Origin of the sequence: Streptomyces sp. MNU89 (genome assembly GCF_020982505.1) — a bacterium.
In the GTDB taxonomy this organism is placed as follows: domain Bacteria; phylum Actinomycetota; class Actinomycetes; order Streptomycetales; family Streptomycetaceae; genus Streptomyces; species Streptomyces xinghaiensis.
Genome location: NZ_JAJKLL010000001.1, coordinates 852,719 through 910,389, shown reverse-complemented (window position 1 = coordinate 910,389; position 57,671 = coordinate 852,719). Strand labels below are relative to the sequence as shown.

The 57,671-nt window shown below is 68.8% G+C and carries 49 protein-coding genes and 4 pseudogenes (2 of these 53 running past the window's edge); 41 read left to right on the top strand and 12 right to left on the bottom strand.

All coding sequences use genetic code 11. From position 1 onward, the window contains the following. From E4N63_RS03950 to E4N63_RS03935, 4 genes are all read left to right on the top strand, one after another. Positions 1-264, top strand: the 3' portion of a protein-coding gene (locus tag E4N63_RS03950) for a collagenase (RefSeq protein WP_230239899.1). 2,316 nt of this gene lie to the left of the window's left edge; only the last 264 of its 2,580 coding nucleotides appear in the window; the start codon falls outside the window, past its left edge; the stop codon is at positions 262-264. A gap of 477 nt (positions 265-741) precedes the next feature. After that, positions 742-1,650: a dihydrodipicolinate synthase family protein gene (locus E4N63_RS03945; RefSeq protein WP_228430321.1), complete on the top strand. Its 909-nt coding sequence runs from the start codon at positions 742-744 to the stop codon at positions 1,648-1,650. A gap of 16 nt (positions 1,651-1,666) precedes the next feature. Next, positions 1,667-2,668: a proline racemase family protein gene (locus E4N63_RS03940; RefSeq protein WP_125621455.1), complete on the top strand. Its 1,002-nt coding sequence runs from the start codon at positions 1,667-1,669 to the stop codon at positions 2,666-2,668. Next, the gene (locus E4N63_RS03935) at positions 2,665-4,089 is read left to right on the top strand and encodes an aldehyde dehydrogenase family protein (RefSeq protein ID WP_125621452.1); all 1,425 of its coding nucleotides are present in this window, start codon (positions 2,665-2,667) and stop codon (positions 4,087-4,089) included. The genes E4N63_RS03940 and E4N63_RS03935 overlap by 4 nt, the downstream gene beginning before the upstream one ends. A 203-nt stretch (positions 4,090-4,292) precedes the next feature. Here E4N63_RS03935 and E4N63_RS03930 read toward each other — a convergent pair whose 3' ends face one another. Next, positions 4,293-4,892, bottom strand: a complete 600-nt coding sequence (locus tag E4N63_RS03930; RefSeq protein ID WP_230239898.1) for a hypothetical protein — start codon at positions 4,890-4,892, stop codon at positions 4,293-4,295. A 485-nt stretch (positions 4,893-5,377) separates the two neighbouring features. On the opposite strand from E4N63_RS03930, the gene E4N63_RS03925 reads away from it, so the two are divergent. Further along, a complete protein-coding gene (locus E4N63_RS03925) occupies positions 5,378-6,085 on the top strand; it encodes a GntR family transcriptional regulator (RefSeq protein WP_043462405.1) in 708 nt (235 codons plus the stop codon). Between the two features lie 165 nt (positions 6,086-6,250). On the opposite strand, the gene E4N63_RS03920 is transcribed toward E4N63_RS03925, so the two are convergent. Next, positions 6,251-7,717, bottom strand: a complete 1,467-nt coding sequence (locus E4N63_RS03920) for an aminopeptidase P family protein (RefSeq protein ID WP_125621449.1) — start codon at positions 7,715-7,717, stop codon at positions 6,251-6,253. Positions 7,718-7,957: 240 nt separating this feature from the next. Here E4N63_RS03920 and E4N63_RS03915 point away from each other — a divergent pair, with 240 nt between their 5' ends. From E4N63_RS03915 to E4N63_RS03890, 7 genes are all read left to right on the top strand, one after another. Then, entirely contained in the window at positions 7,958-9,700 is a 1,743-nt protein-coding gene (locus tag E4N63_RS03915) for an ABC transporter substrate-binding protein (protein WP_125621446.1), read from the top strand. 14 nt (positions 9,701-9,714) lie between these two features. Next, entirely contained in the window at positions 9,715-10,716 is a 1,002-nt protein-coding gene (locus E4N63_RS03910; protein ID WP_125621443.1) for an ABC transporter permease, read from the top strand. Further along, positions 10,713-11,699, top strand: coding sequence for an ABC transporter permease (locus tag E4N63_RS03905; protein ID WP_125621440.1), 987 nt, complete (start codon positions 10,713-10,715; stop codon positions 11,697-11,699). Before E4N63_RS03910 ends, E4N63_RS03905 begins: the two co-directional genes overlap by 4 nt. A gap of 2 nt (positions 11,700-11,701) precedes the next feature. Next, a complete protein-coding gene (locus tag E4N63_RS03900) occupies positions 11,702-12,802 on the top strand; it encodes an ABC transporter ATP-binding protein (protein WP_230239897.1) in 1,101 nt (366 codons plus the stop codon). Then, positions 12,789-13,832 (top strand): ABC transporter ATP-binding protein, encoded by a 1,044-nt coding sequence (locus E4N63_RS03895; protein ID WP_230239896.1) that lies wholly within the window; start codon positions 12,789-12,791, stop codon positions 13,830-13,832. The genes E4N63_RS03900 and E4N63_RS03895 overlap by 14 nt, the downstream gene beginning before the upstream one ends. Before the next feature lie 108 nt (positions 13,833-13,940). After that, on the top strand, positions 13,941-14,333 hold the full coding sequence (locus E4N63_RS31385; protein ID WP_185831046.1) for an ATP-binding protein: 393 nt from the start codon (positions 13,941-13,943) through the stop codon (positions 14,331-14,333). A gap of 516 nt (positions 14,334-14,849) precedes the next feature. Continuing rightward, complete coding sequence (locus E4N63_RS03890; protein ID WP_308188640.1) at positions 14,850-16,088, top strand: S1 family peptidase; 1,239 nt, start codon at positions 14,850-14,852, stop codon at positions 16,086-16,088. Between the two features lie 802 nt (positions 16,089-16,890). Here E4N63_RS03890 and E4N63_RS03885 read toward each other — a convergent pair. Then, complete coding sequence (locus E4N63_RS03885; protein ID WP_228430323.1) at positions 16,891-17,955, bottom strand: LacI family DNA-binding transcriptional regulator; 1,065 nt, start codon at positions 17,953-17,955, stop codon at positions 16,891-16,893. Between the two features lie 140 nt (positions 17,956-18,095). Here E4N63_RS03885 and E4N63_RS03880 point away from each other — a divergent pair, with 140 nt between their 5' ends. The 12 genes from E4N63_RS03880 to E4N63_RS03825 all read left to right on the top strand — a co-directional run bounded on the left by E4N63_RS03880 (position 18,096) and on the right by E4N63_RS03825 (position 28,276). Further along, on the top strand, positions 18,096-19,082 hold the full coding sequence (locus E4N63_RS03880) for an asparaginase (RefSeq protein WP_221772579.1): 987 nt from the start codon (positions 18,096-18,098) through the stop codon (positions 19,080-19,082). Positions 19,083-19,145: 63 nt separating this feature from the next. Next, positions 19,146-20,036, top strand: a complete 891-nt coding sequence (locus E4N63_RS03875) for a polysaccharide deacetylase (RefSeq protein ID WP_019710688.1) — start codon at positions 19,146-19,148, stop codon at positions 20,034-20,036. Beyond that, positions 20,033-21,412, top strand: coding sequence for an MFS transporter (locus tag E4N63_RS03870; RefSeq protein ID WP_230239895.1), 1,380 nt, complete (start codon positions 20,033-20,035; stop codon positions 21,410-21,412). The genes E4N63_RS03875 and E4N63_RS03870 overlap by 4 nt, the downstream gene beginning before the upstream one ends. Positions 21,413-21,505: 93 nt before the next feature. Continuing rightward, on the top strand, positions 21,506-22,294 hold the full coding sequence (locus tag E4N63_RS03865) for an SDR family NAD(P)-dependent oxidoreductase (RefSeq protein ID WP_125621425.1): 789 nt from the start codon (positions 21,506-21,508) through the stop codon (positions 22,292-22,294). Next, entirely contained in the window at positions 22,291-23,037 is a 747-nt protein-coding gene (locus E4N63_RS03860; RefSeq protein ID WP_230239894.1) for an SDR family NAD(P)-dependent oxidoreductase, read from the top strand. The genes E4N63_RS03865 and E4N63_RS03860 overlap by 4 nt, the downstream gene beginning before the upstream one ends. Before the next feature lie 9 nt (positions 23,038-23,046). Further along, positions 23,047-23,370 (top strand): hypothetical protein, encoded by a 324-nt coding sequence (locus E4N63_RS03855; RefSeq protein ID WP_125621420.1) that lies wholly within the window; start codon positions 23,047-23,049, stop codon positions 23,368-23,370. A 33-nt stretch (positions 23,371-23,403) separates the two neighbouring features. Further along, positions 23,404-24,123 carry a 5-oxoprolinase subunit PxpA gene (gene pxpA / locus E4N63_RS03850; RefSeq protein WP_125621417.1) on the top strand — a complete coding sequence of 240 codons (720 nt, stop codon included), beginning with the start codon at positions 23,404-23,406 and terminating at the stop codon, positions 24,121-24,123. Positions 24,124-24,151: 28 nt separating this feature from the next. Next, entirely contained in the window at positions 24,152-24,397 is a 246-nt protein-coding gene (locus E4N63_RS03845) for an acetyl-CoA carboxylase (RefSeq protein WP_019710682.1), read from the top strand. A gap of 6 nt (positions 24,398-24,403) precedes the next feature. After that, positions 24,404-25,780: an acetyl/propionyl/methylcrotonyl-CoA carboxylase subunit alpha gene (locus E4N63_RS03840; RefSeq protein WP_230239893.1), complete on the top strand. Its 1,377-nt coding sequence runs from the start codon at positions 24,404-24,406 to the stop codon at positions 25,778-25,780. Then, positions 25,777-26,664: an allophanate hydrolase subunit 1 gene (locus E4N63_RS03835; protein WP_125621410.1), complete on the top strand. Its 888-nt coding sequence runs from the start codon at positions 25,777-25,779 to the stop codon at positions 26,662-26,664. The genes E4N63_RS03840 and E4N63_RS03835 overlap by 4 nt, the downstream gene beginning before the upstream one ends. Then, on the top strand, positions 26,654-27,619 hold the full coding sequence (locus E4N63_RS03830) for a biotin-dependent carboxyltransferase family protein (RefSeq protein ID WP_125621407.1): 966 nt from the start codon (positions 26,654-26,656) through the stop codon (positions 27,617-27,619). The genes E4N63_RS03835 and E4N63_RS03830 overlap by 11 nt, the downstream gene beginning before the upstream one ends. 60 nt (positions 27,620-27,679) lie before the next feature. Next, positions 27,680-28,276 (top strand): biotin transporter BioY, encoded by a 597-nt coding sequence (locus tag E4N63_RS03825; RefSeq protein ID WP_125621405.1) that lies wholly within the window; start codon positions 27,680-27,682, stop codon positions 28,274-28,276. A 295-nt stretch (positions 28,277-28,571) separates the two neighbouring features. Here the strand turns inward: E4N63_RS03825 and E4N63_RS03820 are convergent, their stop codons facing one another. Continuing rightward, positions 28,572-29,837: an alpha/beta fold hydrolase gene (locus E4N63_RS03820; RefSeq protein ID WP_230239892.1), complete on the bottom strand. Its 1,266-nt coding sequence runs from the start codon at positions 29,835-29,837 to the stop codon at positions 28,572-28,574. Positions 29,838-29,993: 156 nt separating this feature from the next. Between E4N63_RS03820 and E4N63_RS03815 the strand changes: the two are divergent. Then, positions 29,994-31,157: pseudogene (locus E4N63_RS03815) on the top strand (IS3 family transposase). Between the two features lie 944 nt (positions 31,158-32,101). Here E4N63_RS03815 and E4N63_RS03810 read toward each other — a convergent pair. The 4 genes and pseudogenes from E4N63_RS03810 to E4N63_RS03795 form a co-directional block, all read right to left on the bottom strand. Next, positions 32,102-32,524, bottom strand: coding sequence for a hypothetical protein (locus tag E4N63_RS03810; RefSeq protein WP_230239891.1), 423 nt, complete (start codon positions 32,522-32,524; stop codon positions 32,102-32,104). 340 nt (positions 32,525-32,864) lie between these two features. Further along, positions 32,865-33,539 carry a hypothetical protein gene (locus E4N63_RS03805; RefSeq protein ID WP_230239890.1) on the bottom strand — a complete coding sequence of 225 codons (675 nt, stop codon included), beginning with the start codon at positions 33,537-33,539 and terminating at the stop codon, positions 32,865-32,867. A gap of 10 nt (positions 33,540-33,549) precedes the next feature. After that, positions 33,550-33,861 (bottom strand): RNase A-like domain-containing protein, encoded by a 312-nt coding sequence (locus tag E4N63_RS03800; protein WP_230239889.1) that lies wholly within the window; start codon positions 33,859-33,861, stop codon positions 33,550-33,552. Between the two features lie 185 nt (positions 33,862-34,046). Then, a pseudogene (locus E4N63_RS03795) lies at positions 34,047-34,223 on the bottom strand (SAM-dependent methyltransferase); the annotation flags it as partial. Positions 34,224-34,550: 327 nt separating this feature from the next. On the opposite strand from E4N63_RS03795, the gene E4N63_RS03790 reads away from it, so the two are divergent. The 4 genes and pseudogenes from E4N63_RS03790 (at position 34,551) to E4N63_RS03775 (ending at position 37,444) form a co-directional block, all read left to right on the top strand. Then, on the top strand, positions 34,551-35,072 hold the full coding sequence (locus tag E4N63_RS03790; protein WP_230239888.1) for a hypothetical protein: 522 nt from the start codon (positions 34,551-34,553) through the stop codon (positions 35,070-35,072). 82 nt (positions 35,073-35,154) lie between these two features. Further along, a pseudogene (locus E4N63_RS03785) lies at positions 35,155-35,743 on the top strand (transposase); the annotation flags it as partial. A gap of 352 nt (positions 35,744-36,095) precedes the next feature. Continuing rightward, entirely contained in the window at positions 36,096-36,266 is a 171-nt protein-coding gene (rpmF, locus tag E4N63_RS03780; protein ID WP_125621389.1) for a 50S ribosomal protein L32, read from the top strand. After that, entirely contained in the window at positions 36,263-37,444 is a 1,182-nt protein-coding gene (locus E4N63_RS03775; protein ID WP_230239887.1) for a GTP-binding protein, read from the top strand. The genes rpmF and E4N63_RS03775 overlap by 4 nt, the downstream gene beginning before the upstream one ends. A gap of 443 nt (positions 37,445-37,887) precedes the next feature. Here E4N63_RS03775 and E4N63_RS03770 read toward each other — a convergent pair whose 3' ends face one another. Continuing rightward, positions 37,888-38,865, bottom strand: coding sequence for a LysR family transcriptional regulator (locus tag E4N63_RS03770; protein ID WP_230239886.1), 978 nt, complete (start codon positions 38,863-38,865; stop codon positions 37,888-37,890). A 148-nt stretch (positions 38,866-39,013) separates the two neighbouring features. Between E4N63_RS03770 and E4N63_RS03765 the strand changes: the two genes are divergently transcribed. The 7 genes from E4N63_RS03765 to E4N63_RS03735 all read left to right on the top strand — a co-directional run bounded on the left by E4N63_RS03765 (position 39,014) and on the right by E4N63_RS03735 (position 48,281). After that, the gene (locus tag E4N63_RS03765; RefSeq protein ID WP_230239885.1) at positions 39,014-40,171 is read left to right on the top strand and encodes a tartrate dehydrogenase; all 1,158 of its coding nucleotides are present in this window, start codon (positions 39,014-39,016) and stop codon (positions 40,169-40,171) included. Then, the gene (locus E4N63_RS03760) at positions 40,168-41,847 is read left to right on the top strand and encodes a hydantoinase B/oxoprolinase family protein (RefSeq protein ID WP_230239884.1); all 1,680 of its coding nucleotides are present in this window, start codon (positions 40,168-40,170) and stop codon (positions 41,845-41,847) included. The genes E4N63_RS03765 and E4N63_RS03760 overlap by 4 nt, the downstream gene beginning before the upstream one ends. Continuing rightward, on the top strand, positions 41,844-43,997 hold the full coding sequence (locus E4N63_RS03755) for a hydantoinase/oxoprolinase family protein (protein WP_230239883.1): 2,154 nt from the start codon (positions 41,844-41,846) through the stop codon (positions 43,995-43,997). Before E4N63_RS03760 ends, E4N63_RS03755 begins: the two co-directional genes overlap by 4 nt. Before the next feature lie 203 nt (positions 43,998-44,200). Further along, positions 44,201-45,484, top strand: coding sequence for an MFS transporter (locus E4N63_RS03750; RefSeq protein ID WP_230239882.1), 1,284 nt, complete (start codon positions 44,201-44,203; stop codon positions 45,482-45,484). 61 nt (positions 45,485-45,545) lie between these two features. Then, positions 45,546-46,532 carry a phosphoglycerate dehydrogenase gene (locus E4N63_RS03745; protein WP_230239881.1) on the top strand — a complete coding sequence of 329 codons (987 nt, stop codon included), beginning with the start codon at positions 45,546-45,548 and terminating at the stop codon, positions 46,530-46,532. 41 nt (positions 46,533-46,573) lie between these two features. Continuing rightward, a complete protein-coding gene (locus E4N63_RS03740) occupies positions 46,574-47,959 on the top strand; it encodes an acyclic terpene utilization AtuA family protein (RefSeq protein WP_230239880.1) in 1,386 nt (461 codons plus the stop codon). After that, positions 47,952-48,281, top strand: a complete 330-nt coding sequence (locus E4N63_RS03735; RefSeq protein WP_125621365.1) for a DUF4387 domain-containing protein — start codon at positions 47,952-47,954, stop codon at positions 48,279-48,281. The genes E4N63_RS03740 and E4N63_RS03735 overlap by 8 nt, the downstream gene beginning before the upstream one ends. A gap of 322 nt (positions 48,282-48,603) precedes the next feature. Here the strand turns inward: E4N63_RS03735 and E4N63_RS03730 are convergent, their stop codons facing one another. After that, positions 48,604-49,062: a MarR family winged helix-turn-helix transcriptional regulator gene (locus E4N63_RS03730; protein ID WP_230239879.1), complete on the bottom strand. Its 459-nt coding sequence runs from the start codon at positions 49,060-49,062 to the stop codon at positions 48,604-48,606. A gap of 62 nt (positions 49,063-49,124) precedes the next feature. On the opposite strand from E4N63_RS03730, the gene E4N63_RS03725 reads away from it, so the two are divergent. After that, positions 49,125-49,493: a VOC family protein gene (locus tag E4N63_RS03725; RefSeq protein ID WP_125621359.1), complete on the top strand. Its 369-nt coding sequence runs from the start codon at positions 49,125-49,127 to the stop codon at positions 49,491-49,493. Between the two features lie 116 nt (positions 49,494-49,609). On the opposite strand, the pseudogene E4N63_RS03720 reads toward E4N63_RS03725, so the two are convergent. Together E4N63_RS03720 and E4N63_RS03715 are read right to left on the bottom strand one after the other, a co-directional pair. After that, positions 49,610-49,855, bottom strand: a pseudogene (locus E4N63_RS03720) (ATP-binding protein); the annotation flags it as partial. After that, on the bottom strand, positions 49,825-50,838 hold the full coding sequence (locus tag E4N63_RS03715) for an AraC family transcriptional regulator (protein ID WP_230239878.1): 1,014 nt from the start codon (positions 50,836-50,838) through the stop codon (positions 49,825-49,827). The pseudogene E4N63_RS03720 and the gene E4N63_RS03715, both read right to left, overlap by 31 nt. Positions 50,839-51,074: 236 nt before the next feature. Between E4N63_RS03715 and E4N63_RS03710 the strand changes: the two genes are divergently transcribed. The 4 genes from E4N63_RS03710 to rph form a co-directional block, all read left to right on the top strand. Further along, the gene (locus E4N63_RS03710; protein WP_230239877.1) at positions 51,075-51,497 is read left to right on the top strand and encodes a pyridoxamine 5'-phosphate oxidase family protein; all 423 of its coding nucleotides are present in this window, start codon (positions 51,075-51,077) and stop codon (positions 51,495-51,497) included. 386 nt (positions 51,498-51,883) lie between these two features. Then, positions 51,884-53,020 carry a sesquiterpene cyclase gene (locus E4N63_RS03705; protein WP_308188638.1) on the top strand — a complete coding sequence of 379 codons (1,137 nt, stop codon included), beginning with the start codon at positions 51,884-51,886 and terminating at the stop codon, positions 53,018-53,020. Between the two features lie 631 nt (positions 53,021-53,651). Then, positions 53,652-54,764: a DNA alkylation repair protein gene (locus E4N63_RS03700; RefSeq protein WP_125621350.1), complete on the top strand. Its 1,113-nt coding sequence runs from the start codon at positions 53,652-53,654 to the stop codon at positions 54,762-54,764. 325 nt (positions 54,765-55,089) lie between these two features. After that, positions 55,090-57,671 carry the 5' portion of a rifamycin-inactivating phosphotransferase gene (gene rph, locus E4N63_RS03695; protein ID WP_230239876.1) on the top strand. The gene runs 16 nt beyond the window's last position, so 2,582 of the gene's 2,598 nt are visible here — the first part of the coding sequence; its start codon is at positions 55,090-55,092; the stop codon falls past the right edge of the window.

Sequence of the window (57,671 nt, the reverse complement as noted above, 5' to 3'; positions counted from 1 at the left end):
ACTGCGGGCAACTACGCCCACCTGTACATCTACGTCCCGGCGGGCACCCAGCAGCTCAAGATCACATCTTCGGGGGGCACGGGCAACGGCGACCTCTACTACAGCAACAGCACCTGGGCCACGACCAGCAGCTACACCAGCAGGTCCACCGGTCCCGGCAACAGCGAGACACTGACCATTGCCAACCCTCCGGCGGGCTACAACTACATCAGTGTCGCCGCCGTTGACGACTTCGGAGGGGTGACGGTCAAGTCCGAGTACTGAGCCTCGCACGGAGCGCGCGGGAGAAGACGACAACTCCTGCCCGGTGAACCCGGGCGGGCAGCGGCCCTCGGGGCGCCGCTGCCCGCCCGGGCACCGCTTTGACCGGGGTGGATCCTTGGCCGACAATAAAACATGTGACATATTACTGAGGGTCCTCGCGGAGCGAATGGTGGACGTTGTCTGGCTGGCGTCGCTGGGCGCGATTGTGCGCAGGACGCAGCGCATGCCGGGCCGAACTGCTCACGCACGCGGGAATGAGCCGGCGCGGGGCCGGCTGCGCGGTCCCACCATGACCTGCCCGGCTGCGGGAGGTAGCGAAGTGCCCGATGGGCCGAAGCCGGCGTGCCCTGTCGTATCCCGACCCGCTCGGTGATCCGGCCACCGGTACCTCCGAGCCGCCCACCTGACCTCACAGGCACAGCAGCCGCCTTCTCGGAGCGGTGCCGAGGAACTGTTGCCCCATACCTGGAGTGAGTTATGACCACCTCTCAGCGAAGCCGCACCCGCCCCTGGCGCGGCGTCATGGTCGCTACGGCGACCCCGCTGCGTGCCGACCTCTCGGTCGACTTCGAGGCGTACGCCGATCATGTGCGGCAACTGATCGACTCCGGCTGCGACGGTGTCGTCCCGAACGGCTCGCTGGGGGAGTACCAGACTCTCAGCGACGAGGAACGCGCACGTCTCGTGACCACCGCGGTGGAAGCCGCAGGCGACGGTGCCCGCGTCATGGCGGGCGTCGCCGCGTACGGCAGCACCGAGGCGCGCCGCTGGACAGAACAGGCCGCCGAGGCGGGTGCCGGATCGGTCTTGCTGCTTCCTCCCAACGCCTACCGGGCCGACGAGGTAGCCGTGCGTGCACACTACGCGGAGGTGGCCAGGGCAGGTCTCCCCGTCGTCGCCTACAACAACCCCTACGACACCCGCACCGATCTCTCTCCGCGGCTGCTGGCGACTCTCCACGGTGAAGAGAGCATCGTCGCGGTGAAGGAGTTCACCGGAGATGTCCGCCGGGCTTACGAGATCGCTGAGCTGGCGCCGGGACTGGACCTGCTGATCGGCGCGGACGACGTACTGGTCGAACTCTCCCTCGCCGGAGCGGTCGGCTGGATCGCAGGGTTTCCGAACGCCCTGCCCGAGGCATGCGTGGCCCTCTACCACGCTGCCGCGGCCGGGAACCTGGACATGGCCATGCCGCTCTACCGGGCCATGCACCCCCTGCTGCGCTGGGATTCCAAGCCTGAGTTCGTCCAAGCCGTCAAGCTGTCGATGGACGTCGCCGGCCTGCACGGCGGCCTGTGCCGCCCTCCGCGTTCCCCGTTGTCATCCGAGGACCGGGCCACCGTGCGCGCCGTCACGGAGAAGCTCCTCGCCGAGGGCCTGAGCTGACAGAAGGAGTAGCTCCGTGCGCAGCCACCGCATCATCCACGTCGTCGACTCCCACACCGAGGGCATGCCAACCCGCGTCGTCACCGGAGGAGTCGGAACGATCCCCGGCTCCACCATGGCCGAGCGCCGCACCCACTTCCTGCAGCACCTTGACCACCTGCGGACACTGCTGATGTATGAGCCGCGGGGTCATGCCGCGATGAGCGGGGCGATCCTGCAACCCCCCACCCGGCAGGACGCCGACTGGGGTGTGCTCTTCATCGAAGTGTCCGGCTGCCTGCCGATGTGCGGACACGGCACCATAGGCGTCGCCACGGTACTGGTGGAGACGGGTATGGTGCCGGTGACCGAGCCGGTGACCGAAGTGCGACTCGACACCCCGGCAGGCCTGGTCGTCGCCGAGGTGCGGGTCAAGGACGGTGCCGCGCGGGCAGTGACCCTGCGCAACGTGCCCTCATACAGTGCCGGTCTGAACCGGACGGTCGACGTCCCCGGGTACGGCCCAATCACCTATGACCTCGCCTACGGCGGCAACTTCTACGCGATCCTGCCGCTGGAGCAGCTCGGGCTCCCCTTCGACCGGACCCGCAAGGACGACATCCTCCGGGCCGGGCTGGCCGTGATGAAGACCATCAACGCCGTGGACCAGCCCGTTCACCCGGAAGACTCCGCCATCAAGGGATGCCACCACGTGCAACTGCTGGCACCCAACGCGGACTCGGTCCGCTCGCGGCATGCCATGGTCATTCACCCGGGCTGGTTCGACCGCTCACCCTGCGGCACCGGGACTTCGGCGCGCATGGCCCAGATGCACGCACGCGGCGAACTGCCGCTCCACCGCGACTTCATCAACGCATCATTTCTCGGTACGTCCTTCACCGGTCGGCTCCTCGAAGAGACGGAAATCGCGGGTCTGCCCGCCGTCGTACCGACCATCACCGGGCGCGCGTGGGTCACCGGCACCGCCCAGTTCTTCCTCGACCCGACAGACCCCTTCCCGGAAGGCTTCCTGCTGTGACCCCCCAGGCGACCCCGGCGGATCCCGCAGTTTTCACCTCACGCAACCCCGCCGACCCGTCCGACACCGTCATAGAGTTCCCCGGCTGTGGAGAGGAAGCCGTAATACAGACGGTGCAGCGCGCCCGACAAGCCCAGGCGGAGTGGCTCGGCGCCGGGGTGGCCGCCCGCTCGGAGGCGCTGTGCAAGGCTGCTGACGCGATCGAGCGTGCCGCAGACGAGATGACTGGTCTGGTGATCCGGGAAGTCGGGAAGCCGCTCGCCGAAGCCCGTGCCGAACTCGCCAGCACGGTGTCGATCTGGCGGTACTACTCCCAAGTGCTCCATGAGCCCTCGGGCGCTCTGCACGAGCCTGCGGCCGGCCCGGGGGTGCTGCTGACCCGGCGGCGCCCCCTCGGCACGGCAGGGCTGATCACGCCATGGAACTTCCCCTTGGCCATTCCCAGTTCGAAGGCAGCTCCGGCACTCGCGGCCGGCAACGCCGTCATTCTCAAACCGGCCCCGGAAGCCACCGCATGTGCGCTCCACCTGGCCGAAACCCTTGGAGATGTGCTCCCTGACGGCCTGCTGCGGGTCGTTCCGGGCGGTCCGAACGTGGGCGAGGCCCTGGTTCAGCTGGCCGACGTGGTGTCGTTCACCGGGTCCACCGCCGTCGGCAAAGCCGTGGTACGCACGGCGACCGCATGTGGTACTCCGGTGCAGGCGGAGATGGGCGGGCGGAATGCGGCGATCGTTCTGCCAGACGCGGACATCCCCCAGGCCGCTGCGCACATAGCGGCAGCCATCGCCGGGTACGCCGGGCAGAAATACACGGCGACCAGCCAGGTGATCGCCGTCGGATCAGCGCGTGAGCCACTGCGTGACGCCCTGGCCGAACGGCTTGGCGCCATGACGGCAGCCGACCCCGGCTCCGCTTCCACGATCTGCGGTCCGGTCATCTCCCTTGCCGCCCGCCACCGGGTCGCGGAAATGCGGATGAGCGCTCTCGCTGCGGGCGCGCGTCTGCTCGCAGGAGGCGCCGACGGGCAGACCGCCCCCAGAAACGGGTGGTATGTCAACCCCACGCTTCTCGAAGCCGTACCGGACGGCCATGAGCTGCTCGAGGACGTAGTCTTCGGCCCCATCGCCGTGCTGCAGGAGGCGAACGGTCTCGACCAGGCGGTGCACTTGGCCAACGCGGGACGCCAAGGTCTGGTCACCTCACTCCACACCACCGACCTGGAGTCTGCTCTGTACGGTAGCGACCACTTGGAGGCCAGCATGGTCGGTGTGAACGCACCGACGACCGGTGTCGCCTTCCCCCTTCCCTTGGGGGGAACAGAGGGGTCCGGCCACGGTCCCCACGAACAGGGTCGGGCTGCCCTGGACTTCTACACCAGCCAGCAGACGATCTCCCTGCTGCCCGGTGGATCCTGGCGGTGATGGCCGATCCGAGGCGGGGGCCGTCCGAATATGCGGCGGCCCCCGCCTCGGAGGCTCACCAGTTGGGCCGAGAGGACGGTCTCCCCCGCCGGCCCCGGCTCAGGTCACCGGCGTGGCTCAGCCGTGGAGCGGGCCGATCGGACGGTGACACCACTGAGGCCGGGCACGCCCTGCCACCGCGGGCGCGGCCGAGCTGAGGCATCTCATCTCCATCCGTTGCTGCCGAGGTTGTTCAGCTGGGTTGAGCAGACCTCGTAGCTGCCTTTCGCGTGGTCGGCAGTTGTCCGGCCGTCGATGGTGATGGAGCAGCGGATGTCTCCTCCGCTGTGGGCGAGTTGGACGCTGACCTGGTAATACACGGCATCCGGGTCGAGTTTGACTTTTTTGGTCATCGGCAGGTCGGTACTGCCGAGGTTCTTGGAGTCGGAACCGTAGGTGGTGGTCACCCCGGATGCCGCGCTGCCCCACACCTTGAAGACAACCTGCGGAAGCTGTGACGGTTCCCGGCCGCTGGAAGGCGCGTTTGCGGCGGACCGGTCCGTGGAGGCGTCGAGTGCCTTGTCCGCCTGCTCGCTGATGAGTTTCTTCCACTGTTCGTCCGTGAGGTCGGTACAGGACTGAGGTCTGCTGTCACCGTCATCGTCGCCGTTCAGATTGCGGATGAGCATGTCAAAAACGTCGTCGGTGCAGGCCGCGGTGGCGGTTGTGCGGCTCGAGGGCTCCTCGGCCTTGGTGGCGGGGGCACAACTGCCGGCGAAGAAGGCGGCCAGAGCAGCGGCCGCGACGGTGCGAGGGTGGTGCATGGTCTTCCCCCTGGGGCTTTGTAGACGAACGGGGTCACGCCCGGTGGGCGGATATCTGATCTTGAAAGAGTCCTGACACGGTGGCGCCCGCCTCCGGCGGCGGGTTGGCGGGCGGAGAGGACTGCGGCCGTGTGCAGCCATAGGCTTTCGGTTTCGCGTTGACCGCCGGCCCTGCGGGAGTGCCCGTCTCCGAAATCTGGCCAGCTGCGGCCGAAGAGGTCGTGGCGGAGACCGCGCTCTGCCGACGGCTTCCGGGCTCGCCACTGCCGGTGCTGCCGCTGTCGCGTTCGGCGCAGGGCCGACAGGCGGGCCGACTGTTGCCGGACGGTACCCACGGCGCCTCACCGGGATCGCGAACACAGCCTGGGCCGGAGCCGTTCCACAGGGCCTGCCCGGCCTCTTCGGCTCTGGACAACACACGGTAAGATCAGGGAAACGTGACATTGCACTCCGTGTCCGCTCGCCAAGCTGTGAAGGGGACTGCTATGGCTCACCTGAAGCCGGGCAAGATCATTTCGGTTCAGGAGCACCTGCGCGATCAGGTGGCCCATGCCCTGCGTGCTGCTCTGATCGCAGGGGAACTGCGCCCCGGTGTCGTCTACTCCGCTCCAACCCTCGCGGCAGAGTTCGGTGTCTCGGCCACCCCCGTCCGCGAAGCCATGCTCGACCTGGCTCGTGAGGGCCTGGTGGAAGCGATCCGCAACAAGGGATTCCGCGTCACTGAGATGACCGAGCGGGACCTGGACAACTACACCGAGATCCGCAGGCTCATCGAGATCCCAACCATCGGAGTGATCACCACCACCGCCGAACCCGAACAGCTCGAAGCGCTACGCCCGGCAGCGGAAGAGATTGTGGCTGCCGCCCGTGAGCACGACCTCATCGGCTACCTTGAGGCAGACCGCCGATTCCACCTCGACCTGCTCGCCCTGACCGGGAACAACCACTTGGTGGAGGTGGTCGGAGACCTGCGCAAGCGTTCCAGGCTCTACGGTTTGACGGAACTCGATCAGGCCGGGGTGCTGGTCGACTCGGCACAAGAGCACATTCGGCTACTGGATCTCATGCTCAGCGGCGACGCCGAAGGTGCTCAGGAGCTCATGCGTCATCACCTCAGTCACGTGCGCACCTTGTGGGCCGCGGGGAAGCAGGAGGCCGACAAGCCCAGCGCGCTGCGGCTGCCCAACCGCTAAGAGGTCTGTCGGCACATCTGTACGGGAGCCGCCAGGACGCCGGGTGAGAAGCCGGCGCCGCGAGAAGTGGTTTTCACGCGGCGCCGTTTGTGGCGTCCCGAGCGGGCACGGCTTGTCAGGCGTATGAGGTATGCCTGTTGCCGGAGTCGGCCGCACTGGTGTGTGTCATTCGTTGAGCAAGGAGCCCATCCATTCCTCCACGGCCTCCACGCTGCGGGGGAGTGCCCCGGACATCAGGTGCGCGCCGTCAGCGGTGATCACGAGGTCGTCCTCGATGCGGACACCGATGCCGCGCAGTTCCAGAGGCAATGTCTCGTCATCGGGTTGCAGATACAGCCCGGGCTCCACGGTGAGTACCTGCCCCTCCTCCAAGACTCCGTCGAGGTACACCTCCGCCCGGGCTTTCGCGCAGTCGTGCACATCGAGACCGAGCATGTGCCCGCTGCTGCACAGGGTGTAGCGGCGGTACAGACCGTTGTCGCGGGCGAGCGCTTCTTCCGCGGGGACCCGCAGCACGCCCCATTCATACAGCCCTTCGGCGATCACGCGCATGGCCGCCATGTGGAAGTCGCGGAACCGGGCGCCCGGCCGCAGCGCCGCGATCCCGGCGTCCTGCGCGGCGAGCACCAACTCGTACACCTCACGCTGCACGCTCGAGAAGCGCCCGGACAGCGGCAGGGTCCGCGTGATGTCGGCTGTATAGAGGGTGTCGGTTTCCACTCCGGCGTCGAGCAGCAGCAACTGGTCGCGAGCCAGGGGGCCGTCGTTGCGGATCCAGTGCAGGACGCAGGCGTGTGCTCCGGCCGCAGCGATTGTGTCGTACCCGGTACCGTTCCCCTCTGCCCGGGCACGGAGGTTGAAGACACCCTCGATCCACCGTTCACCGCGGGGATGCCGCAGAGCCCGGGGGAGAGCGCGGACCACATCTTCGAAGCCGGTGGCGGTGTGGTCAACGGCGAGTTGCAGTTGGGAGACTTCCCAAAGGTCCTTGATCAGCCGCAGCTCGGCCAGGCAGGCCGCCAGCTCGGCGTCCCGGTCGTGCTCGGCGCTTCCCGGGAGACTGCGTCCGCACAGTGAGTCGAGCGAGCCGTCGACCCCCCACACCATGCGGGTCGGGGGCTGGGCGCCGGCCAGCAGTGTCGTCAGGTCGTCCACGTGCCGGCAGGTGATGCCGGTCATGGTTGCCGCCTCCTCGAGGTCGGGTCGGCGGCCGACCCAGAACTCGCCGTACCGGCGGTCACGGTAGAACTCATCTCCCGCGCGTGGCGAGCGGGGACGCAGGTAGAGCACGGCCTCGTGGCCCTCGGCTCCGGCGGGTTCGAGGACCAAGACGTGTCCCACCTGGTCTTCGCCGGTGAGACCGGTCAGCCAGGCGTAGGCACTGTGCGGACGGAAGCGGTAATCGCAGTCGTTGGAACGGACCTTGAGCACACCGGCGGGTATCAGCAGCCGCTCCCCGGGAAAGCGCGCGGACAGGCTTGTGCGTCGTCTGCTGGTGACGTTGTGGCCGGGAACGCGGATGTCCGGTGCCAGAGGTGAGGGTGCCCATGCGGTGCTCATGAAGGCCTCGAGGGCGGGGGAGACCGCCATGTCGTGGCTGCCTGTGTTCAGGCGGGCAACAGGCACGGTCATAGGATCGCTCCTTGGTTGGGAGGGTGGCCCGTAGCAGGCGAGAGGGCCCCGGAGGTCGGCATCGCCGCTCTTCACGGGCGGGGGAGAGCGGTGCCGGACACGGGTACGTAACGAGCTCTCCACCCCTCTTGCCAGTGTAATTTTACATTACTATGTTACCCGCCAGACCTCGAGAGCAGACATCGAGGATCCGGCCTGCACATTCGGGACCCACCTGGTCCATCCACAACGGAGTGGCATATGACCAAACGCATGCACGTTGCCCTGGCGGCGTCGCTCGCGACCTCCCTGGTTCTTGGCCTGGGAGCCTGTTCCACCGGCAACGACTCCGGCGGAGAAACCAGTGATGACGGACGGGGGCCCGGGGCCACCGGTGTCATCGGCGGGACCCCGAAGAAGGGCGGCACGCTGACGGTCCTGTCCAACCAGGACTTCTCTCACCTGGACCCGGCCCGCAACTGGGTGATGCCCAATATGGACTTCGGCGTCCGCCTGCTTTACCGGACCCTGACCACTTTCAAGGCGGCGCCGGGCGCAGAGGGCAGCGAGATCGTCCCAGACCTGGCCACGGATCTGGGCAGACCCTCCGAAGGTGGAAAGGTGTGGACCTTCACCTTGAAGAAAGGGTTGAAGTACGAAGACGGAAGCCCTGTCAAGGCCCAGGACATCAAGTACAACGTTGAGCGGTCCTTTTCTCCCGATCTGACCGGGGGCCCGGATTATGCCCAGCAATACCTCGCTGACACGGAGGGGTATCAGGGACCGCTCAAAGGCAAGCACCTGAAGTCGATCGAGGTGCCGGACGACCACACTCTCGTCTTCCATCTCAAGCGCCCTGTCGCAGAGTTCTCCTACACCGTGACCCTGCCGACGTTCTCCCCCGTACCGGAGTCCAGGGAGAAGGGCGTGCAGTACGACCTGCGCCCGTTCTCCTCCGGGCCCTACAAGATCGCCCGCTACGACAGGGGCAAGCAGATGGTGCTGGTCCGCAACAAGCACTGGGATCCCGACACCGACTCCGTCCGCAAGGCGTACCCGGACAAGATCGTGGTGAAGATGGGCTTCAAGGGCGGCCAGATCGACGACCGGATCATCGCCAGCCAGGGCGCGGACGCCTCAGCGGTCGAGTGGGCGGACATGCAGCCGGCGAGCGTGTCCAAGGTGCTGAGCAACAAGGAGACCAAGAAGCGGCTCACCGCGGAGCTGACCGGGTGCACGGACATGCTGCACCTCAATACCTCACGCGCTCCCTTCGACGATCCCAAGGTGCGCGAGGCCATGCAGTACGCGGTTGACAAGGACGGGCAGATGACCGCCAACGGCGGCCCGGCCCTCAACGAGGTCGCCACCGCCTACCTGCCGCCGTCGCTGACCGGTGGCAACAAGTCCGACGTGCTCCGGGTCGAGCCCGGCGGAGACCCGGCGAAGGCGAAGAAGCTGCTCGCCCAGGCCGGCAAACCGAAGGGCTTCAGAACCACCCTCACCGTCTCCACCGGGGACAAGTCCAGGGCCGAGGCGCTGCAGGAGAGTCTGAGCCGGTCCGGGATCGAGGTCAAGATCCAGGCCGTGGACCCGTCGGTCTACTACGACACCATCGGTGACACCAAGAACGCGCCTGACATGGCCATCAGCGGCTGGTGCCCCGATTACCCCTCCGGCTCCACGTTCCTGCCGTTCATCTTCGACGGACGGACCATCAAGGAGAAGGGCAACCAGGGCAACTACGCCCAGTTCCGCGACGAAGAGGTCATGAAGCGGATGGATGAGATCGCCGGCATGGGCGACCCCACCAAGGCGAACAAGGCCTGGATAGAGCTGGACGCCCAGATCATGGCCAAGTCACCGTCCGTCCCGCTGCTCTGGGAGCGCAAGCCTCTGCTGGCCGGCAGCAACATCGCCGGCGCTTTCGGGCACCCCATGTGGACCGGTCAGTTCGACTACGCGGTGATCGGCCTCAAGAACCCTGACAAGAGCCAGGGCTGAGGAGCCACACTGCCATGACCAGCCCGCTGAAGACCGCCCGGCTCCTCGCCGGGCGGTCCCCAGCCCCGGCCCCCGACAGCTCGGGCGCATCCGGTACTCCCGAGGCGCCCGAACCCGCCGGCCGGGCTCCCTGGCGCGCCGCGTGGATCGCGGTACGCCGTGACCGCGGCGCACTGCTCGCCCTCGGGGTCGTCGCCCTCTTCGCTCTGATGGCCGCCGCCGCACCACTGATCAGCGCCCTCGGCGGCTGGTCTCCGACGGAGTTCGACAAGAACGCCATCGACCCCTACCTCGGCGGACTGCCGAAGGGCTCGTTCGGCGGGATCGGTGCCGAGCACTGGCTCGGAGTGGAACCCGTCACCGGGCGGGACCTCTTCGCCCGCGTCGTGTACGGGGCGCAAGTCTCTCTGCTGATCGCATTCACCGCCACCGCCATCGTGGTGGTGGTCGGTACCGCGGCGGGCATTGCGGCCGGCTACTTCGGGGGCCGGGTGGACACAGTGCTCAGTCGCCTGATGGATCTCACCATGTCATTCCCCTCCCTCATTTTCATGATCGCGATGATGTCGGTGGCCCAGGACGTCAACCGTGTCCTGCTCATGACGGTGGTCATCGGGATCTTCGGCTGGCCGGGCATTGCCCGCGTGGTCCGCGGGGAGACGCTGTCCTTGAAACACCGCGAGTACGTCGAGGCGGCCCGTGTGAGCGGATCGGGCTCCTGGCGAATCCTCACCCGGGAGATCCTGCCCAACGTCTCGGGCCCCATCATCGCCTACACCACGCTTCTCATCCCCGGCATGATCAGCACTGAGGCGGCGCTCAGCTTCCTCGGCGTCGGGGTGCGGCCGCCGACCGCCTCCTGGGGGCAGATGATCTCCGAGGCTGTCGCCTTCTACGAAACCGATCCGATGTACTTCATCATCCCCAGCGCCTTCCTCTTCCTGGCCGTGCTCGCGTTCACCATCCTCGGTGACACGCTACGGGACATCCTCGATCCTCACGGAGACCGTGCGTGATCACCTACCTCGCCCGCAGACTGGCCGGTGTCACCGGGGTTCTCCTGGCCATCTGCGCTATCACCTTCACCATCTTCTACCTGTTGCCGGCCGATCCCGCCGCTGCTGCCTGCGGTAAGACCTGCAGTCCCGAACGCCTCGCCGAAGTGCGCCACTTCATGGGACTGGACCAGCCCGTGTGGCGGCAGTTCGCCGACTACCTGGTGGGGATCTTCGCCGGACGTGAGCTGGGTACCGAGCCGCACACGCTGAGCTGCGGCTTCCCCTGCCTCGGCTACTCCTACGAAAACTCCCTGCCCGTGTGGGAGCTGCTCACCGACCGGCTGCCCGTCTCCGCGTCGCTGGCCTTCGGCGCCGCGCTGATGTGGCTGGTGCTCGGCCTGGGCGCCGGAATCACCGCGGCCCTCCGCAAGGGGACGATGACCGACCGGACCCTGATGATCGGTGCCGTGGCCACCGCTTCACTTCCGGTCTACTTCACCGCGGTCATGCTCCTCTACGGACTGGTGCGCGTCGCGGGCCTGTTGCCCTACCCCGAATACGTGCCGCTCACCGCGGACCCGGCTGCCTGGGCCACCAACCTGCTGCTGCCCTGGAGCGCGCTCGCGGTCCTCTACGCGGCGATGTACGCCAGGCAGAGCCGCAGCTCCATGATCGAAGCCATGGCACAGCCCTACATCCGCACCGCCCGCGCCAAGGGAATGCCCGAGCCGACTGTGGTCGTCAAGCACGGCCTTCGCTCCGGGTTGACGCCGGTGCTCACGATCTTCGGCATGGATCTGGGCGGCCTGCTCGCCGGTGCCGTCATCACCGAGAGCATCTTCGGCATACCCGGCGTCGGCAGACTCTTCTTCGACGCACTCCAGCGATCCGACCAGCCGGTCATCCTCGGTGTCACGCTGCTCGCCGCTTTCTTCATCGTGGCCGCGAACCTCATCGTCGACATCCTCTATGCGTTCATCGACCCCAGGGTGAGGTACTGACCATGGGCACTCATCCTCCGGCCCGTTCGGACGAGCCGTTGCTGCGAGTCCGCGACCTCCATGTCACCTTCCCCGTATCCGGCAGGCGCGTCAGAGCCGTCACCGGCATCGACTTCACGGTCGAAGCCGGCCGCACGCTCGGCATCGTCGGAGAATCCGGTTCAGGGAAGTCCGTCACCTCCCTTGCCGTCATGGGCCTGCACCGCACCGCGGAGGTCAGTGGCTCCATCACCCTGTCCGGACGTGAACTGACCACCCTCCCCGACCGCGAGCTCGCCAAGCTGCGCGGCCGTCGGATGGCGATGATCTTCCAAGACCCGCTGTCCAGCCTCCACCCCTACTACACCGTCGGCGAGCAGATCGCCGAGGCCTACCGGGTGCACTTCAAGGCAAGCCGGCGCGTCGCGCACCGCCGTGCCGTGGAGATGCTGGGTGAGGTGGGCATACCGCGCCCCAACCAGCGGGTGTCCGACTACCCCCACCAGTTCTCCGGCGGTATGCGCCAGCGTGTCATGATCGCTATGGCCCTCGCCTGCGAACCCGAACTGCTCATCGCCGACGAGCCCACCACGGCCCTGGACGTCACCGTCCAGGCGCAGATCCTCGAGCTCATCGCGCGGATCCAGGCCGAACGCGGCCTCGGGGTCATGCTGATCACCCATGACCTCGGGGTCGTCGCGCGGGTGGCACACGAAGTGCTGGTCATGTACGCCGGCCGAGGGGCCGAGCAGGCGAGCGCGGATGCCCTCTTCGCCGAACCGGCCCACCCCTACACACGCGGCCTGCTCGACTCGCTGCCCCGCCTCGACGACGCCGATGACGCGCCGCTGCGCGCCATCCCGGGAAGCCCGCCCTCCCTGCTCGAACCGGCAGTGGGATGCGCCTTCGAGCCCCGCTGCTCCCGCGCCACCACCGCGGCCCCCCGGATCCGTGAGCTGTGCACGAGCGGCCGGCCGGATCTCGCCCCGCTGCGCGACGGGCATCTCGTCGCATGCCATCTCCCGCTCGTGACCGGCGAGCGCGTCGACCCCGGGCACGGCCCTGACAATCCCGGCGACCCGCAAGCGCCGTCCTTGGAGAGAGAATCCCATGACTCCTGCTGACAGCCGGGCCACCGTCGATTGTGCCCGCACCGAGACAGCGGACAGGTCTGCCGCTCTCCTGTCCGTACGGCAGCTGGTCAAGACATTCCCCGGACGGCGTACCCGGACCGGCCGGGCGACCCCGCCGGTGCGCGCCGTGGACGGGGTCAGTTTCGACGTGCGGGCCGGCGAGACCCTCGGACTGGTCGGCGAGTCCGGCTGCGGGAAGTCCACGACAGGCCGCATGCTGGTGCGCTTGCTGGAACCCACCGGCGGATCGGTTGCCTTCGACGGTGTGGACATCAGCCACCTCGGCCAGCGCGCGATGCGGCCGTTGCGCCGTTCCCTTCAGATGATTTTCCAGGATCCGCACTCCTCCCTCAACCCGCGGCAGAGGGTGTCCCGGATCATCGCCGACCCCATGCTGGTACAGGGAATCGACGCAGGCGCCGCCCGCCGGCGTGCTGCCGAACTGATGGAACAGGTCGGACTCATCCCCGAGCACCTCGACCGTTACCCGCATGAGTTCTCCGGCGGCCAGGCTCAGCGCATCGGTATCGCGCGGGCCTTGGCGACACAACCACGGCTGATCATCGCCGACGAGCCGGTATCCGCTCTCGACGTCTCCATTCAGGCCCAGATCGTCAACCTGTTGGAGCGTCTGCAGCAGGAAATGGGGCTCGCTTATGTCTTTATCGCGCACGATCTGTCCGTGGTGAAACGTGTGTGCGACCGGGTTGCGGTGATGTACCTGGGGCGCATCGTCGAGATCGGCGACCGTAACGAGGTCTACACCACCCCTGCTCACCCGTATACCCGTGCCCTGCTGTCGGCGGTTCCGGTGCCCGACCCGGTGGTGGAACGGGCCCGTGAACGCATCGTCTTGCAGGGGGACCCTCCCAGCCCCGCCGAGCCGCCGAGCGGATGCACCTTCCATCCGCGTTGTTTCAAGGCTCAGGAGATCTGCCGCACCGACCAGCCGCCATTGAGGATCACGGGCCCAGGGGAACGGGAAGTGGCGTGCCACTTCCCGGAAACGGCAAGCGTCTGACGTCTCAGGATGCGTCCCTCGCGTTCCCTCCGGAGACGCTGTCGCTCGTGAGCTCAACGAAAAGGAACAGGTCCTCTGAGAACTGATCTTCTCGACTCCACTCGTCTCTTGCCTCACTCGGCCGAAGCCCCTGGCCTGGCGCGATGGCAGGTACGATCCGCCCTGGAGAAAGCTGATGCCGACTCCGAATGCCTGGACAGTGCGCTTCTGGTTGTCTCGGAACTCGTCACCAACGCCGTGCGGCATGCCCTCCCACCCGTCACGCTGCGCTTGTCCTGGGTCCGGAATCGCCGACAGGTGCCCGCAATCCGTATCGAAGTCACCGACGCCGGCCCCGAGTGGAGAACCCGCACGGAAGGCGGATGTTCCCGTCCGGAAGAGAGCGGGCGCGGCAAGGAGCTTATAGCCGCGTTGTCCGTCAGGCAGGGAAGCCGGGCAGTGGCCGACGGTATGGTCTGGTGGGCGGAGGTGGAAAGTCCCAGGGGTGACGGTGCCCGGTGAGCGGAGAAGAACAAGCGTCGCCCAGCATCGCAGCCGATCGTTCTCACCGGCACGCTCCGAATATCACCTTGACGGCGTCCACGTGCAGCGGTGCTCTGGGCGACAGTGGAATCCGTGCTTCGGTGAGGCTGACGCGGCACCGGTGCGTTCGACAGACTCGGGTCGCCCCCAGTCGGGCGAGGCGAACGGCTTGATCACGTACTGCAGGGCGCCGCACCGCATGGCTTCGAGGACCGCCGCGGTGTGATCGGTACGCAGTTCGACCTCCGCGAAGGGGTTGGCGCGGCAGTACGAAGCCGCTGCGTCCACGGCGTTGTCCCGTGACGACTTGGCACAACACCGGCAGGCCGCACCCGTGCTGTGCCTGCACTCCTATGGGAAGCGGGAAGCATTCCAGCGAGAAGGGTTGCAATGTGAAATGTCATACGCCATATTGCTCTTGGCTCTTACGGCACTCGCCTCAGAGGCACCAGACCGATCTGCACGTCAGCCGTCCGCTCCCACCGGAGGTGCTCGATGAAAGTCAGCTCGTTACGGACCTGGTCGCGAATCACCTGGCCGGCCGTCGCCGCGCTTGCCGCAGCGTTCACCCTCACGGGACCTGCGTCCGCCGGCGCCCCTGAGCAGGCCGACCCGAAGCTCGGCAACCAGCAGAAGGCGGCAGCCGCTCAACTGGCCAAGGACTACGGGGTCTCAACCCAAGAGGCCCAGCGCCGCATACAGCGCCAGGATCGCCTGACCGACCTGGCGACCGATGTGCGCAAGGCTCTGGGATCGCGATTCGGCGGTGCGTGGATCGACCACGACAACGGCGGCCGCCTCACCGTTGCCGTCACGCAGAAGGCCACCACATCCAAGGTCCGCACCACCGCATCCAAGGCCGGGGCAAGTGAGACGAGAACGGTCGTCGTCAGGCACAGTCTGCGCGAACTCACGCAGATGTCCGACGTCCTCGCCCGTCGGATCGCCAAGGCGAACAAGGGCGCAGCGAACGGGCTGCAAGCCGCAGTCGTCACACAGGACAACGCGCTGCGTCTCGACTCGCCGAAGGGCAAGAAGCTCACTGCCAACCAGCAGAAGGTCGTGAAGTGGGCCAAGCAGAAGTTCGGCGACTCCCTGCGCGTGGACACCTACGAGCACGCCTCCAAGCCGCTGTACTGCGGGGGCCAGTATTCGTGTGACCCCCCGCTGCGTTCGGGAGTGGCCATCTACGGCAGCAACATCCGCTGCACCAGTGCCTTCTCGGTCTACGACAGCTACGCCTACTACATGCTGACCGCGGGGCACTGCGCCGAGGGCAGCTCGTACTGGCAGATCCCGACTTACAGTTACGGCTACCAGGGCGTGGGCAGTGCCGTCGACTACACCTTCGGCTACTACGGCGACTCCGCCATCGTGCGGGTTGACGACGCAAGCTTCTGGCAGCCGCGTGGCTGGGTCTACCCCTCGACGTCAATCCGCAACTGGGGCTACGACTACGTCGGCCAGTACGTGTGCAAGCAGGGGTCGACGACCGGCTACACCTGCGGGCAGGTCACCGACACCAATGCCACCGTCTCCTACCCGAACCGCACGCTCACCGGGATGACGTGGAGCACGGCGTGCGTGGCTGCCGGGGACAGCGGGAGTGGGGTCTACTACGGTTCCACCGCCTACGGAATTCTCAGCGGCGGCCCCTCCAGCGGCTGCGGCATGATCCATGAGCCGGTCAGCCGGGCACTCTCGCAGATGGGAGTCACCCTGCTCTCCGGCTGACGGGGACGCTGATGGTCGCGCCCGCCGCGGTCCGCTCAGCGCGCTGAAGACGCCACCGTGTGATCGCCGAACCTCTACCGCGGCGATCACACGGTGGCTCATCTCTCCTGTAAGGGAGCAAGAAACTGAGTGCATGCGGACATGGCGCTGATTCTTTCGCCATTGACCTGAGCTGCGACGGCTCGACCCGGGGAACTGCATCCCTGCCGTTGCGCCTGACCCTCCGTACTGGCGTCTTCCCTTCCTCAGCGGCACCCCACGCCGGGGCGCTGTCCTTGCGTGCGGGAGAAGAGGATGCGCAGTGAAAGACACAGTCACTGACATAACGCTGGCCCTTGAAGTTGCTGTCTGGAGCACGGCCGCCGCTCTGTACTTGCACATAGCCGACCGGGCCGGCCGCACCGGAGACTCCGCACAGCCAAGCACCTGTCCATGCGCAGAGGCGTGCTGCGAGACCGCGTTCCTCACCCACGGCCGTTTCCACGACACCCAAGGCTGGTGTCGGCGCAGCTGACGATCTGTGATTCCTGCGGTACACCGATGACATGAGCGTTGCGCAAGGCGGCCGACCGGCGAGTGGGCGCCGTTAACTCCTGGCGGGCCCTGCGGCAGACCGGTGAAGCCTGTGCCGGCTCCGGTACCGCCCGGGTGCCCTCGACAACCGCTCACCCAAACCGGCCTCCGGAGCCAGCCACCATGACGACATCACGCGCTCAAGGCCGGTAACCGGCTGGTGGTCCAGGTGCGTTCGCGCCACGGAGACGGCGACAGGCCATGTGACCGCCCAGCCGCAACGGCGCGGTCAGCCGGAACTCCCACCGCCCAGGGTCGAGGCACGGGCCACCAGGGCGGGGGAAAGCCGCTCGGAGTCGACTTCTTCGCCCGCCAGCCGCTTCATGAGCAGCCGGACCGCCCGCACTCCCATGTCGTGCATCGGGGAGCGGATGGTCGACAGCCCCACCGGCAGGGACCCCGCGAGCGGTACGTCGTTGAACCCGATGACCGCGATGTCGGTTCCGACCTGCAGCCCCGCGTCACGTGACGCGCCCATGGCTCCGATCGCGGCGAAGTCGTTGACGGCGAACACCGCGGTCGGCCTGGTCCGCCCCGCGAGGAGCCGCTCCATGGCCTCCCGGCCGCCGCCTGTGTCGAAGCGGGAATGCACGATTCTGGAGGCAGGCACCTTGATGCCCGCCGCGGTGTAGGTGTCCCGGAATCCGGCGGTACGGTCGACGCCGGTGCTGGCGTAAGGCTCGCCGGCGATGACCGCGACCTTGCGGTGGCCCAGTTGCAGGAGGTGTTCGGCCGCCAACTGACCGCCCCGGTAGTCGTCACAGGTCACCGAAGGGTGGGAGTCGGCGCGTCGCGAGACGAGGACGAACGGGACCCCCCGTTCGACCACCTTGTCGAGGAAGCGCCCGTCCAGGTGGGCATCACCGAAGATGATGCCGTCGACGTGGCGGGCGAGCACCATCTCAGTGCGCTGGCGCCGCGCCACCGGATCGTCACCGGTGTTGGCCACGAAGGCGGAAAACCCGGACGCCGCGCACTCCTGCTCGATGCCCTCGTAGACGGTGGCGAGCACGATGTCGACCAGTCGCGGGACGAGCACCCCGACCAGGTTGCTGCGCTGGGTGCGGAGGCTCGATGCGTGGGGGTTGGGCGTGTAACCGACCTGCTCGGCTATTCGGCGGATCCGTTCGGAGGTCTCCTGGCCGGCTGTGCGCATGCCGGTGCCGACCGTGCCGTTCAGCACTCGCGAGGCCGTCGAGACGTGGACCCCGGCGAGTTCCGCGACGGTGCGCAGCGTGGCCCGGCCCGCGGCGTCCATGTGTGGCAGCGGTTCCCCCGCAGGACCCTCGGTCATTCTCCGCCCTTCCCTCGGTCGGTCAACATTTTGCCCCCGGCCTCTTGACGCGTACCCCCCGGGGCACATTCTATATGCGCAATCGTTTGGCGCGAACGTTAGCGCGAACATATCGGGCAGGGACAGGTCAGGAGATATCTGTGCGTATCGTCATGGTGCTCGCTACGGGCGGGACGATCGCCACTCGGAGCGACACCACGGGCAGAGCCGTCGCCCGCGCCGGCGGCGCCGAGCTGGTGGAACGGTCCGCCGTGGCCGATGACATCCGCGTCAAGGTCCACGACGTGTTCCGGGTCGGCAGCTATCTGATGACCCTGGAACGGATGCGGGAGCTTGCCGCCCGGGCGCAGCGGTACCTGCGGGAGGACGACGTCACCGGACTGGTGATCACGCACGGCACCGACACCATGGAGGAGACGGCCCTTTTCCTGGACCTCTTCCGGGGCGATGAGCGTCCTGTCATCCTCACGGGCGCACAGCGGCCCGCGGACGCACCGGACAGCGACGGCCCGCGCAACCTCTCCGACGCGATCGCCGTGGCCGCGGACCCGGCGAGCCGGGGACTGGGAGCACTGATCGTCTTCGACGGTTCGGTGTTCACGGCGGAGGGGACCCGCAAGAGTCACACGCTCGCTTCGAGCACCTTCGCGTCCCCCGACGGCGGGGTTCTCGGCTGGGTCCGAGGCGGTGCCGTCCACATCGCCGGGGGCCGTCGTCGGCGTCCGCGACTGGACCTGTCGGCTGTGGACCTCTCCCGTGCCCGCGTGGACATCGCCGCCTGCTATCCCGGCGCGGACGCGACGGCCCTGCACGCCTTCGCCGCAGCCGGCGCGCGCGGCATCGTTCTGGAGGCCACCGGCGCAGGCAACGCCAATACCGCGATCTGCGAGGCGGTGGCCGAGCTGACCGCCTCCGGCGTCGTGGTGGCCACATCCACCCGGGTCACGGCCGGACCTGTCGCCGCAGTCTACGGCGACGGCGGCGGTGCCGACCTCATAGCCGCCGGCGCTGTCCCCACCGGGCTGCTGCGCCCGTCACAGGCCCGGGTGGTCCTGGCAGCGCTGCTCGGAGTGCACACCGACCCGCGCGCCGCGCGAGAAGCGCTGGCCGCCCACACCCTCGGCTGATCCCAGCCGCTGGACACATCGACTCCCGGCTGTGGTGGCCGGGGCTACAAGAAGGAGTTGGCCTTGCCTAAGGAAATCCTGTGCGCGTTCGGCGTCGATGTCGACGCTGTCGCCGGCTGGCTGGGGTCGTACGGGGGCGAGGACTCCCCGGACGACATCTCCCGGGGCATGTTCGCCGGCGAGGTCGGCACGCCGCGCCTGCTGAACCTCTTCACCAAGTACGACCTGCAGACGACCTGGTTCGTACCGGGCCACTCCATCGAGACCTTCCCGGACCAGTTCCGTCAGGTCGTTGACGCCGGACACGAAGTCGGCGTGCACGGCTACAGCCACGAGAACCCGATCGCGATGACCCGAGCCCAGGAGGCCGCGGTCCTCGACCGGAGCATCGATCTCATCGAGAAGGTCACGAACCGGCGCCCCACCGGTTATGTCGCACCGTGGTGGGAGTTCTCGCCGGTGACCAACGAGTTGCTGCTCGAACGGGGCATCAAGTACGACCACTCGCTGATGCACAACGACTTCACGCCCTACCGTGTGCGCGTCGGCGACAGGTGGACCAAGATCGACTACTCCGCCCGGGCCGAGGACTGGATGAAGCCGCTGGTCCGCGGCAAGGAGACCGAGCTCATCGAGATCCCGGCGAACTGGTACCTCGACGACCTGCCTCCGATGATGTTCATCAAGGCCAGCCCGAACAGTCACGGCTTCGTGAACCCGCGCGACATCGAGCAGATGTGGCGGGACCAGTTCGACTGGGTCCACCGGGAGATGGATTACGCGGCCGTCACTTTCACCATCCACCCGGACGTCTCTGGACGCCCCCAGGTGCTGCTCATGCTTGAGCGGCTCATCGAGCACATCAACAGCCACGACGGCGTCCGATGGGTCACCTTCGACCAGATCGCTGATGACTACGCCGCCCGGCACCCATGGAAGGGACAGGCCAAGTGACCAGCGAAACGACCCTGCCGGAGGGCGGCGCGCCCGAGACGCCGGCAACGGAACCCCAGCGGCGGCAGTTCCCGGCGTTCACACGGAAGCAGACCAACACCGCCATAGTCCTGGCACTGCTCGCCTGGACCGTCGCGGTCTTCGACTACGGCCTTTTCGGCACCCTGCTTCCCGTCATGCAGGAGGACTTCGGCTGGAGTGCCTCGACCGCCTACCTGGTCAACACGCTCATCGCGATCGGCACTGCGATCATCGCCTTCGGAGTCGGGCCGGTCATCGACCGCCTTGGACGTCGCCGCGGCATGATGGTCACCATCGGAGGCACCGCCGTCGCCTCCGTCCTGACGGCCCTCATCCCCGCGAAGATGGGCGCGCTGAGCACGAGCGCCATGGTCGGCGTACGGTCGCTGGGCGGCCTCGGCTTCTCCGAGCAGTCGGTGAACGCCACCTACCTCAACGAAGTGTTCTCGATCACCGAGGACGAGAGGAAGCGCGAACGCCGCGGATTCTGGTACGGCATCGTCCAGGGCGGCTGGCCGCTCGGCTTCCTGCTCTCCAGTGCCCTCGCGCTCGTCCTGCTCGATTCGCTGGGCTGGCGCGCGATGTACCTGGTCGCGAGCCTTCCCGCCGTCGCGTTGATCATTGTGATCGGCAAGAAGCTGCGTGAGACCCCGCAGTTCGAGCTGCACCAGCGTCTGCGCAGGCTCAAGGCCGAGGGCAAGTCCCGCGAGGCCGAGGCACTGGCCGCCGAATACGGCGTGGAGCACACCGACAGCGCCCCGATCGCGCGGATCTTCCAGCCCGAGCTGCGCAGGAACACCATCGTGCTCTCGCTGGCGTGGATCGTGAACTTCTTCGGCATCAACATCTTCAGCGTGCTGGGCAGTTCCATCCTGGCCAACGCCAAGGGCGTGCAGCTCAGCACCGCGTTCTGGATGCTCATCGTCATCAACCTGGGCGCGTACTTCGGTTACATCTTCCACGGCTGGCTCGGCGACCGCATCGGGCGCAAGCACACCATCGTCATCGGATGGATGATGTCCGGCGTGGCCTTCGCCGTCATGCTCTCCCCGCTGGTCACCAGCACCGCACTCATCGTGACCACCTACGCGCTGGGACTGTTCTTCCTGGTGGGCCCATACGCGGCGATCATGTTCTACATGGGGGAGTGCTACCCCACGGACTGCCGCGGTACCGGCACGGTGATCATCGGAGCCATGAGCCAGCCCGGCACGATCATCGGCGGGTTCCTGTTCACCGGAGCGGCGGCAGCTTGGGGCACCGGCTCCGCAGCGCTCTGGGTGGGTGCGGTCGGCACCTTCCTCTCCGGCGCGCTGATGCTGCTGGCCAAGCCGGTCGCCCGGCTCGAGAACTGACCGCCCGAGCGGCACGTACCCCTATCTCACGGTGCCGGTGGGCGGGACCACCATCCGCCCACCGGCACCGCCTGGAGCAGAAAGGTTCACGTCATGGCAGCACACACTCAGCCCGATGCCGCCGGGCCCGCCGTCGCGGTCGTCACCGGAGCGGCCAGCGGGATAGGCCGGGCCGTCGCGGTCGGCTACGCACAGGAGGGCGTGCACGTGGTGATCGGCACGTTCCCCGGTGACCCGCACGACCCCCGCGAGACGCTCCGACTGGTGGAGGCCGCAGGAGGCAGCGGACTGATCGTCGAGGTCGACGTCCGCGACAGCGGCCAGGTCGACGAACTGGCGCGCAGCGCGTACGCGGCGTTCGGGCGGATCGATCACGTGGTGGCCAACGCCGGCGTTCTCCGGCGGGCTCCACTGGCCGAACTCACTGACGAGGCCTGGGACGACATGCTCTCCGTCGACCTGACCGGGGTACTGCGCACCTTCCGGTCGTGCGCGCCTCACATGGCGGAGGGCTCCGCGATGGTCGCCGTCTCGTCGATCGCCGGCGGTGTCTACGGCTGGGAGGACCACGCGCACTACGCCGCCGCCAAAGCCGGGGTGCTCGGACTGTGCCGCAGTCTGGCGGTGGAGCTGGCACCCCGCGGCGTTCGCGTCAACGCCGTCATCCCCGGCCTCATCGAGACCCCCCAGTCCTCCGACCCGGTGAACTCGCTGGGCCCGGAGGGACTCGCCCGCGCGGGCGGCGACATCCCCTTCGGCAGAGTGGGGCGGCCCGAGGAGGTCGCCGACGTCATCCGCTTCCTCAACTCGCCGCAGGCCCGGTACGTCACCGGCCAGCAACTCGTCGTCGACGGCGGCCTGACCGTGAGGATGCGCGCATGAACCCGATCGCGGACCTGAGTGGCCGGACGGCTCTGGTCACCGGTGGCGCCAGCGGCATCGGACGGGCGATCGCCGAGGCGCTCGTCACCGCCGGGGCGCGCGTGGTCGTGCTCGACCACGACGCCGCCGTGGCCGAACGGACCGCGCGGTCCATCGGCGCGGCCGGGGGCGTGGCTGCAGACATCGCCAACGAAGAACTCGTCCGGCGGGCCGTCGCCGAGACGGAGTTCCTGCTGGGCCGGATCGACATCCTGGTCAACTCCGCAGGCATTCTCACCCAGGCACCGCTGGTGGAGATGTCACTGCGGCAGTGGCAGCAGACCATCGACGTGGACCTGACCGGAGTGTTCCTCATGTGCCGGTACGTGGTCCCGGGCATGGTGTCCCGCGGGTACGGCCGGGTCATCAACATCGCCTCACAGCTGGCCATCAAGGGAGGAACATCGCTGACGCACTACAGCGCCGCCAAAGCCGGCGTCCTGGGTCTCACGAAGGCCCTGGCTCTGGAGGTGGCCCGCGACGGGGTGCTGGTCAACGCCATCGCCCCCGGCCCCATCGAGACGCCCCTGATCGACGGAATCTCCGAGGAGTGGAAGCAGGCCAAGCGCGCGGAACTGCCCCTCGGACGGTTCGGCAGGCCCGAGGAGATCGCCCCGACCGCAGTGCTGCTGGCCGGCTCCCCGAGCGGTGACCTGTTCGTCGGCCAGACGCTGGGGCCCAACTCCGGCGACGTCATGCCGTAGGAGGAGACCATGTGCGGCGCCTGCGGCAGAACCTCCGCAACCGATGCCTGGTCCGGCGTCTTCCTCACCAGGCGCGCCCGCTGGGAGGCCGCCCGGATCATCAACGACGCCCTGAGCGAGACAGGCCACCCCGCACGGGTGACCTGCGCGGCAGCAGCATGGGTCGTCCACTCGGGGACCGGACGAAGCGTCCTGGTGGACACCGCCAGCGGAATCTGGCAAGTGCTCCTGTCCCTGCCGGGCCTGCGGCTCGACGTGGCGGCAGCGCTCAGTGGCCGACCACCGACCCCAGTACTCGCCGCCGTCGTGGCCTCGGCGGAAACGGCGACCTGATCGATGCCCCCTACGGCACAAGAAGGGGTAACCATGCCCGTCAGCCTCAACTCCGACATGGGCGAGTCGTTCGGCATCCACTCGTTCGGCAACGACGACGCCCTACTGCCACTGGTCGATGCCGCCAACATCGCCTGCGGCTTCCACGCCGGCGACCCCGTCGGCATCCACCAGACGGTGGCCAAGGCCGCCGCCGCCGGGGTGGCCGTCGGTGCGCACCCCGGCCTGCCCGACGCGGTGGGCTTCGGCCGCAGGGAGATGAAGCTGTACCCCGAGGAGGTGCGGGACCTGGTGCTCTACCAGGTCGCGGCGCTCAAGGGATACCTGGACGCCGAGGGAGTGCCACTGCGCCACATCAAGCCGCACGGCTCGCTCTACGGCATGGTGGCCCGCGACAGCGAACTCATGGACGCGGTCTGCGACGTGGCGGTGCAGTACGGCGTCCCGGTCTACGGCATGGCCGGGACCGCGCACGAGCACGTCGCCGCCGAGCGCGGCGTCGGCTTCGTCGCCGAGTTCTACGTCGACCTCGGCTACCGCGCCGACGGCAGCCTCGTCATCGCCCGCCGGCCACACGCCACCCCACCCTCACTCGCCGCCGACCGCGCCCGGCTCGCGCTCGCCGACGGTCTGGTCGAGACCGACTCCGGCAAGCGCCTTCCCGTCCGGTTCGACAGCATCTGCGTGCACTCCGACACCCCGAACGCCGTTGACGTGGCCACCGCCGTGCGCCAGGTCATCAACTCCGCCTGAACTCCTTCCCGACAGAGAAAGGACCGCCATGCCCGAGCACACCGTGCGAGCACCCATGCCCGGAGTCTTCTACCGGCGCCCCGCACCGGACAAGCCGCCGTTCGCGGAGATCGGCGCGACCGTCACCGAGGACCAGACCATCGGAATCATCGAAATCATGAAGCAGTTTGCGGAGGTCAAAGCCGGAGCCGGAGGCCAGGTGACCGCCTTCGCCGCTGAGAACGAGACACTGCTGGGCCCGGGAGATCCCGTGGCGACCATTGAGATGAGCTGACCGAACATGCGCAAGCTTCTGGTTGCCAACCGCGGCGAGATCGCCATACGGGTCATACGTGCGGCCCGCGAACTCGATGTTCGGACCGTCGCGGTCTGCAGCGAGGCCGACGCCGAGGCCCTGCACGTGCGCATGGCCGACGAGCACGTAGTGATAGGCCCCGCGCCCGCGGCCCGCAGCTACCTGGACGCCGATGCCGTGGTGGCCGCCGCGGTCCGCCTGCGGGCCGACGCGGTGCATCCCGGCTACGGGTTCCTCTCCGAGCGCGCCGCGTTCGCCCAGCAGGTCATCGACGCGGGAATGACGTTCGTCGGGCCGTCCCCCGAGGCCATCCACCTGATGGGCGACAAGGCGCTGGCCCGCTCCACCGCCGCCCGCGCGGGCGTGCCCACCGTGCCCGGCTCCGACGGACCGCTGACCGACGTGGACAGCGCTCTGGAAACCGCCGGACACGTCGGCTACCCGATCGCGGTGAAGGCGGCGGCCGGCGGCGGGGGCCGCGGTATACGCATCGTGCGATCCCCGGCCGAACTGCGCGAGGCACTCCCCCTCGCCCAGGCCGAGGCCAAGGCGGCGTTCGGCAACGGCGAGGTCTACCTCGAACGGTTCGTGCACAACGCCCGCCACATCGAAGTGCAGGTCTTCGGCGACGGCGAGCGCTTCGTGCACCTGGGAGAGCGCGACTGCTCTCTGCAACGGCGCCGGCAGAAGGTGGTCGAGGAGGCCTGCGCGCCCAACCTCCCCGCACAGGTGCGCCAGGACATGACCAACGCGGCGGTGAGCCTGGCCGCCGCAGTGTCCTACTCCGGTGCCGGGACGGTGGAATTCCTCTACGACTCCGCGCGGCAGGAGTTCTTCTTCATCGAGATGAACACCCGCATCCAGGTCGAGCACCCCGTCACCGAGATGGTCACCGGCAGGGACCTGGTGCGCGAGCAGCTCACGGTCGCCGCGGGCACCCCCCTGTCATTCACCCAGGAACAAGTCGAACTACGCGGCCATGCGCTGGAGTTCAGGCTCAACGCAGAGGACCCCGGCGCGGGATTCATGCCCAGCCCCGGCACGATCACCGTGATGCGGATGCCCGGAGGGCCGTTCGTACGCATCGACTCGGGCTGCGAACAGGGCAGCCAGGTCAGCCCGTTCTACGACTCGCTCATCGCCAAACTCATCGTCTGGGGTGACACCCGTGAGGCCGCACTGGCGCGCGCCCGCCGGGCGCTGGACGAGATCGAGGTGCGGGGAGTGGCCACCACGGCCCCGTTCCTGCGCTCCCTGGTCGACCTACCGGAGTTCGCAGAGGCGAACTATCACACCACGTTCCTGGAGAGTTGGATGGCAGGCCGGGCCTTCCACCGCGATGCCGCAGGGAGGGCCGCATGAGTCCGCTCAACAGCCGCTACTCGTGGGGCGGAGACGAACACCTGGTCGTCCAGCTCGACGAGGCAATGAGCCTGGAAGTCAACTTTACGGCGATGGCCATGGCCAGGCTACTGCAAAGCCGGAAGCTGCCAGGCGTGACGGACATCTGCCCCGCGAACGCCTCCCTCATGGTGCGCTTCGACCCGGACGTGATAGCCCCGGCGGCACTGGAGGGCGCGGTGCGGCAAGTCGAGCGGGAGGTCGGCGACGCGCCGTCCCTGACGCTCCGGACCCGCATCGTCGAAGTACCCGTCTGGTATGACGACCCGTTCACCAACGAGACCGGTGCCCGGTTCCGCGACCGGCACCAGCGGCCGGAGGGAAACGATCTGGAGTTCGCCGCGATCGAGAACGGCCTGCCTTCGGTGCAGGCGTTCATCGACCGCCACTCGGGTTCGCCGTGGATCACCTCGATGGTCGGCTTCGTCGCCGGACTTCCCTTCCTCTTCCAGATGGTTCCGCAGGAGCGACAGCTCGAAGTCCCCAAGTACCTGCGCCCCCGCACCGACACACCGGCGCTGACCGTCGGGTACGGCGGTTGCTTCTCCTGCATCTACTCGGTGCGCGGCGCCGGCGGCTACCAGATGTTCGGCGTCACCCCGGCACCCATCTTCGACCCGGCCCGCAAACTCCCCGACTTCGCGGACTTCATGGTCTTCTTCCGGCCCGGCGACATCGTCAAATTCCGCCCGATCGACGGGGACGAGTACGAGCGCATCAGACGGGACGCGGAGGCAGGGGCATTCCGCTACCGCCAGAGCCCGGTCAGCTTCAGCCTGCACGACTTCCTGGCAGGCCCTGATGCCTACAACGCCACACTGCTGGAGGCCCTGCATGGCCATTGAGATCCTCAACCCCGGCCTTGCCTCGAGCATCCAGGACAGGGGCCGCCCCGGCTACTACGAGGTCGGTATCCCGCCTTCCGGCGCGGTCGACCTGTACTCGGCCCTGGCTGCGAACCTGCTGGTCGGCAACGACGACGGCGCCGCTTTGATCGAGGCCGCCTACATGGGGCCCGAACTGCGGTTCACCGCGCCCGCGGTAGTGGCCGTCACGGGCGCCGGGATGCCGGTGAAGGTCAACGGCCGGTCCGCGCCACAGTGGGAGTCCTTCGACATCGGCGCCGGGGACGTTCTCTCCTTCGGCTTCCTGGAACACGGCGCCCGGATCTACATCGCGGTGTCCGGGGGCATCGACGTACCGCTCGTGCTGGGCAGCCGGTCGACATACGCCCTCGGCGCGTTCGGCGGGTTCGACGGCCGCACGCTCAAGGCCGGGGACCTACTGGCCACCGGTACCGGGTCCGGGCGGCCGGGACGAGCCGTACCCGAGCACCTCCGCCCCGTGCTGTCCCGCGAGCTCGAACTGCGCGTCATGCTCGGCCTGTACGACTACCGGCTCACCCCGGCCGGCCTCACGGCGCTGCTGGACACCACATGGACGCTGACGCCCGTCGCGGACCGGGTCGGCTTCCGGTACAGCGGCGGAACACTGGAGTGGAAGGAACGAGTGCAGCCGTTCGGCGCCGGGTCCGACCCGTCGAACATCGTGGACGCCGGATACCCGCTCGGATCCATCCAGGTGCCCGGCGGGGTTGAGCCCATCATCCTGCACCGCGATGCCGTCTCCGGCGGCGGCTACGCCATGGTCGCAACGGTGATCAGCGCCGACCTCGACGCCGTCGGCCAGTCCGCGCCCGGGTCCCGGACCCGCTTCTGCCCGGTGTCCATGGAGCAAGCGCTCCAGGCCCGGGCGGAAACCGCAGCCCGCGTCCACCGACTGCGCACGGCGCTGTCCTAACCGCCTGCGACGCACAGCCTTTGCCGCCGCCACCACCGTTCGAAGGGATCCACCTCAACCATGAGTTCCGTCGCACACGCCATCCCCCGGCGGGGCACCCTCGCCGACTCCGTCTGGGCGCGCAGCCGCGTCCGTGACGCCGTGCTCGTCCTCGGGGCCGCCGGGCTCACCGCGCTGGCCGCGCAGATATCGGTGCCCGTACCGGGCTCGCCGGTCCCCGTCACGCTGCAGACGTTCGCCGTCCTGGTCACCGCTGCCGCGCTGGGTGCCAAACGCGGCGCGCTGGGCCAACTCCTCTATCTCGCCATCGGTGCCGCGGGCTTGCCGGTCTTTTCCGGTGCGACGGGCGGCCTGTCCACCGTCCTCGGCGCGACCGGCGGTTACCTGCTCGGATTCGTCGTCGCCGGCTACCTCGTCGGAGCACTCGCCCAGCGGGGCGCCGACCGGCGCATCGCCGGCACGCTGCTGGCCTACCTCGCGGGCTCGGCAGCCATCTACGCGGTGGGTGTTCCCGTGCTCGCCGCCGTCACGCACCAGCCGCTCGGGTGGGCGGTGCTCCACGGACTGGTGCCGTTCCTTGTCGGCGACGTGCTCAAGGCGGTCGCCGCGAGTGCGGCTCTGCCCGCGGCCTGGCGTGTGATGGGCCGCAGGCGCTGACGGAACGGGTCTGCCCGGCTCGGGACCGCGGCTCGCGACTGCCGCGAGCCGCGGTCCCGAGCCGGGCGGTCGCACTGTTGGCTGGTGCTCTCCGCGGTCGTCGGGCACCGTGCCGGAACTCGCGTCCGCCCGCGAGGCGTGTGCCCCGGCCGGGACTGGCCTCAGGCGGTTTCACACGACGTAGCAGTCTCGGGGGCACAGGTGAGAGATGAGGGCGACGGCCGGGCGGGCGGCCGCAGGTGGTAGGGCGGAGAGTCGTGCTTTCCCGTGGCACCGGGTTGGACGGCACGAGGCCCTACGCGCTTCCCGCAGCCAGGTCCATCAAGCGGGACAGTACGCGGTCGCCGGCAGCGGTGACGCCGTCGTGCTCCCATTCGTTGGTGACCCATGCCCGGGTGGCGCCGACCTCGCGTGCGGTGCACAGGGAGAGCCCAGCGTCCACGTACATGTCGTCGTGGTACACGAGTGCGGCGAGCGGGACCCGGTTGGCGGCGAGGCGGCGACGGTCGTACAGCGGCGGCCAGTCGGAGCGTTCGGCCAGCAGATCGGCGGCGTTGGCGAACGGACGCAGGCCACTGATCTCGCGAAACATCCAGGGGTAGATCATCTCTCCGGTGAGCAGGAGAGGGTCGGCGTCTTCGGCGAACTCCGGAAACGCGGCCATGGCCCTGGACGCCGCCCAGTTGGTCGGACCCGCGCCCTGGCCGTACAGGGTCTCCTGCATGACGGCAAAGAGCGGATTGTCGATGAAGCCGGTCAGTGTCGTCACTTGGTGCAGGAAGGTGTCTGTCGGCTTGCCGTCCTCGTCGAGAGCTTCATCGAGAAGCCAGTGGATCCGCTCGAAGCCGTCGCCCATACCGAGGACGAGGCCGAGCGTACGCAGGCGGTGGGAGGTGAGCCGGTCTCCGTCGGGCAGGCGTATATCGGTGGTGGCCAGGAGATGGGCTATCCCGCGCAGCCGGGCCGCATCGTGGGGGTAGCGAGTGTAGAAGTCGCGGACCCGGTCCCGTACCCGGGGATAGGTGCGGGCATAAACGTCGTCGGCGGTCGCCGAGAGGCCGGGCAGGCCGCCGGTCACGTAGCAGGCACGCAGACCTTCGGGGGCTTGAGACAGATAGGTGAGGGTGATGAAGCCGCCGTAGCTCTGGCCGAGGGTCTCCCAGGGCTCGTCGCCGCACAGCTGCCGGCGGATCAGCTCGGCGTCCGCGACGATCGAGTCGGCGCGGAAGTGGCCCAGATGCTCGGCCAGCCGGGCTGGTGAGGCGAAGCGAGAGGCCGCCCGGGCGGTAACGGGGGTGGAACGCCCAGTGCCGCGCTGGTCGAGGAGGAGAACCCGGTGGGTTTTGAGGGCCTGGGGCAGCCAGCCGGGTGAACCAGCTGATGGCCTTGGCGACTTGCCGCCGGGACCGCCCTGTAGATAGAGAAGCCAGGGTAGTTGTTCACCTGCTTTGCTTGCTTCGGTGACTTCTCGAGCGAAGATCTGGATGGTCGGGCCCTGCGGGGCCGCGTGGTCGAGGGGGACGGTGAAGACGTGGTCGACGGTCGCGTACGCAGAGTTCATGGGTCCCTTTCGTAGCTACACGACGTATGAGGTGTGACATTGTACAATGTGTAGTCGGTGATGCAGTGCACCCCGCCTGGTCCTTGTTCAGGTCTGCTGCACGGATAGGTGACATCTGATCTGGCTTGCCTGTGGGCGGCCTGGAAGGATGTTGCTGTGCTTGCTCCCTATCCCGAAGAGTTCCGTGATGACGTCGTGCGGGTGGCCCGCAACCGTGAGAAGGGTGTGGCCCTCGCCCAGATCGCGAAGGACTTCGGCGTTCATGAGATGACGCTGTCGAAGTGGCTGCGCCGGGCCGCCGTGGAAGACGGCGGGAAGCCGGGTGTCACCGGGTCGGAGTCGGCGGAGAACCGTGAGCTGAAGAAGCGGGTGCGACTGCTGGAGCAGGAGAACGAGGTCCTGCGCCGGGCCGCGGCGTATCTGTCGCAGTCGCATCTGCCGGGAAAAGGCTCTACCCGCTCGTGAGAGACCTCGCCGCCGACAGGATCCCTGTCGCGGTTGCGTGCCGGGTCCTGGGGCTTGTCCGCCGGCACTACTACCGGTGGCTTCGCCGACTGGTGAGCGCGGCCGAGGTCACCGAGGCCTACCGCGCGAACACGCTGTTCGACGCCCACGGTGACGATCCCGAGTTCGGCTACCGGTTCCTCATGGGCGAGGCCGAGACGGCCGGCGAGCGGATGTGTGAACGGACCGCTTGGCGGGTCTGATGGGACAACGCCTGGTGGTCGGTGTTCGGAAGGAAGCGGTCGAAGAGCGGCAAGCGGCCCGGACCGCCGGTCCATGAAGACCTTGTCCGCCGGGACTTCACCGCGAACGCGGTGAACGAGTTGTGGCTGACCGACATCACCGAGCACCCGACCGGTGAGGGAAAGCTGTATCTGTGCGCAGTCAAGGACGCCTGCTCCGGGAGGATCGTGGGCTCCTCGATCGGCAGCCGGATGCAGGCTAGGCTCGCGGTCAACGCCTTGGACAGCGCCGTCGCCCGCCGAGGCGTGGTGGCCGGCTGCGTCGTTCATTCCGATCGCGGACCGCAGTTCCGCTCACGCCGGTTCGTCCACGCTCTGCACCGTCATGGTCTGGTCGGATCGATGGGCAGGGTCGGCGCCGCCGGCGACAACGCAGCCATGGAGTCCTTCTTCGCTCTCCTGCAGAACAACGTCCTCGACCGCCGCACCTGGACCACCCGCCAACCTGCGGACCGCGATCATCACCTGGATCGAACGGACCTACCACCGACGCCACCGACAGCCACGGCTGGGCCGATTGACCCCCATCGAGTTCGAGACCACCATGAACCCCGCCACGACCCTCGCGGCATAAACCCCACTGTCACCAAACCGTGCAGCAGACCCCTTTGCCGCTCGCCACAGGTGTGCCTTCTGGGAGCCGCTTCTTGACACTGGCACCGTGGTGCCACGGCTGTAGACACCGGTCCGCGCAAAGAGCGACGATCTCGGGCCGCTATGAACGGGGCTCGGTTGTCGGCGGCGGCTGAAGAGTGGTTCTGGCTCACTTTCCGTGCCATTACCACAGACGGTCAGAGGCGGAGGTCCGGCTGCTGTACAGCGCCAGGGAGTGCTACGGGTAACTCGGCGACTGGGACCACAGACCTCACGAGCTGCCTGATGAGTGGGAATCGGAGGAGATCTTCAAGAGCGTGGCCTGGGAGGAGGGCAAGGAACAAAGCGCTGCCGACGAACGCCAGGCTGAAGAAGAGCTGCCCGAGTGGGGGGCCGTGATCGACTGGGGCGAGGCAGTTGCGGATTGATGGACTTGGGCCGCGTGGGCATGCAGCGACTCTCCGCCCACACCTGGCGTCGACAGACCCGTGGGACCGTGGCCCCAGTAGCCGGTTGGCACGGTCTCCTGCCGGACGCGTACGCAGAGCAGCCCCGCGGGCTATGGCCCACAGTGGGGTGGCTGCGGGGTGGTCAGCAGGAGCTCCGAAAGGACTTGGCGCGCCAAGTCCGGCTGATGGCCGCCTGCCTCGTTGTCCGGACTATCGGTCAGGCGCGAGGAGTTGTGGGCGAAGAAGTTTGCCCGAGCGGGTCGGCCACCGCGACCCGTGCAGGACTGCAGCACCTGGTCAACGGCGCCCGAGGGTGCGTCGACGAGGCCCGGGACGGTGTTCGCGACGAAGTCGCCGAACAGCTCGGCCCAGGCAGGGTGTTGATCACCGACGATCCCTGGCAGAATCGCTCGCCGCTAAACCGCCTGATCAAGCGCGCCCGGCTCGCCGAGCACACGGCGCCTGCGCAGATCGTTCATGACGTGCCCTTCTTCTCGGTCCGGCGTTGGATGACGGCCAGGAGCACGGCGTAGGCCAGGCAGAGGAGCGCCAGGGCGGGGAGTGCGGCCAGGGCCGGGTTCACCCAGGCGGGGACCAGGTCGTATCCCGCGTGACACTTGTCGTGCAGCGGGAACCACCGTGTGTACTCCTCGAAGTTCGTCCTGCGGTACGTCCGGTCGTAGGCCTGGCCGGCTTTGTGGCATGCCTCCCTCGGGTCCAGTGATGCCCCGGGGAGGGAGCCGATGAGGTAGGTGACACCGGCTCCCATCAGGAGGAACACCGCACTCCAGGTGAACCAGGCGGGGCTGCGCCGCCACGTGCCCAAGAACAGCGGCCGGCTCCAGAACCACACTGCGGTCGTGAGGGCAAGGCAGATGAGGACGAGGATGACGGACATGGGTCAACTCTGCCGGTTCTTCGTGTCCTGCCGGGCCGCCGCCCGCTGCGCGACCCGCTTGCGGTACTTGGCCGGCGCAAGTAACCGGCAAGCTGCCAGGCATGACCGCCGAATGCACCCCGAACTGCCACGGACACCACGACACAGTCGCACACTGCGCCGGGTGGCCGGGAAGGGCGCAACCGCTTTCTGCGGGGGACTGTTGAACACCGACGTGTCGCCTCGTCCAGCGGCGAGTTCGACATGGTTCGGCCAGGCCATCGGCTACAAGACAGCCAGTCGGCGTCGGTCAGTCGGTGAGTCGGACCCGGCGGAGAAGCCACAAAACAGATCCTCGCTGTCATTCGACGAGGTAGCGGAGCGCGTCGACCACGTGCGGGCCGTGCCCGAACGCCGTGCTGAGGCGTTCGAGGCGGCCGTAGGTCTCGGTTGAGAGGCGTGACCAGAACCGGTTGGCGGCGTGCAGCAGGAAGCGGAACGCCAACTCCGGGCAGACCGTCTCGGCGCAGCGCGCCAGCGCCTCCCGGGTCCGGTCGAGTGACCCGGGACCCTGGGCGCGCTGGTCGAGCAGGCCGATGAGCTCCAGGACCTCCGGTGCCAGCCGCCGGTGCTGGGCCGCCGCCGGGCTGGTGCCGTCCGGTACACACGGGGTGCAGGACGTGAGGGACGCCTCCGACGCGCCGCGCCCCCGCGCGAGGGGGACGATCAGGGTGAGCAGCCGGTCGAACCAGGCGCGTGCGGCGCCCCGGAAGTCGGGGGCGCCGCCGTACGGTGGGTCCGTGGCGTGCCAGAGCAGGCTCAGCTCGCTGTCGTCGAGGCCGGAGTCCCGCAGCCGCAGGAGGTCCTCGATCAGCAGGGCCAGGCCGGCGGGGTCGCCTTCGGGACCCAGGTAGGTGAGGACGTGGTCCATTTCGTCCTCGGCGTCGAGGCACCAGTCGCCGTGGAAGGACCCGCCGAGCGCGGTCACGCCGAAGTCGAAGACGGTGTCGTCCCGCTGTGCTGCGGGGTCGTGCATGCCGGGCTCCTTACAGCGGGTAGGCGGTCAGGACGTAGAAGCCGCCCGGTTTATGGCCCTTCTTGGCGGCCAGGGTCACGGTGAAGCGGTTGCCGGTGGTTGGGCTGTGGTTGCCGAGGCGGTCCATGCTGTCGCCCGGTGATCCGTTGCCATAGGTGCCGGTGAGCGTGAGCCGCTGTGCTTTTCCGGGCTTGCCGGAGTCCTGGACGAACTTCTGGACGCGGGCCTTGTTCTGGTCGACGAGCTGGTTGACCGCCTTCTGGGCGAGGTCCGCGCTCGACCAGCGGGAGTTGGGCGTCAGCCGGCCCGCAGTTCGCCGCACCCGGAGAGGGCGGCGGTGCCCTTGACGATGGCTGCCAGCCGGTCGGAGTCGAGCTCGGCCACGGCATGGGCGAGCTGCTTCTCGGCGTCGGCGAGCCGGGCGTTCTGCGCGGCGAGTGCACTGTCCCTGCCCATGCCGAGCGTCACGAATACGTTGAGAAGGACGAGGAAGGAGAGAGTCTTCAGTTCCAGGTGCGCGAGGGTCGCCGGCAGCGGGTGCGTGATCATGTCAGGCGCTATGCAGGACTCGATGAACGCGCCGCCGCCCGGCTTTGCCCTGCCGCGCGACATCTGCTGGAGGAGTAGCCGACCGCCCGGCCGCAGTGAGCGGTGGAGCATCGCGCAGTACTCGGGGTAGTCAGCCAGGAACTTCCGTATGTCCGCCGGAGTGAGTCGGTTGAGCGCTTCTCTGCCGAGGGCCGGGATGAGGTGCACGCGGACGATGGGCACGTAACTGCCAAGCGTGGATGCTCATGGGGTTCTCCTCGGCGAGGCGAGGCCACAGCCCCGAACCGCCACGCCATCGGGTGATGCGGCTCGGCCAGGCGAGTGGCAGCGGCCATCGCAGACTGCTACCGGGCGGGCGGGCGTTCCAGGATCGGTGCCGTCGCTGTCTCCGGCGGAATGTGTATCGACCGCGTCTGTGCCGTGCGGTCGGCTCGACCACGACTGTTCGAGGAGTCCCATCCCATGCGTTCACGCGTCATCGCCGTCATGGCCGCCGCGGTTGCGGCCACTGCCGCACTTGCACAACCCGCCCACGCCGCCCCGCTCGTCGACGGGGTCTACCGGTTCGCGGCTCTCAAGGACGGCAAGTGCCTGGTCTGGCCCACAACGCACGCGAGTATCGGCATGGTGTCGCTGGGCGCCTGCACGGACAACGGGTCCACCTCGGCGAACTGGCAGGTACGGCAACGCCCCAACGGAACGATGGAAGTCTCCGCGCCGGGTTCCAACCCGCGCACCTGCCTGAGGTTGACGACGGACTACAGAGTGATGGTCGGCGACTGCGCTGACAAGTACGCCGAGTGGACCGTCTCCTACGGCTCCGCCGGGCCCGGCAGCGTGGTGTGGGCCGACATCGAGCACACCCCCGGCGACCGATCCAACTCGTGGGGGAAGCTGGTGGACGCTCCCGGCGTAACCGGTCGCATCGTGGTGAGGCAGGCCCCCATTGAGCCGCACTACTGGGCGTTGCAGCAGGTCAGCTAGGAGCGTGTCTCGGTAACGGACACCCGCCTGCGTCTCGTGATCTTTCGTGCGGGACAACCCCGGTATGCGTGGTGGGGATGGGCTGTTCGAAGTCGAGCCGGTCGAGGCGAAGCGGCTGCAGGGCCGTCTGGCGGCGGTGGGCAAGACATTTCAGGCGTTCGACCCGCACCAGGTCCTGCTGCTGCCTCCCTCGCTGAACGACTGGCTGCCCGAGGACCGCTTCGCCCGGTTCGTCGCAGACCTGGTCGACGGGGTACTCGACATCTCCCCGCTTCTGGCCCACTGCACCGAGAAGTGCGGTCACCCGCCCTATGGCCCCCGGCTGATGGCGCGCCTGCTGATTTTCGGCTGCACCACCGGTGTCCGCTCCTCCCGGGCGACCGAGCACAAAGAATGCGCCGACGACGTGGCGTTCCGGTTCCTGGCCGCCGGCCAGGCCCCCGGACTTCCGCTCGATCGCCCGGTTCCGCCGCCGTCACCTCAATGCCCTGGCCGACCTGTTCACCCAGTCGCTGCACCTCTCGACCAAGCTCGGCATGGTCAAGATGGGCCGCGTCGCCCTGGACGGCACCAAGCTCGAAGCGAACGCCTCCAAGCGCAAGGTGATGAGCTACGGCCGCCTGATCGACAAGGAAGAACGGACCGAGGTCGAGATCGCCGAGCTGGCGGCCAAGGCCCGCCCGAAGCCGAAGACCCAAGCGAACTTCAAGGTCTTCCGGCACGCAGGGACGGCAGGGACCGCCGCCCTGGCCGGCTGGCCGGCCGGGCCTCCCCGGTCACGTGACGAGCCCTGTCGGCCGAACACCCGGCCGACAGGGCCCCCGCCAGAGCCCCACAGGCCCGGACGGGGCCGCAGCAACCGATCGCCGGTCACAGCAACGGAGCCGCTTGCTCGTTACTGACCCACGCTCCCAGGGGGCGGTGAGCGGCGTGGCGGCTTGTAACAAGCCTAAGGCTATTTGGTAATGGAATCCGTTTTCATGTAGCGTCGTGGTCCGTTCCCCTTGTTCCAGGAGGTTGGTCGTGGCGGTCCCGAAGCGCAAGATGTCCCGCAGCAATACGCGTCACCGGCGCGCGCAGTGGAAGGCTTCGACGCCTCAGCTGGTGCCGGTGACGGTGGACGGTGCCGTTCACATGGTGCCGCAGCGCCTGGTGAAGGCGTACGAGCGCGGTCTGCTGCGCCCCGGGGGATGAGCACGATGCATGCCACCGACCGGCGGCTGCCGGTGACCGTGCTGTCGGGCTTTCTCGGAGCCGGCAAGACCACGCTGCTCAACCACGTTCTCACCAACCGTGCGGGGCTGCGGGTCGCGGTCATCGTCAACGACATGAGTGAGATCAACATCGATGCGGCGCTGGTGCGCGGCGGTGAGGCCGCTCTCTCACGGACCGAGGAACGCCTGGTCGAGATGACCAACGGCTGCATCTGCTGCACCCTGCGCGACGACCTGCTGGAGGAGGTCGACCGGCTGGCGCGCGAGGGCCGTTTCGACTACCTGCTCATCGAGTCCAGCGGCATCTCCGAGCCCATGCCCGTCGCGGCCATCTTCGCCTTTTCGCGCGACGACGGCGCCACACTCGGCGAACTGGCCCGTCTGGACACCATGGTCACCGTGGTGGACGCGGTGAACTTCCTGTCCGACCTCGACGACGGTGACGGGCTGGCGGAGCGGGGGCTGGATCAGTACGAGGAGGACGAGCGGACGGTCAGTGACCTGCTGATGGACCAGATCGAGTTCGCCGATGTCCTTGTGCTCAACAAGCTCGACCTCGTCGAGGCGGCCGACGCGTCGCGCCTGCGGGCCACCCTGGCCCGGCTGAACCCGGCTGCCCGGATCGTGACCGCAGTCCACGGACAGGTGCCGCCCCAGCACATTCTGGGGACCGGACTGTTCGACCTGGAGCGCGCCCAGCAGGCCCCGGGCTGGGTCGTGGAGCTCAACGGCGACCACGTGCCGGAGACCGAGGAATACGGGATCTCCAGCCTCGTCTTCCGCTCCGACGCACCCTTCCACCCGGGCCGGCTGTTCACGTTCGTCACCGAGGAACTCGACAGCGGCGCCTTCGGGCACATCCTGCGTTCCAAGGGTTTCTTCTGGCTCGCCAGCCGTCCGCGGATCACCGGACTGTGGTCCCAGGCGGGCTCCGTGGCCCGCTTCGAACCCTCCGGCGTCCGCGATGACGCCCAGGGCCAGGAACTGGTCTTCATCGGTACCGGTCTGCAGGCCGAAGCCCTCAAGGCGGCGCTGGCGGGCTGTCTGCTGGCCGAGGGGGAGGGCCTCCCCGCGAACGACCCGTTCCCCTCCTGGGGCTCCTACGGGATCGGCGACGCCTGCGAGCACGAACAGTCCACGCTCATGCAGCCGGCCTGACGGACTCCGGGCCGGGCGGTGGTCGCAGCCACGGCACCACCCGGCCCGGCCCGCCGTGTGAACCGTGAGCAGGCGCTGGGAGATGTGGGCCTCGATGGGCATGGCGCCGGAGCGGTAGCAGCACAGGGTGCCGCCGTCGAGGATGTCGCTCCAGTAGGAGTCCGTGCGTGATGCGGACCGTTCCGCAGCGAGGGGGAGCGTGTCGGCGAGGGATTCCGCGGTCGGCCGCGGCGCGCTGTGAACCCAGCCGCTCCGGGAAGAGGTCTGTCAAACGGGCGGGTCTGGCCCGTAACCGGTGGTGACGCCGGGTGGCTTCCTCACTGTTCGGAAGACGACTCGCCACGCCCTTCTCAGTGGACTGACGACCGCCTCACGGGGAACCCGAGGGCTTTTTGACGGTTCGACTCCGGCTTCGCCAGGTATGCCGGTCACCAGGCAGGGGACTATCCGGCGCTCCGCGTGACCGCGGACTGGTCCTTGGCGTGTTCCAGACGCAGCGGGAGCCGCGCGGCGAGGTGGTCGATGAGTGCGCTGACACGTCGCGGGACATGGCCGTCCTCCGCCAGGAGGGCATAGATGTCGGCGGCCGGTGTCGACAGGTTCGGCAGGACCCGGACGAGCTCGCCGCGATCCAGATGCGGCCTGACGTGCCACTCCGAGCGCATGATCACACCACGGCCCTCCAGTGCCCAGCCGGTCACCACGTCACCGTCATTGCTGGACAGGCTGCCGTGCACCCGCACATGCCGGGGACGGTCCGCGTCCCCGAAGCGCCAGAGCGCGAAATCGCTCTCGTTCTCCCGCAGCACGATGCAGTTGTGATGCGCCAGATCCTCGATGCCGGCCGGCGTGCCGTGCTCGGCGAGGTAGGACGGCGCCGCGCAGGGCACGCGCCGGTTCTTGGCCAGACGCCGCATGCGCAGCGAGGAGTCGGGCGGCATGCCCACGTGGACGGCCACGTCGAACTCACGCTGGTGGGGCCGTAGAGGCAGCGCGGACGTCTGCATCCGGACGTGCAGTCCCGGGTGGGCCGCGGCGAACTCGCCGAGCAGCGGCGCGATATGCGCGCGGCCGAGACCGAGTGTGGCTTCGACGACCAGGGACCCGCGCACCCCGCCGGCCGTGTCGGTGATCGTGTCCTCGAGCTCGCGTACCTGGTCGAGGATCGCTTCGACGCGCGCCGCGTACAGCTCGCCTTCCGAAGTCAGCACGAGTCGGCGGGCGCCGCGCTGGACGAGGCGGACATCCAGGCGGCGCTCCAGCGCGCTGAGGCGTTTGCTGACGACGGGCAGGGAGCAACCGAGTTCCCGCGAGGCGGCCGTCAGCGTCTCGCTCGACGCGACCACGTGGAAGAACTGCAGGTCGTCAACGACAGAACGGCTCTTGGACCAGGGGCGACCAGCACGCCGAGAGCTTTCCATACGGGAAAACGTACCTTGCCGGTGACGGGCTTGTAGCGAGCGTCACCGCTGGCCAGGGTAGGACCCAGCCGCGCCGTGACCGGAACGCCTCTGGACAGAGTGCACGCCACCGGACTTGCGCATCGATTCGTGGACTGGGAGTGAGTTCGTGCCGCAGAGTTACCGCATCGCAGCGATTCCGGGCGACGGGATCGGCCGTGAGGTCGTCCCGGAGGGGCTGAGGTGCCTGCGGGCCGCTGCCAGGGTGCACGGGTTCGAACTCGACGTCACCGAGTTCGGCTTCGCCAGCGCCGACTACTGGCTGAACCACGGCACGATGCTGCCCGGGAACTGGCGGGACGTACTCGGCGAGTTCGAGGCGATCTTCTTCGGTGCGGTCGGATGGCCGGAGGTGGTCCCGGACCATGTCTCGCTGTGGGGCAGCCTGCTCCAGATGCGGCGGGGCTTCGACCAGTACGTCAATCTGCGCCCCGTCCGGCTGCTGCGCGGCGTCCGCAGTCCGCTGCGCGACCACCGGCCGGGCGACATCGACTTCTACGTCGTGCGGGAGAACACCGAGGGCGAGTACTCCAGCATCGGCGGCCGGATCTTCGAGGGCACCGACCGCGAGACGGTGGTCCAGGAGACGGTCATGACACGCACCGGGGTCGACCGGGTCCTGCGTTATGCCTTCGAACTCGCCTCGACCCGCCCGAGCAAGCACCTGACCTGGGCGACGAAGAGCAACGGGATCTCGATCTCCATGCCCTACTGGGACGAGCGCGCGACCGAGATGGCCGCCCGGTACCCCGACGTGACCGCCGACAAGGACCACATCGACATCCTGACCGCGAAGTTCGTCCTCCAGCCCGACCGGTACGACGTGGTCGTCGCCAGCAACCTGTTCGGTGACATCCTCTCGGACCTCGGCCCGGCCTGCACCGGAACCATCGGCATCGCCCCCAGCGCCAACATCAACCCCGACGGCTCCTTCCCCAGCCTCTTCGAGCCGGTGCACGGGTCGGCGCCGGACATCGCCGGTCTCGGTGTCGCCAACCCTGTCGGCCAGATCTGGAGCGGCGCCATGATGCTCACCCACCTCGGCGAGCACGAGGCCGCCGCGCACGTCGTGGCCGCGATCGAGAGCGTCCTGGACGAGCAGCCCGATGTGGTCACCCCCGACCTCGGGGGCACGGGGACCACGGTGGGGCTGGGCAAGGCCATCGCGGCCCGGATCGCCGCGAGGTCGCTCGTCGGCCACGGCGGGGGAGCGGCGGCCGGCGACTCGGCCGGCCGCGCGGCCGAAGAGGAGGTCGCGGCGTCGTGATCAGACCTGTCTCCGACCCGGTCGGCCTCGAAGTGCGCTGGGACCGGCTCGCCGCCGCCACCGACGAGGCGGCCTCCACCATGCTGCGCACGGCCTTCTCCACCATCATCCGGGAGTCGAACGACTACACCGTCGTCCTGATGGACCGCGCGGGCCGCACGATGGCCGAGTCACGGGCCGGCATCCCCGCCTTCGCCGCCTTGATGAGTTCGCTGACCGCGCTGGTCCTCGAACGGTTCCCGGCGGACGAGTGGCAGAACGGCGACAGCGTCGTCACGAACGACCCGTGGATCGCCACCGGACACCTGCCCGACATCGCCGTGATCTCCCCGGTCTTCCACGGAGGGCAGCTCGTCGCGTTCGCCGGCACCGTGGCGCACTCACCGGACATCGGTGGCACACCTTCGATGAGCACGTCCGAGCTGCTCTCCGAGGGCATCCTGATTCCTCCGCTGCGCCTGTTCCGGGCCGGACGGGTCGAGCAGGGGGTCAAGGACCTGCTGCTGGCGAACGTGCGGCTGGCGGACCAGGTCTGGGGTGACCTGGAGGCGCAGGCCGCGGCACACGCCGTGTGCCGCCGACGCGCCCAGGAGTTCCTCACCGACTTCCGTGAACCGGACTTCGAGGCGTTCGCGGACCGGGTCCACGCGGTGACCGACGCCGCGATGCGGGCGGGCGTCCGCGACCTGCCCGACGGCGTCCACCGCGCCGCCCTGGACGCGGACGGGGTCGAAGGCCACCCCACGCACATCGAGTGCGCGGTGACCGTTCGCGGCGAGGAGGTCGAGATCGACTACACCGGCAGCTCTCCCCAAGTGCCCTTCGCGACGAACTCGACGCTGAACTACACCCGCGCCTACTCCATGTATCCGCTGAAGATCCTGCTGGATCCGTCCACGCGGACCAACTGGGGCTCCTACCGCGCCATCCGGGTCACCGCGCCGGAGGGCACGATCGTCAACCCGAGATTTCCCGCGCCTGTCGTGGCACGGCACCTCACCGGCCACCTCCTGTCCTGCGCCGTGTACCGGGCACTGGCCCCGGTGCTGCCCGACCGTGTCATCGCCGACAGCGGGGGCGCTCCCGCCCTGCGGGTCCGCTTCGCGGGGGTCGACGACTCCGGCCGGCCTTTCAGTCTCATGCTCTTCGCCAACGCGGGCATGGGCGCGTCCAAGGAGTCGGACGGGCTGTCCACCACCGCCTTCCCGACCAACTCCGGCAGCGGCGGCATCGAGGCTCTGGAGGCCGCGTCTCCGCTGCACTTCCTCCGCAAGGAGTTGCGTGCCGGATCGGGCGGACGGGGCCGGCGCCGCGGAGGACTGGGCCAGGACATCGAGGTCCGCAACCCGACGAGCCGACCGGTGCAGATGGTGCTGCTCGGAGACCGCGAGCAGCATCCGGCGCTCGGACTGGCCGGCGGTGAACCCGGCGCCACCGCACAGGTCGTCCTGGACTCCGGCGAGCGCATCCCACTGAAGTCGATCTCGCAGCTGGCCCCCGGCTCGTCGGTGGTCATCTCCTTCGCCGGCGGCGGCGGGTTCGGCCGCCCCGAGGAGCGCGAGCCCGAGCTCCTGATGGCCGACGAGATCGCCGGCTACACCGTCCCGGCCGGTCGGAAGAACCCGCGCACAGCCCGGACGGCGGGCGGAATGGCACGTGAGGAGGCGGGCCGATGAGCCGCACGGTCCGGATCGGCGTCGACGTCGGCGGAACGTTCACCGATCTGCTGCTGCACGACCCGCGCCGGGGACTGGTCTGGCCCGGGAAGCTGCCCACCACGCCCCACGCTCCCAACGAGGCCGTCACCGCGGGGATCGTCCGCCTGCTGGAGGAGACTTCCACGGCCCCCGGAGACGTCGCGGGCATCGTGCACGGCACCACGTTGGTGACGAACACGCTGCTGGAACGCACCGGAGCGGTCGTCGGTCTGCTGACCACCAGCGGGTTCAGCGACTCCCTCGAAATGGGACGGGAGACGAGGTTCGACACCACCGACCTGCTCGCCCGGCCGGCTCAGCCGCTGGTGCCGCGCCACCTGCGCCTCGGGATACCCGGGAGGATCGCCGCGGACGGCAGCGAACTCGAACCGCTCGACGAGCGTGCCGTCCTCGCGGTTGTGCGGGATCTGGCGGACCAGGGCATCGAAGCACTGGCCGTGGCCCTGATGCACTCCTACCGCAACGCCGGGCACGAGCACCGGGTGCGGGACCTGGTCGCGTGGGCCCACCCCGGCCTCCCCGTCACGCTCTCCAGCGCCGTGGCCCCGGTCATCGGCGAGTACGAGCGGGCCGGCACCGCCTGCCTGAACGCGTATGTGCAGCCCCTGATGTCGCGCCACCTCGACGGCCTGCGGGACGACCTGACCGCCATGAGGATCGACGCGCCCCTTCGCATCATGCTCTCCGGCGGTGGTGTCACGACCCTTGAGGACGCCAAGCGGTTCCCCGTACGGCTGCTCGAGTCGGGCCCCGCGGCCGGTGCCATCGCCGCTGCCGCCGTCGCCCGGACGCTGGGGGAGCAGGACGTCGTCTCCTTCGACATGGGCGGTACGACGGCGAAGATCGCTGTCGTCCAGGGGGGCAGGCCCAGGCTCAAGCACGCCTTCGAGGCGGGGCGGGTCGACAAGTTCAAGCCCGGCTCGGGGCTGCCGGTGCGCCTGACCGTCGTCGACATGATCGAGATCGGTTCGGGAGGCGGCTCTATCGCGGCACCCGATGCACTCGGGCTGCTCAAGGTGGGACCGCGCAGCGCCGGTTCGGTGCCCGGCCCCGTCGCCTACGGGCGGGGAGGCGAGCGACCCACCGTGACGGACGCCGACCTCCTGCTCGGCTGTCTCGACGCGGAGAACTTCCTCGGCGGCGAGATGCGGCTGCGGACGCGCGAGGCCCACAAGGCGCTGACCCGTGAGGTGGCGGGTCCCCTGGGACTCGACACCGCTGACGCTGCCGCCGGGATCGTCGAGGTGGTCACCGAAAGCATGGCCGCCGCCGCCCGCATGCACCTGTCCGAGCAGGGCAAGGACCCCGCCGGCTTCGCGCTGCTGGCCTTCGGCGGAGCCGGACCCGCCCATGCCTACGGGCTGGCGAAGTCGCTGAAGATCTCCCGAGTGATCGTGCCGATGCGGGCTGGAGTGATGTCCGCCTGCGGGCTCCTTGCTGCCGCTCCCACGGTCGACGAGGTCCGCAGTCTCCCGTCGCCTCTCGCCGATGTCGACTGGGACCTGGTGGCCGCGCTGTACGACGAGATGACCTCCCGCGCCACCGAAATGCTCCAGCCCGGCGACCCGGAGCTCGTGCGGGTACACCGCTCGGCCGACATGCGTTACCTCGGCCAGGGCTTCGAGATCGAGGTCAGCGTGCCCGAGCGGGACCTTGGCCCAGCCGGTCTCGAACGCATCCGGACCGTCTTCGAGTCCACGTACCGCGGCGTGTTCGGACGTTCCCTCGACGGGGCCGTGGAAGTCGTGAACTGGCGGCTTTCCATGCAACTGCCCGGCCACGAGTTGTCGACGGGGGGCAGCCGTGCGCGAGGAGGTGAGGCCGGCCGCGGAGTACGGTCGGTGCACTTTCCGGGACACGGGCTGCTCGAAGCCACCGTATGGAACCGCTACGAGCTCACGCCGGGAACCGAGCTGGCAGGTCCGGCGATCTTCGAGGAACGTGAGTCGTCCTGCTCCTTCGGGCCGGACTGCCGGATCCGGGTCACCGACGACCTGACCCTCGTGGTCGAGGTCGACCGGGCCCTGAACCCGGTCTCCCCGGCCGTCCCCGAAGAGGGCGGCGTCGAGCAGCCGCCGGAGGCAAAGGACGCTTGGCGACCAGTCTGAGGAGTGGCTGCCTCACCTGCGGCGAGAAACGGACCGACGCCGCTCGCACAGGACGCACCTGGTTCGCACGCCGCGGGCCGGCTCGACATCGGGGAAGCGGTCCCCGGCCGTGCCGCGGGACAAGTGTCTCTCACCCCCACGCCAACACCGATGACCTATCCAGCAGCTGCCCGATGCGGTGGCGGCGCGAAGGGACGACCCTCATGACGACGGTGTCAGCAGAGCAGCGCACACGTACCCGGCGCATCACGCTCCTGGTCGCTCTCGCGGTCTTCGCACAGGAGTCGACCTGGAACTTCTACGAATCTCAGGTTCCGCCGCTCCTGCGGGAGCACCTCACCAGCGCGGCCGTCGTGGGGATGCTGATGGGCATGGACAACCTGCTCGGCATCTTCATCCAGCCATGGATCGGCAACCGGTCCGACCGGACGAGGACCTCCTGGGGCCGGCGGATGCCCTACCTGGTGGTCGGGATGCCGATCGCCGCCGCGCTGTTCATCCTCATTCCGCACAGCGCTGGGTCCTTGCCGCTGCTGATCGTGGTGCTGTTCTCGTACGCGCTCGTCGCCAACACCTTCAAGCCGATTGCCGAGGCGCTCGTACCGGACTTCATCGCACCCGAGCGACGAAGCCGGGCCAACGCCGCTGTCAAGGTCGCCGCAAGTATCACGGCCATCGTCGCCGCGCTCATCAGCATTTTCCTGGTCGACAACCATCTGAGCCTCGCGTTCGCGATCCCCGCGATCATCATGCTGATCTCGATCGGGGTGCTCGCGGCCACCGTGCGCGACAGCCGGTCCCCGGCCTACCGGGCAGCGGTGGCCGAGAGCGATGAGAGCGATGAGGAGGACGGTGCCGAGCGCACCGAGCCACGGGTCCGGGACACCTTCATCGAGATCCTCAAGGACACCGATCGCAGCCGGCTCCTGCTGCTACTCGCGATTCTCCTCTTCGGCAGTGCATGGGCCGCGTCCCGGTCGTTGATCACGCCGTACGGGATGGAAGCCCTGAACATGTCACGGGGAGCCGCCGGTGGTCTCACCCTGCCCAGCGGTATCGCCTTCATCCTGGCGGCCTACCCGGCGGCCGTGCTCGCCGAGCGTTACGGACGGCTCCGGGTCATGGCCGTCGGCATGTCGGTCTTCGCCGGCGCCATGGTGCTGGGGACGCTCTTCCAGACTCCGACGGGGGCCGCCGTGGCCCTCTGCCTCGCGGCGGCCGGCGCGACCTGCTTCCTGGTCAATGCGGTGGTGGTCCTGTGGAACCTCGCACCCTCGGCACGGGTCTTCGGGACCTACGCCGGTATGTACACCGTCGGCTGGGCCGGCGGTGGCTTTCTGGGCCCGGCGGTGGTCGGCGGGATGGTCGACATCACCGGCTGGCCGCTGATGCTCATCGACATCGCCACGGTCGCCTCGCTGTCGATCATCGTCGTGGTCAGGATCAGCGTGCATCAGCGGAGCACCGTCCTGTCCCTCGCCAACTAACCAGCCCGACCCGGCAGCACGGCGCGAGCCCAGCGCCGGACGCAGCCAGAGACGAGGAACCGTGCCCCGCATTCTGATCACTACGGACTACCTGCGGCCCGGCGACGAGGTGGATCACTATCTCCGGGCGCACGGCCACACGACGGTACACGCCCCGCTGGTCGGCCGACGCGGTCCCGGGCAACTCGTCGCCGCCCTCGACGGGATCGACGCGGCGCTCGTCGCCCATGATCCCCTGACCGCCCGGGTCCTCTCCGGAGCTCCCCGCCTGCGCGCGATCGTGCGCACCGGCGTCGGCTACGACTCGATCGACATCGTCGCCGCGGGCAAGCTCGGTATCACGGTGAGCAACCTGCCGGGTATCAACGCGAACGCCGTGGCCGAGTACACCTTCGGTCTCCTGCTGGCGGCCGCGCGGCGACTGGTGCAGAGCGCGGTGGGCGTCGCTGCCGGCCGATGGCCGAGGGAGGACGGTCACGAGTTGCGCGGGTCGACGCTCGGCCTGATCGGATACGGGGCGGCAGCGCGCGCCGTGGTGCCGCTGGCACGCGCCTTCGGCATGGGGGTGCTCTGCACGACCGGTGTGCCGGAGGACGAGCGGTCGGACCCGTCGGTGCGGTTCGTCGAGCTCCCCGAGCTGCTGGCGGCATCCGACTACGTATCGGTGCACACCGCGCTGACGGACCGCACCCGCGGTCTCCTGGACGCCTCCGCCTTCCGGCGGATGAAGCCGACGGCGGTGCTGGTCAACACCGCGCGGGGGGCCGTCGTCGACGAACACGCCCTTGCCAGCGCCGTGCGCACCGGCGAGATCGCCGCGGCGGCGCTCGACGTGGTGGGCGAGGAGCCGCTCCCGGCCGACAGCCCGCTGCGGGACGTCGAGGGAATCGTCGTCTTCTCCCACCTCGCGGGCCAGACCGCCGAAGCCCGTGCGGCCGCGGGCCTTGAGGGCGCGGCCGAGGTGGTGGCCGCCCTCGCGGGCCGCCCCCGGTTCGCGGTGAACGCCCACCTGCTGCCCCACGCCCCCACTGCCCGGGTCGACGGGTGACACCCGCCCGCCACGTGCCCGGCACCGACAGAAAGAGGAACATGGACAACGAACGGGTTGACCAGGTCAAGGTCCTGGCACCGACCGGCATGCTCGGAGCCGGCTTTCCCGAGGCCACGATCGAGCGAGGTCTGGCGCTCGGCGCCGATGTCATCTCCGTCGACGGGGGCAGCACCGACTCCGGTCCCTACTATCTCGGCGCGTCGCAGCCCAAGACCACCCGTGCCGCGGTCGCCCGTGACCTGCGGGTCCTGCTGAAGGCGGCGGCGGGCGCCGGTATCCCGCTGATCGTGGGTTCGTGCGGCACCAGCGGAACCGACTCCGGTGTCGACTGGGTCGCCGGTATCGTCGCCGACATCCTGGCGGCCGAGGGACTCCGGCTGCGGGTGGCGCGCATCTACAGCGAGCAGGCGACCGGCGCGCTCCTGAAGTGCCTGGAGGAGGGCCGGATCCATGCCCTGCCTCCGCTGGGCGAACTGGAGCCGGAGACGTTGCAGAGCTGCGCACACATCGTGGGCGCGATGGGGCACGAGCCGATCGTCGACGCGCTCGAGGCCGGTGCGCAGGTCGTGCTCGCCGGCCGCGCCACGGATACTGCCATCGCCGCCGCCCATCCGCTGATGAAGGGGATGCCGGGCGGGCCGACATGGCACGCTGCCAAGATCATCGAGTGCGGCGGGCAGTGCACCAGCAATCCGCGCGCGGGTGGGGTGCTGGCCACCATCGACGCCGACGGCTTCACCATCGAGCCGCTCGATCCGACGGTCGCCTGCACACCGATCCTGGTCGCCGCCCACATGCTCTACGAGACGGTGGACCCGTTCCGGATGCGCGAGCCGGACGGCACCCTGGACGTCCGTGAGGCCGTCTACACCGCCCTGGACGACCGCACAGTGCGGGTCGAGGGTTCGCGGTTCCATGTCGCCGACCAGCACACCATCAAGCTCGAAGGCGCCCGGATCACCGGCTACGAGACGATGTCGTTCAGCGCGATCCGGGATCCGCACATTCTTGCGCACATCGACGACTGGGCCGATCTCATGCGCACGATGATCAGGCAGCGGGTGGAGCAGACGATCGGCCTCGGCCACGACAAGTACGCCTTCGACCTGCGCCTCTACGGGCACAACGCCATCCTCGGGGATCTGGATCCGGCAGTGGGTCCGCCTCGCGAGGTGGGAGCCATGCTCCTTGTCAACGCACCGGACCAGCAAACCGCCACCGCCGTCGCGAAGATCGCCAATCCCTTGATGCTGCACCTGCCGACGGCCGACATGGACTACCTGCCGAGCCTGGCGTTCGCCACCTCACCGGCCGAGGTCGAGCGCGGTCCGGCGTACGAGTTCGTGCTCAACCACGTGGTCGACACCATCACCCCCACCGACATGTTCCGCACCGAATTCGAGGAGGCCTCCCACCATGGCTGAGACCGCCCCCACCACACTGGGCGACCTCGCGTACGAGGTCCGGTCCAAGAACGCCGGGCCGTTCTGGGTCACCATGGAGCTGTTCATGCGCGACGCGGACGGCTATCGCATCGCCGCCGACGAGACGTTCCTCAACGAGGGCACGGTCGCCCGGCTCTACGGACTCGACGAGGCGGACGTGCAGGTGTTCCGCATTCCGTCGCTGAACGTCGTCAAGATCTCTTTCCCGCGTCCCGTCAGCCAGGCGTCGCTGCGTGACCGTGACATCCACTCCGGTCAGCACCATGTGCCGCTGGCGGTTCTCCCCGTGCCCGCCACCTGACATTCCCGGGAGAAAGGGCGGCTCCCGCGCGTGACGACGGTCACGGCCGTGTCGGGGTCACCGCCGGCCCCGGCGGTGACCCCGAACGCGCCTGTCGGACGCGGTCCTTCACGCCCCAAACCGGTACCCTCCCTCGGGCCCGCGGCCGCTGTTCGGCGATGCCGACGGCGCCGGTCGCGGCCGCGGTCGTGGGTACGGCTCGGGGAGGTCCAGGTGCAGTTGTGGCTCGAAACGTGGGGCGTACGAGTTTCACCTATCCGTTCGTTGTTCTGTCTGCTGATCGCGCGACCGTCCACGCCGGCGGAACGCGCCGCGGAACGAGCTATGCACCTTCGTTGTCACCGCGCAGGGAATGGATCATGCTCTGCAGGATCCGGAACGCGTCCGACTGCTCGGTCTCGGTCAGGCCGGCCAGCATTCTGGCCTCGACGGACCGGACGGCTGCGCTCGCCTTCTCGAGGCTTCGTCGGCCGCGAGGCGTGAGCCGCGCGGGAAGCACCTTCCCGGCGGGTGCCTCCGCGGGCCTTGTCACGTAGCCGTCTCGTTCCAGGGCCTGGAGCAGCACGTTCATCGTCTGCCGTGTCACGAACGCGCCCCGGGCGAGCTCGGAGTTCGACAAGCCCGGTCGTTGCGCCAGCAGCTCGAGGCAGGAGTAGTGCGTCACGCTCATCCCGAGCGGCCGCAGCACTTCCTCCATGGCCGCGCGGAGGGCGCTCGACGCTTCTTTGAGCAGGTAGCCCAGTGACGTCTCCAGGTCGACGCCGACACCTTCTTGACTCATGTCAGTATTCTGACATAGGTTCCTGCGTGTCAGAAAACTGACACGAAACAAGGAGCGTTCTCATGCCCGCCACCGGCCCCGACTTCATCTCGCTCCAAGTGCGCGACCTCGACGCTTCACAGGCGTTCTACGAGCAGTACCTGGGCCTCGTCCGCTCGCCGGCCGGACCTCCGCACGCCGTCGTCTTCGAGACGAAGCCGATCGCCTTCGCACTCCGCGACATCATTCCCGGCACCGATCTCGCATCTGTCGCCCAGCCCGGCATCGGTGCCGCGATCTGGCTCCACGCCACCGACGTCCAGGCCATCCACGACGCGCTCGTCGCCGACGGTCACACCATCGTCTCCACACCGATCGACGGCCCCTTCGGTCGGACCTTCACCTTCGCCGACCCGGACGGCTACCAGGTCACGCTCCACGACCGCGCTTGATCGGCCGAACGCCACCGGACGGTCATCAGCGGTTGCGCCCTGGGCTCGTGCGTGACGGTGCGGCTCCCAGCCACACGTTTGACATTGCTTCCCCAGGCTCGTCCCGTGCTTGCTCGCTATGACTGCTTGCGCGGTTCTTGCTGCTTGGCCTTCGTGCGGCCGAGCCGGTCGGACTCGGTGCCGGTTTCTGTGATGGTGCCGTTGAACGTGAGTGGGTCGACGATGGCCGCGCAGAGCCTGGGATCGGTGAACGTCTTGGTCCAGCCGCCGAACGATTCCTGCGAGGCGATGGCCACGCTGTTCTTCTCCTCTCGCTCGGTCAGAACCTGGATCAGCGTCTCGGCTCCGCGGCGGCCGAGTTCCGGGGCGTGGAGATCGAGGCGGAACGCTCAGCCGCCGGGGAGGCCGGTGTCGCGGTGCGGCGGAACTCGCTCGGGTTGAGGCCCCGAACCCGTTTGAACGCCGCGCTGAACCCGAACGGGTCGGAGTAACCCACCGCGCGGGCGATGTCCGCGACGGTTGCGGCATCCTGCTCGATCAGTAGGTCTGCCGCGAGTGTCATGCGCCAGCGGGTGAGGTAGGTCAGCGGCGGTTCGCCGACCAGGTCGGCGAACCGCTTGGCCAGCGTCGAACGCGACACCCCGGTGCGCTCGGCCAGCGCGGCGACCGTCCATGGTGCCGCCGGTTCGGTGTGCAGCAGGCGCAGCGCGTCGCCGACCACCGGGTCCCGCTGGGCGGCCCACCAGGCCGGGGGCTCGCCGCCGGGCCGGTCGAACCACTCGCGCAGCGTGCACACCAGCATCCAGTCCAGCAGCCGGTCGAGCACCGCCTGCTGGCCCGGGACGTCGACGGAGACCTCGGCGGCGAGGTGGTCCAGTACGGGGTCGGCCGTCCCCCCGGCGTCCACGCGCAGCACGGCGGGCAGCGCGTCCAGCAGGTGGCGGCTGATCTCGCCGTGCAGCGGATAGGCGCCGACGATCAGGGTCGTCGTGCCGCGGCCGTCAGCGGCGTCCCCGCCGTGGTCACTCCAGCCGCGCCGGTGCCGCGTCCCGCCCTGTCCGGGGGCCGCGCAGTGTTCGCCGCACGCGATCGGTTCGGCGCGGGTGCCGACCTCGTCGACGAAGGTGAACGTCGCCGGGCCGCGTACGACGACCGTCTCGCGGGCGCGCAGCGGCTCGGGCGGACGGCTCTCCGGCACGATCCAGCCCGTCCCGGTGAGGACAGTGCACAGGGTCAGCGGCGCGCCGTCCACGAAATGCAGTGCCCAGGGCGGGGACAGGGTCGAACTGCCGAACAACGAGCCGTGGGCTCGTACCCCACGGATCAGATCACTGAACACGTCCACCTCAGCGAGGTTAGACGAATACACAGGCAATTCGGCTTCCCGCCCATGGGCTCGTCCGAGTCGGCCGTGTTCAATCGGCATCATGAGCAACGGCACCACTCTCGTCCCCGGCGCTGGAGTGGGCCGCCCTGCGGCCGTCGAACGTCGATCGATACCGCCGACACCGCGGCCGCGGTCCTGACCGAGACCGGCGGCACGCCGGATGGGCTTTCCCCTCGCGTATCAGAAGGACTGTGATGAGCACCGACACCTTGACCCCCGAGGACCTCGCGTTCCTTCGACGCCCCCTGCACGGGTTCCTGTCCGTGGCCGGGGGACCGCTCCCGCCACAGCCCCGACCGGTGTGGTTCGAGGCCACTGCCGACCGCACGATCCAACTGTTCACGGCCCCGGACTCGCTCAAAGTGCGGCGCCTGAGCCGTGACCCCCGCGCCTCGATCGTCGTCGCCGCCCCAGTGGGCGAACGTGAGCGCTGGCTGTCGGTCGCCGGCCGCACCACGGTGGAACGCGACGGAGCACACGACCTCTGCGCCCGCCTGGCCGCTCGCTACTGGGACCTCGACGACCCGGCCCGCGCCGACGCGCTCGCCGCGATGTTGGCCGCGGACCAGGTCCGTCTCGTCATCCATCCGGAGACAGTCAGTCGCTACACGAACTGAGCCGTGCGCCGCCGGACCGGCAACGTGCGACGGGCCGTCGCCGCAGCCGGCGGGGCGAGCAACCGCCAAGCGCCCTTGCGAACGATCTCGTCGATCAGGGCTGACCCGTCACAGGATCATTCGGGAAGAGCACGCCGTTCGTGTTCGACCCGAGGCCGATCCACCCGCCCACGACGAGGCCACCCTCGCGACCCGACCACCACACCGATGGTGTCCGTCAAAGCGGAACAAGCTCATCCCGTACCCCGCAACCTCAGGCGGTGATGACGGTTGCTCCGGACGTGCTCACCATGGCGTACTACCGCCGGGCCGGCATGGTGACCGAAGCGGGCCCCGATGGGTACAACCGCCACATCGGCCGGTGATGCGGAAGCGAGCGGCATCACATGGGAACCAACCCCAGCGCCAGTTCAACCAGCGGAGTCCTCATGACCGACTTCAGAATGCCCCTCTTCGAAGTGCCCTTTCCGGTGGAATGCAATCCGCACCTGGAGCGGGCGTCCCGGGCGATGTGGAGGTGGATCGACGCCTATGCCCTGGCGCCGACCGACAAGGCACGCATCCGGATGCGGCGTACCAGAGCCGACCTGTCAGGGGCGTACGTGTGGCCTCGCGCCGACCTTGACACGCTGATCACCGGTCTTGAGTGGCTTGCCCTCACCTTCCGTATCGACGACCAACTTGACGAGGACGATCTCACAGAGAGGCTGTCGGCCCGGGTGGCAGCCGTCGATGAGCTCTGCGACGTACTGCGAGGCATGCCGGTTCCCGCAAAGCCCCCGGTCGCCAGGGCACTGGGTGACCTGTGGTCGAAGACCTCCCGCGGACGACCCACCCACTGGCGCGACGCCTTCCTGCGGCACTTCAGGGCGTTCCTTCGCTCCTACGCGACCGAGGCCCGCCTCAGCGCCGAAGGGGCTGTTCCCGACCTCGACGCGTACCTCGGCTGGAGGATGTACTCGGTGGGGATGCCCTGGCTGTGGGACCTGGACGAACTGCGCCTTCCCGTGCTGCTGCCCGACTCCGTGCGCACCTGCGGCGCTGTCAACAGACTGCGCCGGGCCGGAGCACTGCACATAGCCATGGTCAACGACGTCTTCTCCGTCCGGCGTGAGACCCTCGTCGGCTACCAGTACAACGCCGTCACGATCCTCCGGAACGCAGAGAACTGCTCACTCCAGGAAGCCGTGGACCAAGTGGCGGCGCTGGCCGCCGGCCACCTCAACACAGTCGTGGCGGCGAGGCAGGAACTCCGCGAGGAACTTGCCAAGCAAGCGGTGCCGCCGTTGGTTCACGCCGCCGCACTCGACTACGCGTCCAACATCGCCGCGAACCTGAGCGGGCAACTCGTATGGCATTCCTCGGTCCAGCGATACGCCGTCGACGACCTTCATCCTGCTGACCGGTCGGCGAGCCGTCCCCTGGTCGCGAACCTCGCCTCGCTCGACGTCACGCTTTCCGAGGGGCAGATCACCGAGCTCGACTCGCTCACGGCACCCAGCCTCGACTACCCCACAGCATGATCGAGTCCATGGTCGGCTTCCAGCAGGGCGACATCACCATCAACGGCCTCGCATCCCGGGCCTTCGTCCGCTGGCACAGCTGAACCCCTTCTCCCCGGCCGGCACCGCGGGCCGGCACCGTGGTACCGGCCCGCGGTGCAGACCGGGGAAGAGGCGACCGATGCCAGTGCAGGGACAGCCACGGGTGGCCGAGAGCACCCCGTACCGCACTCCCACACCCATGAAGGCACTGCCCTTCCCTCAATGCCGCACCCCGGAACAGCAGGGTCGGCGCCGGATGAACACCGCTCTTTCACGGAACAGGGAACACACCATGGCCGAGACGCTCGAAGTGACAACCCTGCGCCCCACTCCGGGATACAGCACGCAGGACTTCGTCACGGCGAACCGGACATCGACGCCTGCTTCCAGCGCACGCCGGGCTTCCTCTGGCGCCGCATCGTCGAGACCGACGACGGACGCATAGTTCGAGATCGTCGCCTACGGCAACCTGGCACACACGCGCGCGCCGGAGCCGCCGGCATCACCGGCGAGATGGCGGACTCGCCCGTCCATGCCACCATCGACCACGACAGCGTCGACTGGCAGCTCACCACCGCGCTGCACCACCTCGCGTGACGGGAGAGACCCCATGCCATTCGCCGACGAACTCATCGGCCGCCACACCGTTCAGAGCCTCACACGCGCCATTCGGACCGCCGCTCCGGACGCCGACCTCGCGGCACTGCGCGCAGCGCCGCAGCAGATTGCCCCACTGTCCCTCCGGGAGCGCGCCGACCTGCTGCGAGATGCTCTGCTCACGGACCTGCCCGGCGACCACGCCACACTGGCCCGGACCATCCGCTCCGCTCGTGACAACGCCCCGCACTTCACTGGATGGCTGATATGGCCGGTCACCAGCGCTCTTGCCACCCGTGCTGTCCAGGAGGGCAGCGCCGCCGCCTTCGACGACGCGATGGCGCTGCTCGCAGACCTCACCGGGCGTCTCTCCTCGGAGTTCGCCATCAGGACACTGCTGCGGCACGACCTCGACCGTTCCCTCCGCATCATCAACGGCTGGACCGGCTCCGCCGACGTCGACGTGCGCCGACTCGCCTCCGAAGGCACCCGCCCCTACCTTCCCTGGTCGGTGCGTGTGCCGGACATCATGGCGCGCCCCGGAGCAACCGTGCCCATCCTGGACGCCCTCTACCGGGACGAGAGCGAGTACGTACGCCGCTCGGTCGCCAACCATCTCAACGACCTCAGCCGCGACCACCCCGACATCGTCATCGGCACGGCCCGCCGCTGGCTGGACGATCCCGACGCCACCACCGAGCGCCTGGTGCGCCACGGACTGCGTACGCTCGTCAAGCGCGGCCACCCCGGCGCGCTGGACCTGCTCGGCTTCGCCCCCGCCGTCCTGGAGGTCGACGGACCCCATCTGGACCGCGGCACCGTCCCGTTCGGCGGCAGCGTGCGCTTCACCGCCTCGATCCGCAACACCGGTGACGCCGAGGCCCGGCTCACCATCGACTACATCGTGCACCACCGCAAGGCCAACGGCGGTCAGACCGGCAAGACCTTCAAACTCGCCACCCGCACCCTCGCACCGGACGAACGGATTCAGGTGACGCGGGAGCACTCGTTCCGGCCGATCACCACCCGCCGCTACTACCCCGGGCAGCACGCGATCTCTCTGCAGATCAACGGAGTCGAGTCAGCCCGCGCCGACTTCGTACTGGCCTTCGTGGACGCACCGTGACACGGAACACGGGGAAGGTGCAGTACACGTAAGGATTGAGCGGCACGTAGGCCTGCCTCAGCAGGGTCGGGGTCCGGAAACGAAGCCGACACGGCGCCGCGCCCCACTGGTTCGTGAACTCCCCGAGAAACACGAAGGGCAAGGAGCGCACTCTCCTTGCCACACTCAACTTATAGCGCACCGGGGGGCTTGCCACAAGGCCCCCGTCGGGGCGGAGAATCGGCGGCCGATACCCGACAACCTGGGGAATTGGGGGGCGCGACGTGTGCGTGTGGTGGTCGACGTGTGGGGGAGCGGCGGTGCGGTGGTCCCGGGAGGCGGCGCGATGAACGAGCAGTACGTGGTGGACCTCGGAGGGGTCGCCGGGACCCGGGTCGCGGTCGTCGGCGGCAAGGCGGCGCACCTGGGTGAGTTGTCGCGGATCGAGGGGATCCGGGTGCCGGCCGGCTTCTGCGTGACGACGGACGCCTTCCGGCGGGTCGTGGCGTACGTGCCGTCGATCGACGAGCAGCTCGACGAGCTGGCGCGGGTCGACCCGGACGACCGGGAGACGATCCGCACGCTCGGCGCGCGGCTCCGCCGTGCCGTCGAGGGAGCCGCCGTCCCGGGTGAGGTCGCGGAGGCGATCACCCGCGCCCTCGCCCGGTTCGGCGAGCGGGCCGCCTACGCCGTCCGCTCCAGCGCGACGGCGGAGGACCTGCCGACGGCCTCCTTCGCCGGCCAGCAGGACACCTACCTGAACGTCGTGGGGCCGGCGGCGGTCCTGGAGCACGTGAGCCGGTGCTGGGCCTCGCTGTTCACCGAACGGGCCGTCACCTACCGGATCGGGAAAGGCATCGACCACCGCACCGTCCGCATGGCCGTGGTCGTGCAGCGGATGGTCTTCCCGGAGGCGTCCGGCATCCTGTTCACGGCCGACCCCGTCACGGGCCACCGGAAGACCGCCACCGTGGACGCCGGGTTCGGTCTCGGCGAGGCCTTGGTCTCCGGACTGGTGAACCCGGATGTCTTCACGGTGCGGGACGGTGAGATCGTCGACAGGACGATCGTCGCCAAACAGCGCGCCGTCCACGCACTGCCGACCGGCGGCACGCGGGACGTCGCCGTCGATGTGCGGCGGCAGGAGCAGCCGGCGCTGACGGATGCTCAGGTCGTGCGGCTCGTACAGCTCGGACGGCGGATCGAAGCGTGTTTCGGCCGCCCCCAGGACATCGAATGGTGCCTGGAAGGCGACGACTTCCACATCGTGCAGAGCCGGCCCATCACCACGCTGTTCCCCGTCCCCGAGGCCGACGACCAGGAGAACCACGTCTACGTCTCCGTCGGGCACCAGCAGATGATGACCGACGCCATGAAGCCCCTCGGCCTCTCACTGTGGCGGATGACGGCCATGGTCCCGATGCAGGAGGCCGGCGGGCGGCTGTTCGTGGACGTCACCCCGCGCCTGGCCGCACCCGCGAGCCGCGCCGCCCTCCTGGACATGATGGGGCGGAGCGACCCGCTGATCACGGACGCGCTGCAGACACTCCTCGACCGCGGCGACTTCGTCCCGTCGCTCCCCGGCGCGGGACCCGGCGGGCCGCCGGCCGGCGGCGCCCCCGCCCCGATTGACGCCGATCCGGCCCTCGTCACCGAACTGGTCGAGCGGAGCGAGGCGTCCGTCGCCGCGCTGGAGCGCGACATCCGCACCAAGACCGGACCGGAGCTGTTCGAGTTCCTGCTGGAGGCCTTCGAGGACCACAAACGCTTCCTCGGTGATCCGCTGAGCATGCAGGTGATCATGGCGGGCATGGAGGCCACCTGGTGGCTCAACGACCACGTGCGGGACTGGCTGGGGGAGAAGAACGCGGCCGACACGCTCACGCTGTCCGCCCCCGGCAACGTCACCTCGGAGATGGGACTGGCGCTGATGGACGTCGCGGATGCCGTCCGCCCGCATCCGGAGGTGGTGGCGTTCCTGCACGGCATCGAGGACGACGACTTCCTCGATGACCTGGCGAAACTCCCGGGTGGACCCGAAGCGTGCGACGCCATCGAGGCCTATCTCGACCGCTACGGAATGCGCTGCGTCGGCGAGATCGACATCACGCGACCGCGCTGGCGGGAACAGCCCGCCGCCCTCGTGCCCGCGATCCTCGACAACGTCCGGAACTTCCCGCCGGGCGCCGCCGCACGGCGTTTCGAGGAAGGCCGGCAGAAGGCGCTGCGGAAGGAACAGGACGTACTGGCCCGCCTGCGAGCCCTGCCGGACGGGGAGCGGAAGGCCGACGAGACCAAGCGGATGATCGACCGGGTGCGCACCTTCATCGGGTACCGGGAGTACCCGAAGTACGGCATCGTCAGCCGCTACTTCGTCTACAAGCGGGCCCTGCTCGCCGAGGCCGAACGGCTCGTGCGGGCCGACGTGCTCGCCGAGAAGGAGGACGCCTTCCACCTCACCTTCCAGGAACTGCACGAGGCCGCGCGTTCGCACCGGGCGGACGCCGAGCTGATCCGGCAGCGCAAGGACGCGTTCCGTGCCTACCAGGCGCTGACCCCGCCCCGGGTGCTCACCTCGGACGGTGAGGCCGTCAACGGGGCGTACCGACGCGACGACGCACCGGCCGGCGCCCTGCTGGGCCTGCCGGTCTCCGCCGGGACCGTCGAAGGGCGGGCCCGCGTGATTCCGGACATGGCGCAGGCCGATCTCGAAGAGGACGACATCCTGGTCACGGCCTACACGGACCCGAGTTGGTCGCCGCTGTTCGTCGGGATCGCGGGCCTGGTGACGGAGGTGGGCGGCCTGATGACCCATGGCGCGGTCATCGCCCGGGAGTACGGCCTGCCGGCGGTCGTGGGCGTGGAACAGGCCACCCACCTGATCCAGGACGGCCGGCGGATCCGCGTCCACGGCACCGACGGCTACAT

Coding starts and splice junctions, on each gene's coding strand:
- E4N63_RS03755 (WP_230239883.1), top strand. CDS start 41,844: ATGAGCCGCACGGTCCGGATCGGCGTCGACGTCGGCGGAACGTTCACC.
- E4N63_RS03930 (WP_230239898.1), bottom strand. CDS start 4,892: ATGCACCACCCTCGCACCGTCGCGGCCGCTGCTCTGGCCGCCTTCTTC.
- E4N63_RS03740 (WP_230239880.1), top strand. CDS start 46,574: ATGGACAACGAACGGGTTGACCAGGTCAAGGTCCTGGCACCGACCGGC.
- E4N63_RS03705 (WP_308188638.1), top strand. CDS start 51,884: ATGGGAACCAACCCCAGCGCCAGTTCAACCAGCGGAGTCCTCATGACC.
- E4N63_RS03700 (WP_125621350.1), top strand. CDS start 53,652: ATGCCATTCGCCGACGAACTCATCGGCCGCCACACCGTTCAGAGCCTC.
- E4N63_RS03945 (WP_228430321.1), top strand. CDS start 742: ATGACCACCTCTCAGCGAAGCCGCACCCGCCCCTGGCGCGGCGTCATG.
- E4N63_RS03915 (WP_125621446.1), top strand. CDS start 7,958: ATGACCAAACGCATGCACGTTGCCCTGGCGGCGTCGCTCGCGACCTCC.
- E4N63_RS03920 (WP_125621449.1), bottom strand. CDS start 7,717: ATGACCGTGCCTGTTGCCCGCCTGAACACAGGCAGCCACGACATGGCG.
- E4N63_RS03845 (WP_019710682.1), top strand. CDS start 24,152: ATGCCCGAGCACACCGTGCGAGCACCCATGCCCGGAGTCTTCTACCGG.
- E4N63_RS03895 (WP_230239896.1), top strand. CDS start 12,789: ATGACTCCTGCTGACAGCCGGGCCACCGTCGATTGTGCCCGCACCGAG.
- E4N63_RS03865 (WP_125621425.1), top strand. CDS start 21,506: ATGGCAGCACACACTCAGCCCGATGCCGCCGGGCCCGCCGTCGCGGTC.
- E4N63_RS03775 (WP_230239887.1), top strand. CDS start 36,263: ATGAGCACGATGCATGCCACCGACCGGCGGCTGCCGGTGACCGTGCTG.
- E4N63_RS03830 (WP_125621407.1), top strand. CDS start 26,654: ATGGCCATTGAGATCCTCAACCCCGGCCTTGCCTCGAGCATCCAGGAC.
- E4N63_RS03855 (WP_125621420.1), top strand. CDS start 23,047: ATGTGCGGCGCCTGCGGCAGAACCTCCGCAACCGATGCCTGGTCCGGC.
- E4N63_RS03730 (WP_230239879.1), bottom strand. CDS start 49,062: ATGAGTCAAGAAGGTGTCGGCGTCGACCTGGAGACGTCACTGGGCTAC.
- E4N63_RS03925 (WP_043462405.1), top strand. CDS start 5,378: ATGGCTCACCTGAAGCCGGGCAAGATCATTTCGGTTCAGGAGCACCTG.
- E4N63_RS03725 (WP_125621359.1), top strand. CDS start 49,125: ATGCCCGCCACCGGCCCCGACTTCATCTCGCTCCAAGTGCGCGACCTC.
- E4N63_RS03820 (WP_230239892.1), bottom strand. CDS start 29,837: ATGAACTCTGCGTACGCGACCGTCGACCACGTCTTCACCGTCCCCCTC.
- E4N63_RS03750 (WP_230239882.1), top strand. CDS start 44,201: ATGACGACGGTGTCAGCAGAGCAGCGCACACGTACCCGGCGCATCACG.
- E4N63_RS03770 (WP_230239886.1), bottom strand. CDS start 38,865: ATGGAAAGCTCTCGGCGTGCTGGTCGCCCCTGGTCCAAGAGCCGTTCT.
- pxpA (WP_125621417.1), top strand. CDS start 23,404: ATGCCCGTCAGCCTCAACTCCGACATGGGCGAGTCGTTCGGCATCCAC.
- E4N63_RS03860 (WP_230239894.1), top strand. CDS start 22,291: ATGAACCCGATCGCGGACCTGAGTGGCCGGACGGCTCTGGTCACCGGT.
- E4N63_RS03885 (WP_228430323.1), bottom strand. CDS start 17,955: ATGACCGAGGGTCCTGCGGGGGAACCGCTGCCACACATGGACGCCGCG.
- E4N63_RS03790 (WP_230239888.1), top strand. CDS start 34,551: ATGCGTTCACGCGTCATCGCCGTCATGGCCGCCGCGGTTGCGGCCACT.
- E4N63_RS03735 (WP_125621365.1), top strand. CDS start 47,952: ATGGCTGAGACCGCCCCCACCACACTGGGCGACCTCGCGTACGAGGTC.
- E4N63_RS03825 (WP_125621405.1), top strand. CDS start 27,680: ATGAGTTCCGTCGCACACGCCATCCCCCGGCGGGGCACCCTCGCCGAC.
- E4N63_RS03900 (WP_230239897.1), top strand. CDS start 11,702: ATGGGCACTCATCCTCCGGCCCGTTCGGACGAGCCGTTGCTGCGAGTC.
- E4N63_RS03840 (WP_230239893.1), top strand. CDS start 24,404: ATGCGCAAGCTTCTGGTTGCCAACCGCGGCGAGATCGCCATACGGGTC.
- E4N63_RS03810 (WP_230239891.1), bottom strand. CDS start 32,524: ATGTCCGTCATCCTCGTCCTCATCTGCCTTGCCCTCACGACCGCAGTG.
- E4N63_RS03890 (WP_308188640.1), top strand. CDS start 14,850: ATGAAAGTCAGCTCGTTACGGACCTGGTCGCGAATCACCTGGCCGGCC.
- E4N63_RS03710 (WP_230239877.1), top strand. CDS start 51,075: ATGAGCACCGACACCTTGACCCCCGAGGACCTCGCGTTCCTTCGACGC.
- E4N63_RS03805 (WP_230239890.1), bottom strand. CDS start 33,539: ATGCACGACCCCGCAGCACAGCGGGACGACACCGTCTTCGACTTCGGC.
- E4N63_RS03835 (WP_125621410.1), top strand. CDS start 25,777: ATGAGTCCGCTCAACAGCCGCTACTCGTGGGGCGGAGACGAACACCTG.
- E4N63_RS03910 (WP_125621443.1), top strand. CDS start 9,715: ATGACCAGCCCGCTGAAGACCGCCCGGCTCCTCGCCGGGCGGTCCCCA.